This window comes from Nocardia neocaledoniensis (genome assembly GCF_029868625.1).
GTDB classification, from domain to species: Bacteria; Actinomycetota; Actinomycetes; order Mycobacteriales; family Mycobacteriaceae; genus Nocardia; species Nocardia neocaledoniensis_A.
Genome location: NZ_JARWOJ010000047.1, coordinates 1 through 42,822, shown reverse-complemented (window position 1 = coordinate 42,822; position 42,822 = coordinate 1). Strand labels below are relative to the sequence as shown.

The following is a 42,822-nucleotide window of genomic DNA, read 5'->3' as shown; positions in this document are numbered from 1 at the left end:
GCCGCCGCCGCGGCCGGGGTCCCCGGGCTCGGGGCACCCGCAACGCTGCGACCCGCGCCGGGCGCCATCAGGCCGGTGCCGGGCGCGCCGGAACCGCCACCGCCACCGCCGGTTCCACCGCCCGTGCCGCCGCCTGGCGCGCCGGTCGACGGTGTGCCGGAGGTCGGTGTGGTCGCGGCCGGAGTGGTGTCGGTCGGGGTGGCGCTGCTGGGCGAGGTGTCGTCGTCGCTGTGGTCGCCGTCGTCAGTGCTGTCGTCGGCCGACTCGTCGGTCGTCGGGGTTTCGTCGGTGGTGGGTTCCTGCTCGTCCGTGGGGGTTTCGGTGGCGGCCGGGTCGGTGGTCGGCGAATCGTCACCGTTGTCGGTACCGCCGCCGGTGCTCCCGTTGTTGTTGTCGTCGTTGTTGCCGCCGGTGCCGTCGTCGACCGTGGAATAGAGCGGGTTGGTCGGGCTGACCGGGGTGGACAGCTTGGGCACGATGCCGTCGGCGGCCCCGAACGGGGTGACGTAGTTGTTCCCCATCACCTCACGGGCCTTCTCCTCGGCGTCCTCGCGTTCGTCGCCGTCGAAGGCGTTGTCCCAGGTGCTCGGAGAGGTCCAGCTGAACTTCTGGACGACCTCGGGCAAGGCATCCTTGGTCGAGGTGATCGCTTGGGCGGTCTCGTGGACCCGACTGGCCAGCGCCTCCAGCTCCGGCGTCAGCTCGGTGGCCCGCTGCGTGTAGTTCGCGATCGCCGTCCGCGACTTCTCGGCGGCCGCGCCGTCCCACGCCGCCGAACTGGCGCGCCGCATCCGGTCCGCGAACACGGCGACACCCTCGCGCCATTTCTGCGCGATCTGCGCGTACTGACCGGCCGCCGCCAGTGCGTTGTCGTTGGGCTGCAACGGATTGAACGCGCTGTTGATCTGCTCGTGACTGAAATCGACCGGCAACTCTTTGGTCTTGATCTGGGGATCCTCGAAAGCCATCGCCGTGTCCTCAGGCTCGATCTTCCGCGGTGTCGCCGCCGCCCGGTGTGCCGGGTTGCGGTACAGCGGCCATCAATTCGTTGTAGCGGGAGGCGAATTCGGCGTCGCTCGCCTGGAACTTCTGCGCGATCGTGCGGTGGAGGACTTGGAGGTCTTCCACGATCTGATAATGCTGTTCGAGGACGGCGTGCACGCTGTTGTCCGATCCCTGGCCCTTCTCGCGGAAGCGGCGCACCAGGGTTTGCGCCGAAGTCAGTTCGGCGACGGCTTCGCCAAGCCCCCACACTTCGCGGTTGGAGATGTCGGTCGCTGTGCGCTGAAGTTCGGTGATCAAATCCAGGAAGGTCTTGCACTCCCGCTCGATGTAGACGAACTCCTCGGCATCGAGTCGGACAGAGCCGCCGAAGGTCACCGACAGCCTTCCTTCGGCTGCTTCTGTCAACAGGTCCTGCAAGGGCCGTTCGCCGCTCACGTCAATCTCCCCCGGTCAAAATGTCGGTCGAATGTGCTTATGCGTTCGCCGGAATCAGCGGAACGATCTTCTCCGCGAGGCCACGCGCCAGCATGCAGGTGTCGAGGTGGCCCGTCTTGTCGCGCGAGTCAGGGTTGTCCAGTGAGAACTCGAGGCTCCCGCCCTGCATCGCGACGTTCAGCGTGCAGACCGATCGCGGGTTCTTGTGGTCGGCACGGCTGGTGGCCAGCGCAGATCGCCCGTTGACGACATACTCGTCGCGGACGGTCAACTTGGTGTTTGCTCGTACCTTCTCGACAGTGAGGTTGGTCGTGGTGATCCCGACTCCGTATCCATCGGACATCACCCAACTGCACCCCCGCCACTTGACCCCACCCGCACCGTCATAGTCGGCATTGTTGTTCGAACTGGCCTTGTGCAGCCCCTCCGAATCCAGCACCGCCTTCGGAATGTCCTTACACGTGTCGAACCCAGCAGGCACGTCAGCCGCCATCGCCTGCCCACTCGCCGTGCTGGCCCCCGTCGCACCTTCCCCGTCGGACGTCCCGCATCCGGTCGCCAGGATCAGCACACCGATCGCGCTCGACACCGCCAGACTGCACCGCATCGCGGCCCCTCCTCGACCTTGTTCTGCCCTCGTGCCGGGAAGTCCCCGCCCCTTCGGCCTGTCACGATACCCATCCCCCGTGCCCGATTCCATCCCCCGAACGCGCAGCAGATGTGCTCGGGGCCTGCCAGAGTTGCGCTGACCGATGAACGTGTCCGTCCGGGTAGGTTTGAATCGAAGAGGTGAGGATCTTTGGGCGAGACGGTCAAGGCCGACTTGGACGCGCTGCGCGCCTCGTCGACGACGCTGAGCACGCACGCCAGCACGATCGACGGGATCGTCAGCCCGATCAAGACGTTTCCGGTTACATCTACTCTGGGCTAATGTTCAGCTCTTCTAACACCCGCTCATAACTATCGATATACACCATATATGAATTTTCGTTTGGGTCCCCAAACAATGCCATCACATCAGCCAGCGCATCACGCTCGGCCGGGCTGATCGAAACCTTATCCTTCACCAGGCTGGCGCATAGGTTATCGATCAGTAATGTCCACTCACCAACTTCGCTGTAAGTTTGGCACTGCGCCAACACTTCGGGCCGCAGACGGTTCGCAAACCGTTCTAGTAGGGCCGTGGAGTCGTTGCCCATCTTTACATATCGGGCCTTCTGCTCCGGAGTGAGTTGTTGCCTTTTACGCCTCGCGCTCGGCCTATCATCAGAATCCATGGTTGTCACCTAACTTTACTTGATCGGGTTGCCATTTTCGTCGTTTTTATATACGCCTGGACCGCTCACCGGGTAACCGGTGATAATGTTACCCGACGGATCCACGATAACCTCGATAAGAACGCCATCTCGCGTTCCGGTGACCTTCCAAGTGCCGTGGTTCTGAAATACCGGAACCTGATCGGGATTCTTGGCGACATCCTCAATGCTGTTGATGATGTGATCGTCTGTCCAAACTTTGGTATCCGGAAATTCATTCTTTCCTGGAATACCGACGCCGGGAGCGTGGCCGCCGTTCCCTTTTCCGTCGCCGTCGAGGATATGAATTCTCCTCATTTGACTCATGGAAATTGAGCTCGGAACAGGCCCTTGTACCTTATCCCATTGGGTACCGAGGCCATTGGTGGATTGTGTCGGGTCCACTGTGGTTACAATTATCGGCAACTCGACGATGGCCAGGAGATCGCCGTTTGTCACCGCGGCGGTGGTGAAATTAAGGGTACTGAGGGTGGCGAGGAATGCGTTGGCCGGCCCGGCTATGGCCCAAGCTGCATCGTTCAGGAAGTCGATATCTATCTCGACCTTGTTGTCGTTGGGCGACTGCGACGGCTGCTTGCTCGGCGCCTTTTCCTTCGCTGGCTGCTCCTTGACATTCACCATCGAACGCCCGATTGATATGGCTGTGACGATGACTACCGCTGCGAACTGGGTATTGATGTCTGCACGCATTTTCGCCAAGGCAGTGTTGTGGGTCTCGACTGCATTGGCGATGTCGTGCGCGGCGGTGCGGATTTCGCGGAGTTTGTCCGCCAGCTTGCGGAGGTTGGCCGCATGGTTCGGGATATCGTCCGGGACGTCGGTTCCGTAGCCTTGTTCCAGTCCGGAGGCGACGGTTAATAGTCGTGCCACGCCGTATTCAAGAGGGTCTGAATTGGCGAAGGTTTTCCACATAGTTGCGGCGCGTGCGAGTTTGTCGGTATCTCCGTCGGGGACTTGGCCGCCAGTGACAAGTGTGGTGACCTTGTCCTGTAGTTCGGTCCAATCTGTCTGAAGACCATTGGTATAGGCTCCCGACGATGCTATACCGACGACTGCGCCCGCGCCGTAGGGTAGCTCGGACGGGATTCCGGTGGGCAATGCCGGTGGGTCGCCCTTGTTGGGATTGCGGTTCGCTGTGTGTTCTGAGGACTTCCAGTTGTAACCGGACGCCGTCAGTATGTCCCCGTAGTGTTGCAGAGCCCGCGCGAAGTTGGTTGCAACCATTGTCAATGCGGCGGCGCGGTCATCGTAGGATTTCGACCACGACTTGACTGCTTCGTAGCCACCTGCCATTGCGCTTGTTTCCAACAGTACGGTTTGCGGCGTTTCGTAGACGGTTTGGAATTTTTCCGACAAGTCGTAGCACGCTGTGGCCGCGCTTTCATAGGACTGCGGCGAGATTGCGGCCATGGAAGTCAGCCACCGCTCATTCTCAAGTTGGCTTGCTGTGCCGCACTGTACGCGTTTCGTGCGGTAACGGCGGCGTTGTACATCTGGGTGAGTCCTTCGATTACCGTGGCAGCCCCGGTAGCCCATTCTCGGTAGGCTTCCTCTTGGGCATCAGCAGCGGCCCCCTGCCAGTTTTGCTGGATGGAGGCGATTCGGTTGTCGATGCCATCGAGGCTTTCGGTGAGGAAGCCGATGAACCCATTGGCGCGGCTGATGAGCTGGTCCAACTCGTCGATGTCGAAGGTGAAATCGCGGGAGTCGTCGGCCATTACATGTTCAATTGCGGTAGGTCGAGTGCACTGAAAGTTTCGGAGTTCGAGATGTCTTGGCTGGCAACGGCTTTGCTTGCGATGCCCAGCAGCTCACCCATCGTCGTGAGGGCGTTCAGTACGTCTGCGGCACCCTTCTTGGTTTCGGTCCAGCCGTCCCCGAATGCCTCTGCTGCCGCACCAGTCCAACTGTCCAGGGCGGTCGATACCTCGCGGTCAAGCGTGCCGAGCCCGTTGATCAGGGACTCCGCGACCTGCTGGATATAGACGCCGGCATCGGTCACATCGTCCGGCACCATCGCGAAAGCTGCCCCGGGCGTTTCGTTTTCCCCCGCCACGCGTATCCCCCTCCCCAAGCCTTCATCGCCAGCCTAGTGGTGGCACTGTGGGGCCGCAACAGACGAGGATTCAGCCAACCGAGTCGCCTCCACGCTGTACGTATGGCCCCTACTTCCGCAATATCACGGTGAAGATTTCCGTGTTTTCGTCGGTTTCTCCGTACAACCACGGCTTGCGGAGTTCGGTGAGTTGAGTTCCGTGCTGCTCGGTGGTGGGTGCGAAAATCCCCTGGTCACCGACAGTGACCAGGGGACTTCCGATCTGGACGTCAGTTCTTGACGAGTTCCGGGGTCGTCGGTTCCTCGGCGTCCTGCGCGCCGTGTGCTCCGTGCGGGTTGGCGGAGCGGTTGGGGAGCAGGACGGCCATGGCGATGACGATCAGGGCCAGGACGGCCGAGACCAGGAAGGCCAGGCGCATGCCGTCGAGGGCGGCGGTGGTCGGGTCGGTGCCCTCGTCGATGAGCGAGGTGCTGCGGGCGGACATGACCGTCACCACCAGCGCGGTGCCGAAGGCGGCCGCGACCTGCTGCAGGGTGCCGAGCATCGAGCTGCCGTGCGAGTACAGGTGCATGGGCAGGGCGCCGAGGCCGAGGGTGAACACCGGGGTGAACGCGGCGGCCAGGGAGATCATCAGCAGGATGTGCAGGCCGAGCAGCTGCCAGTACGGCATGGTCAGCGAGATCTGGGTGAAGCCGGCCAGCGAGACCGCGATGCCGATGGCACCGGGGATCACCAGCACGCGGCCGCCGAACTTGTCGAACAGCTTGCCGACGGTCGGGCCGAGCAGGCCCATGGCCAGACCACCCGGCATGACGAGCAGGCCGGTCTCCAGCGGGCTCAGGTGCCGCAGGTTCTGCAGGTACAGCGGCAGCAGGATCATCGACCCCATCATCGCCAGGAACGCGACGGCCATCAGCACCAGCGCCTTGGCGTAGGTGCCCGACAGGAACACCCGCAGGTCCAGCAGCGGAGTTCCGTTGCGCTGCAACTGGAACTGACGCAGGGCGAACGCGGCCACCAGCACCACACCGCCGGCGACGATCAGACCCGCGGTGGTGTAGCTGCCACCGTGGAACTGGCTCAGGCCGTAGACGAGCCCGCCGAAGCCGAGCGCGGCCAGCGCCACACTGAGCACGTCGATCGAACCGGCCTCCGGCTCACCGACGTTCTCCAGCTGGCGCAGACCCAGCCAGGTGACCACACCGGCGATCGGCAGCATGATCACGAACAGCCAGCGCCACGACGCGACCTGCAGGATCAGACCGGAGATGACCGGGCCCATCGCCGGGGCGACGGAGATGGCCAGGGTGACGTTGCCCATCACCTTGCCGCGGTCCCGCTCGGCGACCACGGTCATCAGGGTGGTCATCAGCAGCGGCATCATCACCGCGGTGCCGCCTGCCTGGATGATCCGGCCGATCAGCAGCACGGCGAAGGTCGGGGCCAGCGCCGAGAGGACGGTGCCCGCGATGAACACGCCCATCGCGGTCGCGTAGGCCTGCCTGGTGGTGACCCGCTGCAGGAACCAGCCGGTGGTGGGGATGATGGCGGCCATCGTGAGCATGAACGCGGTGGAGACCCACTGCGCGGCCACCTCGGTGACGTGCAGATCGGCCATCAACCGGGGGATGGCGTTGATCATGATGGTCTCGTTGAGGATCACCACGAAGGTCGCCAGGACGAGTACCCGGATGACGAGCGGTGTCCCGCCCTGCTTGGGCGTGGACAGGTCGGCTGGCATTGGGGTACCTCCAGGAGCATGCGGTCGGCTGGGCGCGCGGTCATCACCCGATGCCGAGTCGCAGACGGTGAGTCCTCGGCACCTCATGAACTTGAGACGGTGTGCAACTGTCCAACTCATCGGGCGCGGGCCAGTATTCCGGTCACCACCGACAGAAATCACCTGATTTTCCCCCGCGGTATCTGTGACGCATGACGGTGGCCCGCAGGTGAGAGCCCTCTTTTGTCGAGTTCCGAGATCTTCGGTGACCCTGCTCACCCTCGATATCGAAGCCGTCGAGGCGGGGCGTGGCACGGTGTGTCGGCTCACGTCGCGGGGTATACCGAGGTGGTGACTGCATCGAGACTGTGGCTTGCTGTGGTGTGTGTTCTCGTCGCCGTGCTCGGGGGCGCCAACGCGAATGCCGATCCCGGCGCGCGGGTGGCGGGCGAGGTGCCCCTGGGCGGCCGGGCGGTCCAGCTCGATGTGTATTCCCCGGCGATGGGCCGGGTCATCCAGAACAAGGTGATCAAGGCCGCGGGGGCGGGCGCGCCGACGGTGTATCTGCTCACCGGGGCAGGCGGCGGTGCCGACGGGATCTCCTGGTGGGACGACACCGATGTGCGCGGCTTCTTCGCCGACAAGTTCGTCAACGTGGTGATGCCGGTGGGCGGCGCGTTCACCCTCTACACCGATTGGATCTCCGAGGACCCGAGCCTCGGCCGCCCGCGCTGGGAGACCTACCTGACCCAGGAACTGCCCGAGGTGATCGACGGCGCGCTCGGCGCCAGCGGCCGCAACGCCATCGTCGGTGTGTCGATGAGCGCGGGCTCCGCGCTCGACCTGACGATCCAGGGCGGCCCACGCTTCGACGCGGTCGCCGCGCTGAGCGGCTGCCCCTGGTCGGCGGATCCGGCCGGGATCGGCCTGGCCAGCGCGGTCGCGGTGCGCGGCGGCGGCAACCCGGGGAACATGTGGGGCCTGCCCGGCGGGCCGGGCTGGCGGGCTCACGATGTGTTCGCCAACGCGGGCAGGCTCGCAGGCAAGACGATCTTCCTCGCCGCGGCCACCGGCATCCCCGGCCCCAACGATCACGGCCTGCCGATGCCGCCGGTGGAGGCCATCGCCGGCGCCTGCACCGCCGCCTTCGCCGGCCGCCTCGCCCAGCTGGGCATCCCCGCCACGCACGTCCACCGGCCGACGGGCTCGCACACCTGGGGCCAGTTCGAGACGGATCTGCACGCGGCGTGGCCGCACCTGGCCGCGCGCATCGGCGCCTGAAACAGGGCGCCCGCGTTCAGGATTCGACGGCGACCGGCACGGGCTGAGCCACCGGCTCGGTGGGGCGCCGGGGGCCGCGCCCGGACCCCCCCAGCCGCAGGGGGGTTGCGAGGGGCGCGCGCCCCCCGCGCGGCCAGCGGATCGACCGGCCCCGCGGGCGCCCCCGGGGGGGGGGGGCCCGCCGCCCCCCGCGCCGGAACCACCACTGCAGCAGGGCGATTCCGAGGAGCGCGAGCACCGCGCTCGGCAAGCTGATCGACAGGCCCGGCGGCCGCCACGTGACCACCAGTTCGGCGTTGTGCGTACCCGGCGGGACGTCGACCGCGACGAAGGTTCCCGCGACGGCGCGCACCGGGATCTCCTGCCCGCCGAGCGTCGCGTGGTAGCCGGGCCAGGCCAAGCGGGACAGTACGACTCGGCCGCCGGTGCCCGAGGAGACCGTCGCGCGGTTGGTCAACCCGCCGTCGGCCATCACGGTCGCGTGCACGCCCGACTCGTGCGCGATCAGGTCGCCGGGCGAGGGCAGCGGGTTCACCCGTTCCAGCACCCAGATCTGGTGTTCGTGGCCGGGATAGTGGACGAACTTCCAGCCGGCCGGTGCCGGCTTCTCGCCCGCGTCGGGGTACTGGGCGCGTTGCAGGACAACGCGATCCAGGCGCATCAGGTCCACGATCGGCGTATCGGTCGACGGCTCGACGGCGAAGACCCTGCGGTAGGCGTCGGGGCAGGTGCCGCCGTCCCAGGCCATGCAGAGCAGACCGGCGAAGGCCGCGTGACCGACCGGGGTGTAGCCGTTCACGTACTGCAGGCCGAGGTTCTTGGCGTAGCTGCCGAGCGCGATGGACCCGTAGGTGCCCGCCAGCGTCCGCTCGTCGTCGCGCACCGCGATCCGGTCGGCCAATTGCAGTGTGCGGCCATCGAAGTCGGGGAAGGCCGCCGTCATCTCCGAGCGTCGCTCCGGGAACCCGTACGACAGCGGGGTCGCCGGCGCCGCTGCCACCTGCGCGAAGGCGATGGGTCCGGTGGCGACGATGGTGAGCGCGGCGGCCGCGGCGATGCCGCGCGTGCGCGCCAGCCACAGCGAGGCCGCGCCGAGCGCGACCACGACCGCCACCCCGAGGACGTGCCGGTCGAGGAGTTTCGGTGCGGCGGAGAAGGATCGCAGGAACAGCAGGCCGATCAGCGCGCCCGCCGCCGCGTACCGCCGCCGCGAGGAATCGAATGCCCCGTAGCGGCTGAGCAGCACACACACGAGTACCAGCAGCGCGATCGCCAGCATCGGCAGCACCCGCGCGGGCCAGCGCAGCGGGCCGATCGCGCCCGGGCCCGCGGTCCACATCAGCGTGGCGACGGCGAACAGCGCGATCCCGCTCCATTCGGCGGCCGCGCGGGCGGCGGCCTTCCAGTCGATGAAGGCCAGCGCCGGGATCACGAACCAGGCGATGTAGACCATCGGTAACGGCTGCACATGGCCCCACCAGGCGGTGAAGGCGGGCACCGTGCTGGGCAGGCTGGCATTGAGCGATTCCGACCACGGCACGGTCAGGAAGGGGTCGTTGTGGATGGTCGACACGTCACCGCGCCAGGTGGCCTGCGAGGACAGCAGGATCGGCAGATTGGCGACCAGCGAGGCCAGTGCCGCGAGCCCGGACGCGGCGACGACCCGCAGGACCGGCGCCCACCGGCGCTGGTACAGGTACTCACCCGCCGCGACGGCGGCGATCATCAGCCCGGATTCGACAGCGGGGAAGGCGTATTGGATGGTCAGCGCCAGGTACAGGAAGACGAACAGGGGGATCGGCCCGCTGCGCCCGCGCGCGTAGAGCACGGCCGAGGCCCAGGCGTGCACGAGCCAGGCGGTGCCGGTCTGCGAGGTGAACCAGCTGGCCTCGTCGAAGAACAGGAACCAGCCGCTGAACGGGAACGCCACCCCGGCCACCGCGGCCAGTGGCGCCTTGGCGCCGTAGGCCAGGCAGATCCGGAACACGCCGAGCGCCGCGATCGCGGAGAACACGAACTTCACCGCGGTCGCGTACAGGGCGAGATCGTCGAACGAGGGGGCGAGCAGGTAGACGAGCAGCTGCGCCGGGTTGTAGAGCCCGGCCTCCTCGAGGCTGTAGTTGCCCGCCATCCATTCCCAGGGCACCATCGCCGGGAATCGCCCGGCTCGCAGTTCGTTGCCGAGCAGCTGCCACATCGGCACGTACTGCGCCTCGGTGTCGTCGGTGTAGAAGTGCCGAGGGTCGCCGAGCAGTACCGCGAGATACCCGGCCAGGACGGCGATCACGACGATGATCGCCCACCGCATCACTTCTTTTCGCGGTTCCAGTACCGCGCGTGTCCACACGAGCGCGGGAGCCTAGGGCATGGAGGTGAATCGGACAATACCGAGCGGTGTCGCGGCGTGGTGGTGGACGTTTGTCCAGCTCAGATGTGGTTAGGTGGGACTCAGCACAACTCGGTGTGTCAGCACTGTCGGGGATCGTGATTGATAGCATGGCGCAACCGAGCCGACCCTTCGAGAGAGTCATCAATGCAGTTCGAAATCGTCGAGCGGGACGAAACCTGGGTGGCCGGTCTGCCGGTCCGCAGTCCCAAGCGCGCGCTCGGTGAGCTGCGCGACCGTGATCTCGAGGCCGCCTGGTCCGCGGTGCTTCACCAGGACCTCGGCGGCCCGCTGGCCAGCGCCTACACGGACTTCTCCGGGGACCTCGGCACCTACAACACCCAGATCGTCGGCTATCAGTGCGACTCGCTCGAGCAGGTCACCCGGGGCCATCTGGCGGCCCGCCTGCCGCGCGGCACCTACGCCAGGTTCTCCTCGGTCGGTAACTTTCCGCAGGTGATGACGGATCTGTGGACCCAGATCGCCTACGCCGAGGAGCACAACCAGATCAAGCGCACTCACACCGGCGATTTCGAGTGCTACCCGCACGCCTACAAGATCGATCTGTACCTGGCGGTAGATCCGCGATGAGTTACACGATCGTCGTGCGCGCGGGCGCGCTCTACGGTGGCCTGGCGGTCCCGCGCGTGCATCCGAGCTTCAAGGTGAGCAACAGCGATCTGATCGAGTTCCTCAAGGACCGCCTGCGCGACCGGCCCGAGGGCGGCGAGCCGCTGCACACCGTCTACGTCCCGGACTCGGCGGGGAACTGGAACGCGCTGGTCGCGCGGGAATTCAGCGCGCCGGACGAGGTACCGGTCGGCGATCTCATGGTGTCCGTTCCCAAGGGCATCTACGCTCGCTTCGTTCCCAACGGTGACTACCACGATCCGGTGGAGGATGTCTGGGCGCAGGTCGACGATGCCACCGCCTCGGCGGAGATCTCGCGGGCCTATCGCGAGGAGATCGAGGTCTGGCACGGTCCCGACACCGTCGAGCTCTTCGTCTCCATCACTGTTGATAGCTAGCTATTAGCTGATTTCGAACCGTCCGGTCTGGATTTTCACCCTCCTTCTCGGCTTACCTGTTCTGACCTGCGGATACTCCACATCGTCCGAGATGTTTCCGGAAAATTAGCCACTCCTGTGGTGCAATCCCCTCGCATAGCGGATACTGCACCTGTCGGCATCGGTAGGACGCGGACCGCGCGCGGGCGCGTAGCACGGAGTAGGAACACGATGGCTGTCGAAGCAGCGCGCGACGGCGCGGGGTTGCGGTGGATTCACCGCACCGGCGGATGGGTCGCGGAGGCGCGGTTCCTTGGTCGGGCCCCTCGATGATCGAACTGGATTCACCGGACAACGTCTACCGCCCACTCGTGCTCGATCCGGCCCATCGCGCCGACGCGGCAACCCTGCGGCAGCTCACCGACGCGGTCGGCGTCCGCGTCATCGACCTGCGCGCCGGGCTGCGCGCCGAGCTGTCCGAGCTCACCGGCGCGCCGCCGGACCTCGACCCCGACGAGGAGCGGTGGGTCTACTACCCGTGGCGGCACACGCTCATCGCGATCCTCGGGCCCGCCGCCTTCCGCGCGATCCGGCTCGACCGCAACCGCAACAAGCTCACCCGCGACGAACAGCGGCGGCTGGCCGGGCTCACGGTCGGCGTCGTCGGGCAGAGCGTCGGCCATTCGGTGGCCTTCACCCTCGCGCTCGAGGCCTCGTGCGGACGGCTGCGACTGGCCGACTTCGACACCATCGAGCTGTCGAATCTGAATCGGGTGCCCGGCGGGCTCTTCGACGTGGGCGTCAACAAATCGGTGGTGACCGCCCGCCGCGTCGCCGAGCTCGATCCGTACCTGCCCGTCGAGATCTGGACCGCGGGCGTGCTCGGCGAGACCGCCGACGCGTTCGTGGACGGCCTGTCGATCGTGGTCGAGGAATGCGATTCGCTCGACATCAAATTCGCGGTCCGCGAGGCGGCCCGGCGGCGCCGGATCCCGCTGCTCATGGACACCAGCGACCGCGGTCTGTTCGACGTCGAACGCTACGACCTCGAACCCGGCCGGGTGCCCTTCCACGGCCTGCTCGGCGAGACCACCGGCGCCGACCTGGCCGACCTCGACACCAGGGCCAAGGCGCCGCACGTGCTGCGCATCCTCGACCCCGGTCAGCTCTCCGCGCGGATGGCGGCGAGCCTGGCCGAGGTCGGTGAGACCGTCACCACATGGCCGCAATTGGGCAGTGACGTGCAGCTGGGCGCGGCCATCGTGGCCGCCGCCGTGCGCCGGATCGGGCTCGGTGCCAAGCTCTCCTCCGGCCGCACCAGGGTCGATCTCGAGGCGGCACTGGACTCGCTCGCCGAACCCGGCCACGTCGAGGAGTGCGCCGACATCGCCGAAGACCCGGTCGAGGAGCCGCCCACCGACCCGCTGGCGGCCATCCTGTCCTGCGCGCAGCGGGCGCCGTCGGGCGGCAACACCCAGCCGTGGCGGCTGCGCGGCACGGACCGGCTGGTGGAGATCGCGCTCGATCCCAGCGTGACGACCGCGCTGGATGTCCGGCTGCGGGCCAGTGCCGTGGCCGTCGGCGCCGCGCTGCACAACGCCAGGGTCGCCGCGGCGGCCTTCGGGCTGCTCGGGACGCCGGAACTGCGCCTCGACGACCCGGCGACGCCGTTGCTCGCGCGCCTGCCGCTCGCCGAGGGCGCCGACAACGATCTGGCCGCCGATTACCCCCTCGCGCTGAGCAGGCAGACCAATCGCAGGCTCGGTTCGGCGGCGCCGCTGTCCGGGACCGTGCTGCCCGCACTGCGCTCCGCCGCCGGGGCCGAGGACGCCACCGTGCACGCCGTCACCGGGGTCGACGCGTTGGCCGAGGCGGCCGAACTGCTCGGGTCCAGCGATCGGGTGCGCTATCTGACGCCGCAGCTGCACGAGCAGCTCTACGCCGAATTGCGCTGGCCGGGTGAGGATCCGCGCACCGGCATCGATGTGCGCACCCTCGACCCGGCCCCGGACGAACTGGCCAAGCTCCAGGTCGGCCGCCGCACCGATGTGATGGACCGGTTGCGCGAGTGGTCGGCGGGCTCGGCGCTGGGCGAATTCACCGTCGATCGGGTGCGGTCCAGCTCGGCGCTGGTCGCCGTCTGCGTCCGGGCACGGGCCGGTGGCGCCCCGGATCTGGCCGATTACGCGCGCGCCGGCGCCGCGGTGGAACGGGTGTGGTTGCGGGCGCAACTGCTGGGGCTCGCGGTGCAGCCGGTGTCTCCGGTGTTCCTCTACGCGCGCGGGTGGGAGGATTTGCGCAGCGTTTCTCCCGAGTTCACAGATACACTTGCCGGGATTCAGAGGCATTTCCACAACCTGCTGGGGATACCCGATGATGAGAACGTGGCATTGGTTCTTCGTCTGAGCTACGCCGCGGCTGCGAGTGTTCGCAGTCGACGGTTGCCGGTGCCCGGCAGTAGGAACGACGGATAGCGCGGATCGGAGACAATGTGCCTCGGCGAACGCTCGACTCACTGGTGACCCAGGTCGCCTCCGAGTTGATGGGTGTCGACGCCACGACCATGGTGGCGGCGAGCGAGCGGGTGCTCGCCGAGCTGGTCGATCACTTCGATGTCGACTTCAGCTACCTGCGCCACACCGACCGCGTCAAGCGGGCCACGGTGCTGGTCGCCGAATGGCCGCATCGCGACGACGTGCCCGATCCCGACCCGCTGCACACGGTCGAGTTCGAGCACGCCGACTCCGTCTTCGCCGCCCTCGAGTACGCGACCGAGCCGCTGATCGTGCGGCCGAGCCGCGACAGCGCCGACTATCAGGAGACGATCCGCAAGTCCTCGGGCATTCCCGAGGTGGCGATGGCCTGTGTGCCGCTGGTGTCGCGGGGCGAGTCGACCGGGGTGCTCGGTTTCGTGAAGATGGGCGATCGCGAGTGGACCAAGCGCGAACTCAACGTCCTCAAGGCCATCGCGGCGCTGTTCGCCCAGTTACAGGCGCGCGTGGTGGCCGAGGAACGGTTGCGCTACATCGCCCTACACGACGATCTCACCGGCCTGGCCAACCGCCGCGCCCTGCTCGAGTACATGGAGCAGCGGCTGCGCCCCGGCCAGGCGGGCCCGGTCGCCACCTTCTTCCTCGATCTCGACCGCCTCAAGGCGCTCAACGACTTCCTCGGCCACAGCGCGGGTGACAACTTCATCCGCACGCTGGCGCGCAGGCTCGAACAGAACCTCGATCCCGGCGACATGATCGCCCGCCTCGGCGGCGACGAGTTCGTCATCGTGCCCGCCGCGACCATGGACGCGGTCGCGGCCGAGCTGGAGGCGACCCGGATCCAGCAGGTCATCGGCCGCCGCGTCTCGGTGGGCCAGGAGTCGGTGAGCCGAGGGGTGAGTGTCGGCGTCGCGCTCGGCATTCCGGGAGAGACCTCGGTGTCGGACGTCCTGCGTCGCGCCGATCACGCGCTGTTGTCGGCGAAATCCGGCGGCGGCAACGGGGTCGCCGTGTTCACCGACGCCATGCGCGCGCAATTCGAACTCCAGGACGACGTGGAGCTCAACCTGCGCAGCGCGGTGTCGGACGGCTCGCTGATCCTGCACTACCAGCCCGAGGTGGACCTGCGCACCGGCCGGATCGTGGCGCTGGAGGCGCTGGTGCGCTGGCAGCACCCCACGCGCGGGTTGTTACCGCCCGGCGCGTTCGTCTCGGTGGCCGAGGCCACCAATCTGGCCGGTGAGCTCGGCCGCTGGGTCATCCGGTCGGCCTGCTCCCAGTTCGCCGACTGGCGGCGGCGCGGGCTGGCCGCCAATGTGGTGATGCGGATCAACGTCTCGCCGGTGCAGCTGGTCAGCGCCGACTTCGTCGAGCGGATCGACGACATCTTGCGCCTGTTCGGCATCGACGGCAGCTCGGTGTGCCTCGAGATCACCGAGCACGTCGTCGTGCAGGACCTCGTGCGCACCAGGCTCACCCTGCGCGGGCTCAAGCGGATGGGTGTGCAGATCGCCATCGACGACTTCGGCACCGGCTACAGCTCGCTGTCGCATCTCAAGGCGCTGCCCGTCGACGCGGTGAAGATCGATCGCGGCTTCGTGCAGCGCCTGGGTGACAGCAACGACGACCTGGCGATCGTGAAATCCATCATCGGTCTCGCCGGTTCCTTCGGACTCGGCGTCGTCGGCGAGGGTGTCGAGACCCCCATGGCGGCCAGGACATTGGTGGGGCTCGGTTGCTACCGCGCGCAAGGGTTCCTCATCGCGCGGCCGATGCCCGCCGAGGAAGTCGAAGCGCAGCTGCGGCAGGGGCGGATTCCGCTCGACCTCGATCTCCCACGCGCGGGTCGCGGCGTGGCCCCGAGTTGACCGCGCCGACGACGGGCGACTGGCTGCTGCTGGAGACCCTCGTCGATGACCTCGCGCCGACCGTCGTCGCGGAGGGCGCGCGGGCACGGCAGTGGGTGGGGCCGATCTGGCTGCACCGAAGGCTCGGGAAACAGCGCGCGGAGCTCGCGCTCGACGCCGTGCGCCGGTGCCGGGCGGAACAGGCGTCGGTGCGCGATGTGGTCGACGGGCAGCTCGTCGTCGCCGAGCCGGTCCGCTGCGCGTTCGACGGGGTGCACGGCGTGCAGTTGTGGATCGGCGACGCCGACGCCCCGGTGCCGCCGCGTCGGCGCGTCGCCGCGTGGGACTGGGCCGCCGACTCCGAGCTCGCCTACCACGGGCCAGGGCTGGAGGAGCTGATCTTCGCCCGCGATCCGGCCGAGGTCAAAGTGGTGCGCACCCCGCCGGACGCCTTCGGCCGGATGGTGGGTTTCGACGGCCGGGTCGAGTACTTCGCCATGGCCACCGCGCTCGAGCCGGGCGGCTGCTGGCAGGGCGTGGTCGACATGCTCGGCGACGACGAGGTGCTGCGCGGCTTCCAGATGATCGCCAGGGCCGCGCCGCGGGTCACCCGGGTGAGCGGGCTGATGCACGCGCTGCCCGAGCACGGCTGGGAGACCGCCGTGTCCGATCCGGAGCTGGCGATGCTGCGCGCGGTGTCCCAGCGCGTGGATGTCGGGGTGGGCGTCATCGCGCTGTCGAGCGGCATCATCTACGAGTGGGTGGTCGAACCGCCGCCGCCGCTGGCGCCGTGGGCGGTGGAGCGGCCGATCATCGACGCGGGCGATCTGGCGGCGTTGCGCGCCGCCTGCGCGCGGGTCGCGGAAGATCCCGGCGCGATCGAGCGGCTCACCCTGCGGGTGCGCTTCGCCGGTGGCGCGTGGATTCTCGCCATGGCCGAACTCGTGTCGCTGGCGACGGCGGCCTCCGGTCACGGACTGCTGCGGGTGTGGACCGAGGATTCCGAGGCCGGTTAGCCGCATCTTTCTCCGCTGTTCACCCCGAGTTGTCCGGGCCGGTTCCGGGGTGCACCCGCGTCGTTGAAGCATCGGGGGAGTGCGCATCGTGCAGCTCGCCAACTTCTACGGTCCGCGTTCGGGTGGGCTGCGCACCGCGCTGCATCACCTCGGCGAGGGGTATGTCGCCGCGGGGCACGAGGTGGTGCTGATCGTCCCCGGCCCGCGCCGCAGCGAGGAAGTGCTGCCCACCGGCGCCCTGCGGATCACCCTGCCCGCGCTGGCGATCCCGTGCACCGGTGGCTACCGGGCCGCCGATCCGCGCCGCGTCGCCGATGTGCTCGGCGGCCTGCGGCCCGACGTGCTCGAGGTCTCCGACCGGCTCACTCTGCGCGGCTTCGGGCGCTGGGCCGGGCGGCGCGGGGTCACCAGCGTGATGATCTCGCACGAACGGCTCGACCGGCTGCTCGGCCAGTTCCTGCCCGGCCCGGCCGCGCGCCGCTGCGCCGACGTCGCCAACCGGCGCACCGCCGACGACTACGACATGGTCGTGTGCACGACCGATTTCGCGCGCGAGGAATTCCAGCGCATCGGCGCGCCCAATGTGGAACTGGTGCCGCTCGGCGTCGACCTCGATCTGTTCAGCCCGCGCCGCCGCGATCAGCGGCTGCGCGCCGACCTCGGCGTCGCCGGGCATCCGATGCTGGTGCACTGCGGGCGGTTGTCGGTGGAGAAGCGGGTCGACCGCAGCATCGAGGCGGTCGGGGCGCTGCACCGTGCTGGGGTGCCCGCGCGCCTCGTCGTCGCCGGTGACGGGCCCCGCCGCGAGTCGCTGGAACGCCGGGCCCGCACCCTGCCCGCCCTGCCGGGCGGCGCGCCGGCGGTCCACTTCACCGGGTTCATCAGCGACCGTGCCATGGTCGCGAAACTTCTTGCCACCGCTGATGTCTCACTCGCACCGGGGCCGCACGAGACCTTCGGCCTCGCCGCGCTGGAAGCCCTCGCCGCCGGAACCCCCGTGGTCGCCAGCCGCTCGTCGGCGCTGGCCGACATCGTGACCGCCGAATGCGGCGCCATCGCCGCCGACCGCCCCCGCGCCTTCGCCCGCGCCGTCACCGATGTCCTCGCCATGCCCACCTCGGGCCGCCGCCGCGCCGCCCGCACACGCGCCGAACAGTTCACCTGGCCGCGCGCGGTCGCGGGGATGCTCGCCGTCCTGGACCGCTGAGTTACTCGCAGACCTGGCGGGTGGGGCAGTTGAGCTGGACGTCGAGGACCCGGGCGCCCGGCCCCTCCGCGCCGAGGCGGTCGTGCTCGTTGACGAGCTTGCAGGAGCCGAGGGACAGGCAGCCGCAGCCGATGCAGCCGGTGAGATTGTCGCGCAGTCGGGTGAGCTGGACGATGCGGTCGTCGAGGTCTTCGCGCCAGGTCGTCGACAGGGTCTCCCAGTCGCGGCGGGTGGGCGTGCGGCCCTCGGGGAGGCGGTCGAGCGCGGAGCGGATCTCGCTCAGCGGGATGCCCACGCGCTGGCTGATGCGGATGAAGGCCACTCGGCGCAGGGTCTCGCGTGCGTAGCGGCGTTGATTTCCGCTGGTCCGACGGCTCGATATGAGACCTTCACGTTCGTAGAAGTGCAACGCGGACACTGCAACTCCACTACGCTCGGAGAGCTGCCCGGGGGTCAGCTCCTTCGTTTGCCAATCGGCCGTCGTCATCTGCGCTCCTCCCGTTTTCGTCCTCAACAATACTTGAGGTTTTTTCGGTGTGGACGAAAACGGCCCGACTGCCTCCGGCGGGTCTGCGGGTCTTCCGTGCCCAGGGGCGCTCCGCGGATTACGGTTTTCGCATGGGAACCGCCCCCGAATCGCGTCTGGCCGTCACCTCCGAGGTCGGCACCCTGCGGACCGTGCTGCTGCACCGGCCCGGCGACGAGCTGCGCAGGCTCACCCCGAGCAACAACGATCAACTGCTCTTCGACGGCATCCCGTGGGTGGAACGCGCCCAGTCCGAGCACGACGCCTTCGCGGCGCTGCTGCGCGAACGCGGCGTGGAGGTGCTGCTGCTGTCGGACCTGCTCGCCGAGACGCTCGAGGTGAGCGGCGCGGCCAGGATCCAGGGTATCTCGGCCGCCGTCGACGCCCGCAGGCTCGGGCACGGCCTCGCCGACCAGCTCGCCGCCGAACTGCGCAAGGTCGAGGCGCCCGCGCTGGCCGACATCCTGATGGCCGGGATGACCTTCGACGAGCTGCCCTTCGGGCCCGACACCACCTCCCTGGTGCGCCGGATGCACCACGGCGGTGACTTCGTCATCGACCCGCTGCCCAACCTGCTGTTCACCCGCGACTCGTCGTTCTGGGTCGGGCCGAAGGTCGCGATCACCTCGCTGGCCCTGCCCGCCCGCATCCGCGAGACCTCGATCACCGATTTGGTCTACGCGTTCCACCCGCGCTTCCTCGGCGTGCGCCGGGCCTACGAATCGCACACCGCCCCGATCGAGGGCGGTGACGTGCTGCTGCTCGCGCCGGGCGTCGTCGCGGTCGGCGTCGGCGAGCGGACCACCCCGGCGGGCGCGGAAGCGCTGGCGCGCAGCCTCTTCGACGACGACCTCGCCCACACCGTGCTGGTGGTGCCGATCGCGCAGAACCGGGCCACCATGCACCTGGACACCGTCTGCACCATGGTCGACACCGACGCGGTGGTGATGTACCCGGGTGTGCGGGACACCCTGCGGGCGTTCACCATTCGCCGCGAGGACGGCTTCTCCGGGCGCGGCGACCTGGACCGCATCAGCATCAGCGGGCCGGAACCGTTCCTGCCCGCCGCCGCGGCCGCCATGGGGATCCCGCGACTGCGGGTGATCGACACCGGCCGCGACGGGCCGACCGCCGAACGCGAGCAGTGGGACGACGGCAACAACACCCTGGCGCTGGCGCCGGGAGTGGTCGTGGCCTACGAACGCAACGAGATGACCAACTCGCGGCTCACCGACGCGGGGGTGGAGGTCCTCACCATCCAGGGTTCCGAGCTCGGTTCGGGCCGTGGTGGTCCGCGCTGCATGTCCTGTCCACTGGCCCGAGACGAGGTGTGAGTGTTCCACGTCGAGCTGTCCACCGATTCCGCCCAGCCACCCTACGAGCAGCTGCGGATGGCCGTGATCGAGCAGGTCCGCGCGGGCACCCTCACCGCGGGCACCAAGATCCCCACCGTCCGCGCCCTGGCCGCCGACCTCGGCATCGCCCCGAACACCGTCGCCCGCGCCTATCGCGAACTCGAGGCCGACGGCGTGCTCGAGACCCGGGGCCGCCAGGGCTCGTTCATCGCCTCCTCCGGCGACCCGACGCGCGACATCGCGGGCCGCGCCGCCGTCGACTACGTGGCGACCGTCCGTCGCCTCGGCCTGCCCGATTCCGACGCGCTCGACTTCGTGCGCCGCGCGATGGACAGCTAACGCCAGCTCGGTAGCCAGAGGTGGTCTTGCCAGCTGGCCGGGGTGATCGGCTGGGCGGTGAGGATGGGCCAGAGCCAGACGAAGTTGGCGATCACCACGCCCAGGTAGATGCTCACGATCAACAGGCCGAGGGCGTAGCGCTCGTTGACGGGTGCCGGTAGGTAGGTCCCCGTCGGGCTGCGCGGTATCCCCGCCGGCCTGGCCGAGCCGAGGATGTCGCCGAGCACCAGCGCGACGCCCATCGCGAGGAAGGGCGCGAGCACGACCGCGTAGAAGAAGTACATCTGCCGGTCCAGGGTGAGGAACCAGGGCAGCAGGCCCGCGCCGTAGCCGACCAGGACGGCGGCGTAGCGCCAGTCCTTGCGCACCACCGAGCGCCACAGCATCCAGCCGAGCGCGGGCAGGGCGAGCCACCACAGGGCGGGGGTGCCGACGGCCATCATGGCCTTCACGCACTGGGCTTCACCGCAGCCGGTGACGGTGCCGTCGGCGTAGTAGTAGAGCATCGGGCGCAGGCCCATCGGCCAGGTCCACGGCTTGGATTCCCACGGATGGTGATTGCCCGCCGAATTGGTGAGACTCGAATGGAAATCCAGGGTTTCGCCCTGGTAGTACCAGAGCGAGCGCAGCGCGTCGGGCAGGAACGAGAACGCGCCGCCCGCGCCGACCTGGTTGCCCACCGCGTACCGGTACACGCCGGTCTCGCTGGCGAACCACGCCCAGTACGACGACAGGTACACCACGAGCGGGATCGCCACCAGCGCGTACAGCGCCGGACCCACGTCCCGGCCGAGGGTGCCCAGCCACGGCTTGCGCACCCCGTACGCGCGCCGCGCGCTCACGTCGAAGGCCACGCTGAGCAGGCCGAAGAACATGATGTAGTAGATGCCCGACCACTTGGTGCCACACGCCAGCCCGAGCAGCACACCGGCGCCGAATCGCCACCAGCGCACGCCGAGTCGTGGACCCCAGTCGGTGATGCCGATGCGTCCGGCGAGGTCGGCGGCGGCCAGGCGGGCGCGGACCTCGTCGCGGTCGACGATCAGACAGCCGAACGCGGCCGTCACCAGCAGGGCCATGAAGATGTCGAGCATGCCGATGCGGGAGGAGACGAAGGTCAGCCCGTCGGCGATGAGCAGGATGCCGGCGAACGCGCCGATCAGTGTCGAGCGCGCCATGCGCCGCACGATCCGGATCACCAGCAGCACCAGCACCGTGCCCGCCAGCGCCGCCGTGCCGCGCCAGCCCCACGCGTTGTAGCCGAACAGGGCCTCGCTGATCGCGATGAACTGCTTGCCGACCGGCGGGTGGACCACCAGACCGTAGGCCGGGTTGTCCTCCACACCGCCGCCGGTGACCATCTGCCAGGCCTGCGGAGCGTAGTGCTTCTCGTCGAAGACAGGGGTGCGGGCGTCGGTGGGGTAGTTCAGGTTCACGATCCGGGTGATCGCCGCGATCAGGGTGAGCACACCGGTGACAGCCCAGCCGCGCGCGGTGTCGAGTGGACCGAAATCGGGAGCGGGGCGCAGCGGCGCCGGGGAGACCACTGCCGACACATGGCGCGTCGCGCGAGTTTCGCTCACCGGGATCACGCCCCGATCGTAGGCGGTGCCCCCGCCGATGTCCGAGCCGACACCATCGGGTCAGCTCGGCCGGCCCAGCCCGGCGATGAGCAGGGCGACCAGTGCGCGCGGGTCGTAGCGTGTGTCGGACTCGGCGCCGATGCACAGGTTTCCGATGCCACGCAGCAGTTGATAGGGGCCGACGCCGGATTCGATCTCGCCCGCCGCCGCGGCCGCGTCGAGGAGCTCGGCGCAGACCGGGAGCAGGCGGTCGAGGAAGTACGCGTGCAGGGTCTCGAAGCTGCCGGTGTCGTTGTGCAGCGCGGCGGCGAGACCGTGCTTGGTGACCAGGAAGTCGACGAACAGGTCGACCCAGCGGCCCAGCGCGGCATGCGGGGTCGGACCCTCGGCGAGCAGCGCCGGTCCGGCCGCGGCGCAGGCGTCGACCTGGTGCCGGTAGACCGCGATGACGAGATCGGCCCTGGTCGGGAAGTGGCGGTAGATCGTGCCCATCCCCACGCCCGCCTCGGCGGCGATCTCGCGGACGGGCGCGTCGACGCCGGCGCGGACGAAGACCGCGGCGGCGGCGTCGAGCAGCGCCTGCTGATTGCGGCGGGCGTCCTTGCGTTTGGGGGCGGCGTCGGTCACCACGGTCCTTTCGGTTGCGAAGCGGAACAGTGCGCCAGGCCGCGGCACCGATCTCGCGGTGCGGTCAGCGCGCCCGCGACCGGCACCGCGCTGCCGGTCATCGTGTTCTCGCACGGCTACGGCTGGTCGATGGACGGGTACGCGCCACTGGCCGACCACTGGGCGGCCCACGGTTTCGTCGTCGTCCAGCCGACGCATCTGGATTCGCGGCGGTTCGGGATCCCGGCGGAAGACCCACGCACGCCACGGATCTGGCGCATCCGCGTCGACGATCTGCGGCGGGTGCTCGACGGGCTGGATGAGGTCGAAGCCGCCGTCCCCGGCTTGCGCGGCCGGGTCGACCACGAGCGCGTCGCCGTGGCGGGCCACTCCTGGGGCGCGCAATCGGCGAGCACTCGCTCGGCGGCATCGTCGGCTACGAGGTCGCCGAGACCACCGATGAGAAGCCCGCCCGCGTCGCCATGATCCAGCAGCTGACCTGTGCCTACCTGCGCACCGCACTGGGCGTGGACGACACCGCGTGGAAGGAGGCGCGCGCCGAGCTCGAGCGGTGCCGCGACCCGGAGGGTGAGGTGCGCAGCAAGTAGCCGAAGGGCGCCCCGACGCCCGGACAGGGTGTGCTGTGCGGGGCAACGAGCTCGGCCGGGCGACGTCGTACCGCCTGCGACCGCGGTGGCGCCGTCGGTGATCGGCGCGATGTCGTGTGCGGGCGGCGCGGGGTGTGGTCATGGTGTCCTGACAGAATGGGCGGGCGCCACCAGCTGGCAACCCGGCCGCACGCATCGGTGCGGCCGAACTCCCGGAGAGGCGGAACCCCACCGTGTTGGTCCTAGCGGCAACCCCGATGGGCGATGTCGGCGACGCGTCCCAGCGTCTGCGCGATGCGCTCGGCTCGGCCGATGTGGTCGCCGCGGAGGACACCCGCCGCACCAAGTCGCTGGCCAAGGCGCTCGGGGTCGAGATCACCGGCCGGGTCGTGAGCTTCTACGACCACGTCGAAACCGCGCGGATTCCCGCCCTGCTCGATGACATCGCCGCCGGGCTGACCGTGCTCCTGGTGACCGACGCGGGCATGCCCTCGGTCAGCGACCCCGGCTATCGCCTGGTCGCGGCCGCCGTCGAGCGCGACCTCCCGGTCACCTGCCTGCCCGGCCCGTCGGCGGTCACCACCGCCCTCGCCCTGTCGGGCCTGCCGGTCGAACGTTTCTGCTTCGACGGTTTCGCCCCGCGCAAGGGCGGCCCGCGCCGGGAATGGTTGCGCACCTTGGCCGCCGAGCAGCGCGCCTGCGTCTTCTTCGAGGCGCCGCACCGGCTGGCCGACTGCCTGGCCGACGCGGTCACCGTGCTCGGCCCCGATCGCCGCGCCGCCGTCTGCCGCGAACTCACCAAGACCTACGAGGAGGTCGTGCGCGGCACCCTCGCCGAACTCGCCGCCTGGTCCGTCGACGGTGCCCGCGGCGAGATCACCGTGGTTCTCGAAGGCGCCCAACCGGTTTCGGCCGATGCCGACGACCTGGTCGGCGAGGTCGAAGCCCTGGTGGCCAGCGGCATGCGCCTCAAGGACGCCTGCGCCGAGGTCTCCGCCGCCCGCGGCGCCTCCCGCAAGGATCTCTACGAGGCGGTCCTGGCGGCCCGTTCGGCCGAGTAGCGGCGACCGATTCATGGCACGGGTCCCGGTCGTGCGGCATCATCGCGGGTATGACCTCTTTGGACGCGAAGGCGAAGACTCTGCTCGAACTGCACCGGCCGGGTGACCCGGTGGTGCTGCCGACCGTATGGGACGCGTGGTCGGCGAATATCGCTGTGGCCGCTGGGTTTTCGGGGCTGACCATGGGTTCGCACCCGGTCGCCGATTCGGTGGGGCGCAGTGACGGGGAAGGGATGACGTTCGAGGAGCTGCTCGCGCGCGTCACCCAGGTCACCGGCGCGGTGGACGTGCCGGTGTCGGTCGACATCGAGTCCGGGTACGGGCAGGAGCCGGCGCGACTCATCGAAGGTCTGCTCGCGGCAGGCGCCGTCGGACTCAATATCGAAGACACCGTGCACCTCGAGGGCAAGCGTCTTCGTAGCGCCGAGGAGCACGCCGATCTCGTGCGCGGTCTCCGCGCGGCGGCCGACGCGGCGGGTGTGCACGTGGTCGTCAACGCGCGCACCGACCTGTTCCTGCGTCAGGACGGCGATGAAGCCGATCGCGTGGATCGCGCGATCGCCCGGCTCACCCTCGCCGCCGAGGCGGGCGCCGACGTGCTGTACCCGGTGGGCAGGCACACCGACGAGGTCCAGCTCAGGCTCACCGCCGAACTGCCGCTGCCGATCAACGCCATCGGCCAGCCGGGCACGCCGGCCAAGGAGCACTTCGCCGGGCTCGGCGTCGCCCGGATCAGCTTCGGCCCGTTCCTGCAGGCCGCGCTGGCCACGGAGGCGACCAGGTTGCTCGAAGCCTGGCAGTAACGAAAACGACGGCGGGCGCCCCCGCGAAGGGACGCCCGCCGTTCGCATCGCGTAGGCGCCTGTCGGCGTGCGCGTTCGTGTGGAGCTTCCACCATCGTGCTACCGCGCACTGTCGGCCTGTCCGGTGGGCGCACGCGCGAACAGCGGTCCGCCGCGGCGTTATTCCTTGGGTTCGACGTAGCGCGGGAACACCGGCTCCGGCGCGGGCAGCGCGATGCCGGGGACCAGGGGCGTCGCGATATCGGCGAAGGTGCGGCCCTCCTGCGCGAGCAGATCCAGGATCTTGGCGGCCGAACCCGGCATCACCGGCTGCACCAGGATCGCGACGATGCGCACCACCTCGAGGGTGACGTAGAGGACCGTGGCCATGCGGGCCAGGTCTTCCTCGGTGCCCGACTTGCGCAGCGCCCACGGCGCGTTGGCGGAGAAGTACCGGTTGGTCTCGCCGAGCGTCAGCCAGATGGCCTCCAGCGCCAGGTGCATCTGCTGGGTGTCGAACTCGGTGCGGCACTTGTCGAGCAGGGCGTTGGCGCGGTCGAGCAGGGCGCGGTCGTCCTCGGTGAACTCGCCCGGGGTCGGCGCCTTGGCGTCGCAGTTCTTGTTGACCATGGTGAGACTGCGCTGCACCAGGTTGCCGAACTCGTTGGCCAGGTCGGCGTTGATCCGGCCCGCGATGGCGTCGTTGCTGTAGCTGCCGTCCTGACCGTAGGAGATCTCCCGGAGCAGGAAGAAACGCACCTGGTCGAGACCGTAGGTGGACACCAGCGCGAGCGGGTCGACGACATTGCCCGTCGACTTCGACATCTTCTCGCCCTTGTTGTACAGGAATCCGTGCACGAACACGCGCTGCGGCAGTTCGATGCCGGCCGACATCAGGAACGCGGGCCAGTACACGGTGTGGAACCGGGTGATGTCCTTGCCGATGATGTGCACGTTCGCCGGCCAGAACTTCCGGAACTTCGCCGAGTCGGTGTCGGGGAAGCCGACGCCGGTCAGGTAGTTGGTGAGCGCGTCGACCCACACGTACATGACGTGATCGGGGTGGCCGGGCACCGGCACGCCCCAGTCGAAGGTGGTGCGCGAGATCGACAGATCCTTCAGCCCGGCCTTGACGTAGCTGACGATCTCGTTGCGCCGCGTCGCGGGCGCGATGAAATCGGGGTGCTCCTCGTAGAGGGCCAGCAGCTTGTCCTGGTACTCCGAGAGCTTGAAGAAGTAGTTCGACTCCTCGGTCCAGGTCACCGGGGTCTGCGACTCGGTGGACACGCGGGTGCCGTCGTCGAGGAGGGTGGTCTCCTCCTCGGTGTAGAACGCCTCGTCGCGGACCGAGTACCAGCCGGAGTAGTTGCCCAGGTAGATGTCGCCGTTGGCGAGCATCCGCTCCCAGATGGCGACGCTGGCGGCCTTGTGGTCCTCGTCGGTGGTGCGGATGAAGCGGTCGAAGGAGATGTCGAGCGCCTTGTCCATCGCCTCGAACACGTCGGAGTTGCGCGCCGCGAGCTCCTGCACCGGGATGCCCTCGGTGGCCGCGGTCTGCTGCATCTTCTGACCGTGCTCGTCGGTGCCGGTCATGAAGAACACGTCGTACCCGTCGAGCCGCTTGAACCGGGCCAGCGCGTCGGTCGAGATGTACTCGTACGCATGACCGATGTGCGGCGCACCGTTCGGGTACGCGATGGCCGTCGTGATGTAGAAGGCGGGCGCCTCGGCGCCGTCAGGTCGCTCGCTCATGATGGTCACTACTGTAATCCGCGTGGCAAACCAGAATCGTCCGGCTCCGCCCCTTCCGTCGCCGCTCACACCGTTGATCGACGCGCACACCCATCTCGACGCCTGTGGCGCGACCGATGCCGCCTCGACCACGGCGATCGTGGATCGCGCCGCCTCGGTGGGCGTGGGGCACGTGGTGACCGTGGCCGACGACCTCGCCGCCGCGCAGTGGGCGGTCGAGGCCGCGCACTGGGATCCGCGCGTGTACGCGGCCGTCGCCTTGCATCCGACCAGGGCGAACGCGCTGGACGACAAGGCGAAGGCGGTACTGGAAGACCTGGCCGCCGACCCTCGCGTCGTCGCGGTAGGCGAGACCGGGCTCGACTACTACTGGCCCGGCAAGCTCGACGGCTGCGCCGACGTCGAAACCCAGATCGAGGGCTTCCGCTGGCACATCGACCTGGCCAAACGGGTGCGCAAGCCACTGATGATCCACAACCGCGAGGCCGACCACGACCTGCTCACGGTGCTGCTCGACGAGGGTGCCCCGGACACGGTGATCTTCCACTGCTTCTCCTCCGACGCCACCATGGCCGAAGCGTGCGTGGCCGAGGGGTACGTGCTCAGCTTCTCCGGCACGGTGAGCTTCAAGAACGCGCACGAGTTGCGTGAGGCGGCCCAGCTCGTGCCCGACGACCAGATCCTGGTCGAGACCGACGCGCCCTATCTGACACCGCACCCGTATCGGGGTGCGCCCAACGAGTCGTACTGCCTGCCGTACACGGTGCGCGCGCTGGCCGAGGCGCGCGAGCAGGACCCGGTGGAGCTGGCCGAGATCACCACCGCCAACGCGCGCAGGCTGTACCGCATCCGATAGTCCGTTTCGTCCGGTCGGCAGGGGGCTGGACGCTAAACGTGTTTCGGCTCACATTCGGCCGCTCGGGTCGTTATCTACCAGCGATGTCTATACCGAATCGTGATCTGCGATCCCGCTGATCGGGCGCACCCCTGTTGTCTCGCGCAAACCTTGTCGTTATCGTTCTGTAACCATGTCGGCTTTCGCGCGGATCAACTCGTCTCGCTCGCCGCTGCTGTACGCGGCGGTGGCGGCCATGCTGCTGATTCTCCTGGTCGGTGCCTCGCTGGCGATCACGAACCACAAGACGGTCGCGCTGGTCGTCGACGGCGAGCGGATCGAACACAGCACCATGGCCCGCGATGTGCGCGCCATCCTGGCCGACGCGGGCTACGAGCTCTCCGAACACGACGAGGTGAGCCCGCCGTCCGCGGCGAAGGTCGGCGACGGCGCGACCATCACCCTCAACCGCGGTCGCGAGATCACGATCACCGTCGACGGCACCGAACGCAAGGTGTGGACCACCGGCATCACCGCGGGCGACGCGCTCGCCCAGATGCAGATCCCGGCCGACACCCACGTGGTGCCGACCCGCACCGAGAAGCTGCCGCTGGCGGGTGCCGCGCTCAGCGTCTACACCCCGCGCACCATCACCCTCGTCGACGGCGGCGCGGCTCCCGTCGACGTGCGGCTGGCCGCGCCGACGGTCGGCGAATTCCTCACGGCGGCGGGCATTCCGCTGAAGGACCAGGACTTCGCCGAGCCCGCCGCCACCACTCCGCTGACCGGCGACATGCAGGTCACCGTCACCCGGCAGCGGATCGAGCAGCGCACCGAGACACTGCCGCTCGAGCCCACCGAGCAGGTGATCGAAGACGTCACCATGAACATGAGCCGCACCGTGGTCGAGAACCCGGGCGCACCCGGCCTGCACGAGGCCACCTTCGCCGTCACCATCACCAACGGTGTGGAGTCGAGCCGGGTGCAGACCAACTCCAACGTCATCACGCCCGCCCAGCCCAAGACCATCCGCAAGGGCGCCAAGCCCGGCACCGAGGTGCCGCCGGTCCGCGACGGCGCGATCTGGGACGCCCTGGCCAAATGTGAGTCGACCGGCAACTGGTCGATCAACACCGGCAACGGCTACTACGGCGGCATCCAGTTCGACCAGAGCACCTGGGAACGTCAGGGCGGCCTGAAGTACGCGCCCCGCGCCGACCTGGCCACCCGCGAAGAGCAGATCGCCATCGCCGAGGTCACCCGGGCCCGCCAGGGCTGGGGCGCCTGGCCCGCCTGCACCGGTCGCCTCGGACTGTAGTTCCGGCCGCGTTCGGCGGGTTCCGGTCGCCCGCCCGAGTTCGCGCGGTAGTTTGCTCTCGTTTCGCCGAGTCCGCTGTGCTCGTGCGGTCTCGGCTCGCTGACGAGTCGACGGGGTGGTTGTTGATGCGTGCGGTTTCGGCCTGGCGGATGGTGGCCGCGGCGGTGGCGGTGTCGGCGGGGATCGCCGTCGGGGCGCCGACGGCGGGGGCGCGGGAACCCGAGCCGGGCGCGGTGATCTCGGTGATCCCGCAGGCCGACGGCTTCCACGGGATGTCGGGCGCGCAGGTCATCGAGTACTGGACGCGCGGTGTCGGCGGCGTGACACAGCCCGCCAGCGGCGCGCTGTATCTGCCGAGCGGGGAAGCGCCGCCGGGCGGCTGGCCCGTGATCACCTACGACCACGGAACGACCGGGCTCGGTGCCGGGTGCGGAGGCCAGTCGGATCCGGCCGGTGCGCCATGGCCCGAATCGCAGGCACCGCAGGACGTGTTCCTGCGGCACCTCGTGTCGAAGGGCTTCGCCGTCGTCGCCCCGGACTACCTGGGGCTCGGTCGCTTCGACACCGGCCCGCACCCCTACCTCGACATCGACACCGAAGCCACCGCCACGCTCGACATGCTGCGCGCGGCGCGTTCGGTACGCGACGACCTGTCCCCGGTCTGGCTGGCGGCGGGCATGTCCCAGGGCGGGCACGCCGCGCTCGCCACGGCGCACCGACAGCCGGGTTACGCGCCCGAGCTGGACTTCCGTGGCACCATCGCGATCGACCCCGCCTCGGATGTGGAGAAGGTGGCGCCGCTGCTCGGTCCCGGCAATCCCGATCGGGTCCGTGGTGGCGTGCTCGGCTTCTCGTCGAGCATCCTGGCCGGTCTGCGGGCGGCCAGGCCCGAGGCGCGGGTCGACTCCTATCTGACCCCGGTCGGCCGCGCGGTGCTCGATGACATCGGCACGCTGTGCCAGGACGCCATCGACGAGCGGGTCGCCGACCTCACCCTGGGCGCCATGCTCACCCGCTCGCTCGGCGAGGAGCCGTTGCGCACGGCGATGGCCGACTACATGACGGTGCCGACCAGCGGCTACGACGCCCCGATCCTGTTGCTGCTCAACGCCACCGACCGCACGGTGCCCTCGCCGCTGCACGCCGCGCTGGCCGCGCAGTTCGCGGCGGGCGGGGTGGGCTTCCAGTCGGTGGTCGGCACCGGCAGTCACTGTGAGCTGAATCCGGCGATGTGGGCGGCGATCGACGAATTCCTCGACCGGTCCGTCTGACCCGCGCTCGAGTAGCTGGCCGCACCGCTTCCGGACGGCGTGCGCCCAACCGGCCGTTACCTGACCGGCGGCGGTTCGGTAGTCGAATACACCACCCTCGACTCCGCGGGCAACGAACGTCCGGCCAGCGGTGCGCTGTTCCTCCCGGCGGGTGACGCGCCTGCCACGGGCTGGCCGATCATCGCCTACGACCACGGCACCCTGGGGTCCGGCCCGGGGTGCGGCGGCCAGGCCGATCCCGATCTCGCGCCGCTGCCGGTGAACCGCACAGCCGAGGACAAGCTGATCCAGGGCCTGGTCGAGCAGGGCTTCGCCGTCGTCGCGCCGGACTACCTGGGGCTCGGCCGGTTCGACACCGGCCCGCACCCGTACCTCGAGGTGCGCAGCGAGGCCACGGCCACGATCGACCTGGTGCGCGCCGCCAGGGCAGTCAACCCTGAACTCTCGCGTACCTGGACCGTGGTCGGCGCCTCGCAGGGTGGCCACGCCGCGTTGAGCGCGGCACATGTGCAGGCGAGCTACGCGCCCGAGCTCGATTTCCGCGGCACCGTCGCCATCGACCCCGCCTCCGATGTGGAGAAGGCCCTGCCGCTGCTCGGCCCGTGGTTCCCCGAGGCCGAGGGCACCGCCGGGCTGTCGGCGTTCACCGTCAGCATCCTGGCCGGTCTGCGGGCGACCCATCCGGAAGCCGAGGTCGACTCCTACCTGACTCCGCTCGGCAAGCGGATCATCGACGCCGCGGGCGGACAGTGCATCGACGGCATCGTCGAGGATCTCGCCGGGCACGGACTCGGCGAACTGTTCAGCAGGCCGCTGTCGGCGGGCCCGCTGCGCGCCGCCCTCGCCGCGTACATGACGCTGCCGACCAGTGGTTACGACGCGCCGATCCTGTTGCTGGTCAACGCGACCGACGCCGTGGTGCCCTCCCCGCTGCACGCCGCGCTGGTCGGCCAGTTCGCGGCGGGCGGGGTCGACTTCGAGACGGTGACCGGTTTCGGTCAGCACACGGTGCTCGATCAGCGGATGAAGGACGCGCTCGCCGGTTTCGTCGACCGCGTCAACCAGGTGCCGCCGCAGCGCTGAGCCCGGCGCTCCGGGCCGGAACCGCCACGGTGACATCGGGTTCCGGATCGCCCGGCACGCCGGGACTTGATCTGTACACTCGTCCAAGTCCTGGCCGCCGGTGAAGAGAGCGATCCGTGCTGAAGAACCCGATCCGCGCGACGGTGGTCGCCGCGCTCACCGCGAGCGCGCTCACCGCCGCCGCCTTCGCGCCCGCCACGGCGCAGACCCCCGGCTCGACGATCGCCGTCGAACAGCGAGCCGCGGGGTGGCGTGGACTCGCGCGCGGGTCGGTCATCGAGTACTGGACGACCGATTCCGCGGGCGTCGCGCGCCCCGCCAGCGGCGCGGTGTTCCTGCCCGAGGGCGACGCACCGGCGACCGGCTGGCCGATCCTGGCCTACGACCACGGCACCTCGGGCTCCGGCCCCGGCTGCGGCGGGCAGGCCGATCCCGAGCTGGCGGGTTTCGCGCAGTATCGGGCCGCCGAGGACGCGCTGATCCGCAGTTTCGTCGAGCGCGGATTCGCCGTCGTCGCGCCGGACTACCTGGGTCTCGGCCGCTTCGACACCGGCCCGCACCCATATCTCGAGGTGCGCAGCGAGGCCACGGCCACCATCGACCTGGTCAGGGCCGCCCGCGCCGCCGACCCCGAGCTGTCGCGCACCTGGAGCGTGCTCGGTATCTCCCAGGGCGGTCACGCCGCGCTGAGCACCGCCCACGAACAGGCCGGATACGCGCCCGAACTCGACTTCCGCGGCACCGTGGCCGTCGACGCCGCCTCCGACGTGGAGAAGGTGCTGCCGTTCATCGGTCCGGACATGCCGAACATTCCGGTGCTGTCGGGGTCGACGTCCTTCGTCGTCAGCATCCTGGCCGGGCTGCGCGCCACCCATCCGGACGCCGACGTGGATTCCTACCTGACGCCGCTGGGCAAGTCGCTCGTCGACGCCGCGGGCGGCCAGTGCCTGGACGAGATCATCGCCGGGTCTCGCGGCTTGTGGGCGGGCGATGTCTTCACCCGCCCCCTCGCGGGGCTGCGCGACGTACTCGCCGACTACATGACCCTGCCGACCAGCGGCTACGACGCCCCGATGCTGTTGACGATGAACGTCACCGACACGATCGTGCCCTCCCCGCTGCACGCTGCGCTGGTCGCGCAGCTGGCGGCCAACGGCGTCGACCAGCAGGTGATCCCGGGCACCGGCGCGCACGGTTCGATCTCGGCGCAGCAGCGCACAGCGATCGACGCCTTCCTCGCCCGCGTGCACGCCGCCCCGCCGCAGCGCTGAGCTGCTCGATCGACGCGGTTGGTAGGTTCTAGCGGTGCCCGAACCTGAGATTCCCGCTCGCGGTAGCGCCGCGCTGCTCGGTCCCGCCGAAGTGCGGACCCTGGCCGAACGCTTCGGCGTGCGGCCGACCAAGCAGCTCGGCCAGAACTTCGTGCACGACGCGAACACGGTGCGCCGCATCGTCTCCGCCGCGGGTGTCGGCGCCGAGGACATCGTGCTCGAGGTCGGGCCCGGTCTCGGTTCGCTGACGCTGGCCCTGCTCGACGTGGTCGACCGGGTCGTCGCCGTGGAGATCGATCCGGTGCTGGCCAACTACCTGCCGGAGACCGTCGCGGACCGGGCGCCCGGCCTGGTCGACCGGTTGCGGGTGGTCGAGGCCGACGCGCTGCGGGTGCGCCCCGAGCAGCTGCCCGCCGCGCCGACGGCGCTGGTGGCGAACCTGCCGTACAACGTGGCGGTGCCGGTCCTGCTGCATCTGCTCGCGATCCTGCCGAGCATCACGGTGTCGCTGGTGATGGTGCAGGCCGAGGTGGCCGACCGGCTCGCCGCCGAACCCGGCAACCGGGTGTACGGCGTGCCGAGTGTGAAGGCGGGCTTCTTCGGCAAGGTGCGGCGCGCGGGCGCGGTGGGCACGCAGGTGTTCTGGCCGGTGCCGCGCGTCGAGTCGGGCCTGGTGCGGATCGATCGGTACGCCGAGCCGCCGTGGCCGATGGACGAGGCGCATCGCCGCCGGGTCTTCGAGGTGATCGACGCCGCGTTCGCGCAGCGCCGAAAGACGTTGCGCGCGGCCCTGTCCGGCTGGGCGGGCTCGCCTGCCGAGGCCGAACGCAGGCTGGTGGCGGCCGGTATCGACCCGACCGCGCGCGGGGAGACCCTGGACACGGCGGCGTTCGTCCGCCTCGCCGCCCAGGGCTGAACCCCCGGTACACGCGCCGTTCACCGGGCGGCGGCCACACGGCCTGTGAAAGCAATTGTGGACAACCGGTTTTCGCAGGTCGTCGAGTTGATCATGATGCGCGCACCGCGAACCCGACTGCTTGGGAAAACCCGGCCGACAGCCGCGCTGACCGCGGGTGTGGATGACGCTGTGGATGATTCTCCCCGCGCACGCGGTGAATGAACTGCCGGTGAACGCGATCCGGTACCACCACCCTGTTCGCCGCAGGTGTGGTGGTACCGGTCGCCCGGCATCACTTCAGCGCGTAGCCCGCCTCGTCGACGGCGGCCGCGACATCGGCGTCGGCCAGCTCGCCGGCGCTGTCGACGCGCACGAGGCCGCTCGCGAGGTCGACGTCCACGCTGGTGACACCGTCGATCTTACCGATCTCCTGCTTGACCGAGCTCACGCAATGTCCGCAGGTCATCCCCGTGACGGTGTAGGTGGTGGTGGCCATGGCCGACTCCTTCGCTGTTCGCTCATACGGTCCTGGGGTATGTCCCCGACACGAACGAACATACCCCCCGTGGGTACCTGGCGCAAGCCCTCGACCCGACCGGGGCCGGAGCGGGTGATTCGACGTGCGTACTCGTCGGTGTAACCCGTTACGCTTGGTGATCGTGCTGTCAGTTGTGCCCAGCCCGGTCGTCGTGCGCGCTCCTTCGAAGGTGAATCTGCATCTCGGAGTCGGTGATCTGCGTCCGGACGGATATCACGACCTGACCACCGTCTTCCAGGCCCTTTCCCTCGGCGACGAACTCGAACTCGCCCCCTCGGCCTCGCTCACCGTCCGGGTGAGCGGCGAAGGTGCCGCCGAGGTCCCCACCGACCGGACAAACCTGGTCTGGAAGGCCGCGGTGCGCCTGGCCCACCTGGCCGGTCGCGCGCCGCTGGTGGAGATCGCGATCGCCAAGGGTATCCCGGTGGCGGGCGGCATGGCCGGCGGCAGCGCCGACGCCGCGGCCGCGCTGGTGGGCCTCAACGAACTCTGGGACCTCGGCCTGGGCCGCGACGAACTGAGCGCCGTGGCCGCCGAACTCGGCAGCGACGTGCCCTTCGCCCTGCACGGCGGCACCGCGCTCGGCACCGGCCGCGGCGAACGCCTGCTCCCGGTGCTGTCGCGCAACACTTTCCACTGGGTCCTCGCCCTGGCCAAGGACGGGCTGTCCACGCCGTCGGTGTTCCGCGAACTGGACCGGCTGCGCGCCGAAGGCGATCCGCCGCGACTCGGTGACCCGCAGCAGCTCATGCAGGCCCTGGCCGCCGGCGACCCACACACCCTGGCGCCCCTGCTCGGCAACGACCTGCAAGCCGCGGCCCTCTCGCTGAAGCCGGAGCTGCGGCGCACCCTGCGCGCCGGTGTCGGCGCGGGCGCCCTCGCCGGACTCGTCTCGGGCTCCGGCCCCACCTGCGCGTTCCTGTGCGAGACCGAGGAGGCGGCGATCGCGGTCGCGGCCGAACTGGCGGGCGCGGGCGTCTGCCGCAGCGTGCGCACCGCGAGCGGCCCGGTCCCCGGCGCTCGCGTCCTCGACGCCGAGACACACGGCAAACACTGAGCCGGCCCGCGCCGACGGGCTCGGCGAGGCGGTCGAACCACTGCTCCGGCGCGGCCGCGGTGCGCGGTGAGGGCGCGGAGCGTGCGGGTCAGAGTGGTCGGCGGCCGGTCCTCTATGATCGGTTTCGACAGATTCCGCATGGACATGGGCAACTCGCCGGGGACGAGCCAACTGATCCAGCAATCCGATGCAAGCCGCCGACGTGCCGCCTCCCCGCGCCCGAGTCCGGCCTGAAGTCGCGGGGGAGGCGGAACAGGCGATCCACATCTATGTCCAACCTGATCAACCTCGAACAGGTCTCCAAGAGCTTCGGCATCAAGCCGCTGCTGGATGACGTCTCGCTCGGTGTGCACGCGGGGGAGCGGATCGGGGTGGTCGGTCTCAACGGCGGCGGCAAGACGACGCTGCTCGAGGTGCTGACCGGGCTGGAACCGCCGGACAGCGGTCGGGTGAGCCGGGTCGGTGGGCTGCGGATGGCCGTGGTCACCCAGCGCGGTGTGCTGCCCGACGACGCCACGATCGGCTCGGTGGTGCTGGCCGGCCTGTCCGACGACCTGTCGACCGTCGACATCGCCGAGCACGAATGGGCCGCCGACGCCCGCATCCGCTCGGTGCTCGACGGCATCGGCATCGCCGACCTCGGCCTCGACACCCCCGTCACCAACCTGTCCGGTGGCGAGCGCCGCCGCGTCGCGCTCGCCGCGGCCCTGGTGCGCGAGCTGGATCTGCTGGTCCTCGACGAGCCGACCAACCACCTGGACATCGAGGGTGTGCAGTGGCTGGCCAGGCACCTGGTCGACCGGCGGACCGCGCTCGTCGTCGTCACCCACGATCGCTGGTTCCTCGACACCGTCGCCACCCGCACCTGGGAGGTCGTCGGCGGCAAGGTGGAGACCTACGAGGGCGGCTACGGCGACTGGATCTTCGCCCGCGCGGAACGCGCCCGCCAGGCCGACGCCTCGGAGGCCCGCAGGCAGAACCTGGCCCGCAAGGAACTGGCCTGGCTGCGCCGCGGCGCCAAGGCCCGCACCTCCAAGCCGCGCTACCGGGTGGAGGCCGCCGAGGCCCTGATCGCCGACGTGCCGCCGCCGCGCGATTCGGTCTCGCTGGCCGCGTTCGCGCGCAAGCGGCTGGGCCGCGTGGTGATCGAACTCGAGGACGCCACCCTCACCACACCCGACGGCCGCGAGCTGGTCGGCGATCTGACCTGGCGGCTCGCGCCGGGTGAGCGGGTCGGTCTGGTCGGCGTGAACGGGTCGGGCAAGACGACGTTGCTGCGCGCGCTGGCCGGTGACGTGGAACCCACAACGGGCAAGCGGATCCAGGGCCAGACCGTACAGATCGGTTGGCTGCGGCAGGAACTCGACGATCTGCCCACCGACATGCGCGTGCTCGAGGCCGTGCAGCAGATCGCCCAGCGAATCATGCTCGGCGACAAGGAGATCTCGGCCGGTCAGCTGGCCGAACGGCTCGGCTTCACCCCCGCCAGGCAGCGCACGCCCGTCGGTGACCTGTCCGGCGGCGAGCGCCGCCGCCTGCAGCTGACCCGCATCCTGATGGCGGAGCCGAACGTGCTGCTGCTCGACGAGCCGACCAACGACCTCGACATCGACACCCTGCAACAGCTCGAGGATCTGCTCGACAACTGGGCGGGCACCCTCGTGGTCATCAGCCACGACCGCTACCTGGTCGAACGCATCTGTGACTCCACCTGGGCGCTGTTCGGCGACGGCAAGCTGACGAACCTGCCCGGTGGCATCGACCAGTACCTCACCAGGCGCGCCGCGCAGGCTTCCGCCGCCAAGCCGGTGGCCGCGAAACCGGCGGCGGCGTCGACGAGTTCGGCCGACCACCGTGCCGCGCGCAAGGAACTGTCGCGCTTGGAACGCACCATCGCCAAGCTCGACGAGCGCGAACAGAAGCTGCACGCCGCGCTCGCCGAAGCCGCCACCGACCCGGACAAGCTGGTCTCCCTCGGCGCCGAACTCAAAGAGGTCGTCGCGGAAAAGGAAGCGGCCGAGGAGCGCTGGATGGAACTGGCAGAGCTGGCCGAGGGTTAGGTCGCGGTTTCCCGGCCGTCGCTGATGACGACCGGTAAACAGGTCTGGACGAAATCCGCGCCGAATTCGGTGAGGATGATGCTGCGGTAGCTCACCTTGGTGCCGAAGCCGCGCTTCATCGCGTCGCGCACCTGCTCCTGCGCCTCGATGAGCTGATACCGGCTCGGATTGCCGACCGGTTCACGGGTGAATTCGATCAGGCCGAGCCTGCGCAGATTGGGCAGGTACTGCGGCACCCGGTTGGGGAAGCGCAGCCCGGCGTGCTCGCCGAGCAGCGTGAGCCCGCTGACCAGGCGCTCGCCGCCGAAGGCGCGCTGGCGGCCGGTGCGCACATCGATGGCCGGCTGCGGCCCGTCGACGTGTACGAAGCGCAGAATCCGGGCCTCGTCGGGCGTGATCTCGGCGAGGATGCCGGGGTAGGCCGGATGCGTATCCGGTTGGGCGGCATGGGTACTGGCCGACAGCCGCAGCAGTTCGGCGCCCTGCTCGCGCAGCGTCGGCATGCCCGCCTCGCCGTGCGGGTCGGCGGCGGTGGGCAGGCCAAGCGCGTGCCGAAGCCGGTCGCGCACTTCACCTTCGGCCTCGGCGAGCACGTCCTTGGGCGGGTTGCCCGCGATGCTGCCGCGCAGCACGGTGACGGTCACGCCGAGTGCGGTGTCCAGCGTCCACAGCGTCATTCCGGAGGCCGCGGTCAGCGCGACCCGGGCGACCCCGGTCGCGGCCCGCACGGTCTGCGCCGGCGACACCGGCAGCACCCCACGGCGTTCGCCGATGGGCGCGGGCGGGCGCCCGGGTTGTCGGACCACCTCGGTGGACGGACTCGGGTCGTCTACAGCCATGTGGTCGCCACTCCTGTTCCGAAGACCAGGATGTGAGCGTATCCGGCGAGGAGCCCCAACGCGCCGCCATGCACGAAAAGCAACCATTCGTCCTGTTTGATGGCCGAACGCAGCATGTCCACGAAGTCGTGCGGGGAAAGCGCGGACATTTGCCGGGCGATGTACTCGTTGACCTGCCTGCCCTGTTGGACATTGAACTCGGGATCGGCGAAGGCCATCGGCGCGATCGTCATCGCCTCGGCGGTGAGCGTCGACTGCAGCGAATCGTATTCACGGCTGCCGAGCATGAACTTCACGGCGGGCCGCGCCGGGCCGAGCGCGCGGTCGGCCGCCGGGCGCAGGGTGTCCTCGAGCATTTGGAGCGTGCGGTCCGAGCGCGGGCCGTTGAGCAGTTCGTCGCCGATATTGGCGACGGTCACGACCTCGGTCGAGACCAGCGCCGCGTAGCCCGCGGTGATCTCGGGCTGTCGCTTGATCAGCAGGCCCTGCCGCCAGGGGCACCACCACTTGGGCGTGGCGGGCGCGAAGATCATATTGATGCCCACCCAGTTCACCACCCAGCCGATGATGATGCCGCCGATCGGCAGCACGATCAGCGGCGAGAGGCCGGTGGTGTGCAGCGCGAGCACCAGCAGCAGACCGCAGGGTGCGCCGAAATAGAAGCCGAAGTTCTGCATGAATCGCAGTTCCTTGGCACCGAGCACCTGGAACAGCTGGTTGAGCAATTGCGGGCGGGCCTGGAAATAACGGATGACCATCTGCTTCACGTCCAGCAGCTGATCGATATTGGTGCCGAGTTCGATGGTGAGTTCGCGCAGGATCTCCGGCAGCTGCGAGCGCACCCGCTGATGCACCATCTCGCGGACCTGGGTGGGCAGGTTGTACCAGAGCTGGGGGTGCTCGCGGCGCAGGATCACCTCGACGATGTCGCTGATCTGCGCGTCGGCCACCTCGGCCAGATGTTCGGCGAGCTTCTCCGGATCGAGCTCGCGATAGAAGTCGGAGACGCTGCCCAATTTCGACAGGCCCTTGTCGACGGCGATGCTGGCCATCTTGTCGGCGCGCGAGGGCACGATGCCCTGCCAGCCGATCCGGCCGTCGTAGCTGAGCAGGGGCAATACCTGAATCCGCTTGGGCAGGTACGGAAAAACCGCGCGCAGTCCGGGGAGGTGGATCCCGTAGAACTTGATCGGCTGGAACAGCATCAGGATGCCTGTCCAGTTGGTGATGTAACCGATCACCCCTGTGAAAAGCGGAATGGTCAAAATTTCGAGCAGGAGTGTCGGATGTAAACCGAACACACTCTCCAACACGACACCCTCCTGCCGTTACCCGGTGCCCACCGCCTCACCGGAAACCAAAATTAGCACCCCCGCGGCGAGGTGACCCTACTGTGAGGTGCGGAACCTGGTCCATTCGTCGTGCCCCAGGCCACAGGGTAGTGTCTGAGACATCAGTCACAGAACGTGTCCCGAATGCCGTACTCGCCCTGTTGAGTCGGAACAATGAGCACCACCACATCGTGGTGACGGGACACAAGCCGGCGCGGACAGGGGCGCGTCGCGTAGGCACTGTGCCTGGAGCGTGGTCGGGCAATAATCTGTGGGCGAGCAGTTCACCTGGCGAGACTTCGGAGTAGGACGTGACAGACGACAGGACCGGACAGGACCTGGCCCGTGCCGGTACCCGCGCCGTCGAGCGCAGCTCGGATGTCGAGCAGCGACAGATCAGCAACGAAGCCCGGTTGATCCGCGGCGTGTTCCGCGCGGCCGGACTGGCCGCGGGGACCGCGGTGCGCGGCAGCCAGTGGGCCGTCGGCACCACCTACGAGGTGACCAAGGAACTGGCTCAGGCGGCACTGGACGGCGAGTCCTCGGCCGATATCGCCGAGCGCACCGGTAACGCCCTGCGCTCGATCGCGCGCAGCGCGCTCGGCGTCACCGAGGGTTCGGTGCGCGAGATCGTCAGCTATGTGCCGACGTCCAACGGGTCGACCCAGCAGGCCGTCACCGTCGGGCCCTACCTGCGCTCGGCGACCACCGACGACCTGCGCCGCCGTGGCGACGCCCTGCTGGCCCGTTCGGCCGACGTCTACTTCACCGAGGACGTGCACCCGGCCTACGACCGCATCCTCGACGAGATCGCGCCCGACGAGGCCCGCATCCTGCGGTTCATGGCCCTCAACGGGCCGCAGCCCTCGGTCGACGTGCGTACCAACCGTCCGCTCGGCATCGGCTCGGAACTGGTCCAGGGCGACCTGACCTCCGTGCCGGAACAGGCGGGCGTGCGCTACCCGGACCGGGCCCGCTCGTACCTGATCAATCTCAACCGTCTCGGCCTCACCTTCACCTCCGACGATCCGGTCGTCCTGAGCCGCTACATGGTGCTCGAGGTGCAGCCGGTCGTCGAGGACGCGCTCAAGAAGGCGGGCCGCGCGCCCAAGATCGTCCGCAAGAGCCTGCGGCTGTCGGAGTTCGGCGAGGACTTCTGCCGCACCTGCTTCACCATCGGGTAGTAGCTGAGACAGCACGGCTGTCCCGGCGCCGAGGTCACGCTCAGGTGTCGGCAGTGATAGCGATCTGATACAGATCCGGCACTACCGTCGTTTCAGTGGGATCGTGGAGACATGGAGCAGGTGCCCGGATCCCCGGACGTGCGGCCCGATGAGGAGGTCGCGCGCCCCTGGGTGCGCCCGGGACCGGTGCTGCCCGGCGAGGAGGAACCGCTCGTCGCCGGGCCGGAGACGGGGGAGGGCTGGGTGAGCGAGGAACCGGAGCACGACGAGCCGGAGCCGATCACGCGCCCGCCCGATCACCCCGACGACGTCACCGCGATCAGCAGGCTCAAGTTCCGCTACCTGCGCACGCTCGACACCAAGAGCTGGGACGAGTTCGCGGACACCATGATTCCCGAGGCGACCGCCACCTACAGCGAATACCTGCAGTTCGAGTCGCGCGAGGCGTTCCTCGCCTTCCTGCGCAACACCCTCGGCCCGCACGTGATCACCGAGCATCGCTGCGATCATCCCGAGATCGACGTCGACGGTGACACCGCCACCGGAACCTGGTATCTCGCCGACACGGTGATCATCCCCGAGCACAACATGTGCCTGCGTGGTGCTGCCTTCTACACGGACCGCTACGTCCGTTGCGAGGACGGGCACTGGCGCATCGCGCACACCGGGTACGAGCGCACCTACGAGGTGGTGCTCTCCCTCAGCGACCTGCCCAGTTTGCGCCTCACGGCCAGTCGCTGGGGCATGATCGCGCAGGAGAACCACATCTCCTCGGTGGAACGCAACCCCGGACCCGCCGCCTGAGGCCGACTCAGACAGTTGACCAGTTAGTCGGCGGTCGCGACGAGCGGTTCCAGCGTGAGCTTCGGGTGCTCCTTCTCGATGTACTGCAGTCGCCATTTGTCGCTGAACAGCGCCAGGATCGCCCCGTCGGTACGGGTGAACACCTCGACGCCGCGTTGGCGGTCCAGCTCGGGTGCCGACTCGGCGTCGGTGCGCCGGGCCAGGGTGAAGGGCAGGAAATCCAGCTGGGTTTCCACATTGAACTCCGCCTGCATGCGGGCGGTGACCACTTCGAACTGCATCGGGCCGACCGCGGCGAGCACGGGCGAGGCGTCACCGCGGGCGTCGTTGCGCAGCACCTGCACCACGCCCTCGGAGTCGAGCTGGTCGATGGCCTTGCGGAACTGCTTGTACTTGCCCGCGCTCTGCGCCCGCAGGGTCGCGAAATGTTCCGGGGCGAAGCTCGGGATCGGCGGGAACTCCACCTTCTTGTCCACGAACAGGGTGTGGCCCGGCGCCAGTGCGGTCGCGTTCACCAGGCCGACCACGTCACCGGGGTAGGCGGTGTCGACGGTGGTGCGCTCGCGGCCGAACACGGTCAGCGCGTACTTGGTGGCGAACGGGCGACCGGTCTGCGCGTGCGTGACCACCATGCCGCGCTCGAACTCACCGGACACGATCCGCATGAAGGCCAGCCGGTCGCGGTGCGCGGTGTCCATGCCCGCCTGCACCTTGAACACCACCGCGCTGAACGGGTCACCGGTCGCGCGGTCCTTGCCCGCGACATCGGCGCGTGGACCCGGCGCGGGCGCCAGCGCGACCAGCGTCTCCAGCAGCTGGCGCACGCCGAAGTTCAGCATCGCCGAAGCGTAGATGACCGGCGAGGTCTGTCCGGCCAGGAACAGCTCCTGATCGTGGTCCTGCCCGGTCGCCGAGAGCAGCTCGCTCTCCTCGGCCGCGGTCGTCCACGCCTCGCCCTCGCGCGACTCGGCCTCGGCCGGGGTCAGCGACTCCTCCGGCGCGATGGTCGCGCCACCGGCGGTGCGGGTGAAGTGGATGTATTCGGTGGCCTCGCCCTCGGGACCGCGGCGCAACAGCCCGCGGAAATCGCCCGCGATGCCGACCGGCAGGAACAGCGGGGTCGGGGTGAGCCCGATCCGCTCGCTGATCTCGTCGAGCAGCTCGAGCGGCGCCTGGCCGGGGCGGTCCCACTTGTTGATGACGGTGATCACGGGGATGCCGCGATGGCGACAGACCTGGAACAGCTTCAGCGTCTGCGGCTCCAGACCCTTGGCCGCGTCGATGAGCATCACCGCGGCGTCGACCGCGGTGAGCACGCGGTAGGTGTCCTCGGAGAAGTCGGAGTGGCCGGGGGTGTCGACGAGGTTGATCACGTTGTCGATGTCGGAGCCCGCGGCGCGGTAGTTGAACTGCAGCGCGGTCGAGCTCACCGAGATGCCGCGCGCTTTCTCCATCTCCATCCAGTCCGACACGGTCGACTTACGGCCGGCCTTGCCGTGGATGGCGCCCGCCTCGGAGATCATCCTGGCGTGCAGCGCCAGCGCCTCGGTCAGCGTGGACTTACCGGCGTCGGGATGCGAGATCACGGCGAACGTGCGGCGGCGGGCGACCTCGGCGGGAAGTCCGCGCGGAGTGGGGGCGGCGCTATCTCCGGACTCGGTCAACGCGGAACCTCCTGGGTTTTTGGAGCGCTGGCGCGCTCGAGTTCGCGGCCCCTTCAGTCCCGGGGGGGGGGGGGGGGGGGGGGGGGGGGGGGGGGGGGGGGGGGGGGCGGGCGCCCCCCCCGCGGCGCGGGGCGCGCCCCCCCCGGCGCGCGGGGGGCGGGGGGGGGCGGCCCCGGCCGGGGGGGGGGGGGGGGGGGCGCGGCCGCCCCCCCCCCCCCCCCGGCCCGGCGCCCCCCCCCCCCCCCCCCCCCCCCCCCACGACCGCCCAGCTCACGGACGGTTCGCTGC

The 42,822-nt window shown here is 69.3% G+C and carries 41 protein-coding genes; 24 read left to right on the top strand and 17 right to left on the bottom strand.

Annotated elements, in window-relative coordinates:
* From QH270_RS02665 to QH270_RS02655, 3 genes are all read right to left on the bottom strand, one after another.
* Positions 1-968 (bottom strand): hypothetical protein (locus tag QH270_RS02665; protein ID WP_280338719.1); only part of this gene is annotated, 968 nt, incomplete at its 3' end.
* A gap of 10 nt (positions 969-978) precedes the next feature.
* The gene (locus QH270_RS02660) at positions 979-1,440 is read right to left on the bottom strand and encodes a hypothetical protein (protein ID WP_280338718.1); all 462 of its coding nucleotides are present in this window, start codon (positions 1,438-1,440) and stop codon (positions 979-981) included.
* Positions 1,441-1,477: 37 nt separating this feature from the next.
* The gene (locus QH270_RS02655; protein WP_280338717.1) at positions 1,478-2,029 is read right to left on the bottom strand and encodes a DUF3558 domain-containing protein; all 552 of its coding nucleotides are present in this window, start codon (positions 2,027-2,029) and stop codon (positions 1,478-1,480) included.
* A gap of 210 nt (positions 2,030-2,239) precedes the next feature.
* On the opposite strand from QH270_RS02655, the gene QH270_RS02650 reads away from it, so the two are divergent.
* Positions 2,240-2,371: a hypothetical protein gene (locus QH270_RS02650; RefSeq protein WP_280338716.1), complete on the top strand. Its 132-nt coding sequence runs from the start codon at positions 2,240-2,242 to the stop codon at positions 2,369-2,371.
* Here the strand turns inward: QH270_RS02650 and QH270_RS02645 are convergent.
* The 5 genes from QH270_RS02645 to QH270_RS02625 all read right to left on the bottom strand — a co-directional run bounded on the left by QH270_RS02645 (position 2,358) and on the right by QH270_RS02625 (position 6,554).
* Positions 2,358-2,717: a MafI family immunity protein gene (locus QH270_RS02645; protein ID WP_280338715.1), complete on the bottom strand. Its 360-nt coding sequence runs from the start codon at positions 2,715-2,717 to the stop codon at positions 2,358-2,360. The genes QH270_RS02650 and QH270_RS02645 overlap by 14 nt on opposite strands.
* 15 nt (positions 2,718-2,732) lie before the next feature.
* On the bottom strand, positions 2,733-4,166 hold the full coding sequence (locus QH270_RS02640; RefSeq protein ID WP_280338714.1) for an EndoU domain-containing protein: 1,434 nt from the start codon (positions 4,164-4,166) through the stop codon (positions 2,733-2,735).
* Between the two features lie 5 nt (positions 4,167-4,171).
* Positions 4,172-4,474, bottom strand: coding sequence for a WXG100 family type VII secretion target (locus tag QH270_RS02635; RefSeq protein WP_280338713.1), 303 nt, complete (start codon positions 4,472-4,474; stop codon positions 4,172-4,174).
* Positions 4,474-4,812 (bottom strand): WXG100 family type VII secretion target, encoded by a 339-nt coding sequence (locus QH270_RS02630; protein WP_280338712.1) that lies wholly within the window; start codon positions 4,810-4,812, stop codon positions 4,474-4,476. The genes QH270_RS02635 and QH270_RS02630 overlap by 1 nt, the downstream gene beginning before the upstream one ends.
* A gap of 269 nt (positions 4,813-5,081) precedes the next feature.
* Entirely contained in the window at positions 5,082-6,554 is a 1,473-nt protein-coding gene (locus tag QH270_RS02625) for an MDR family MFS transporter (protein ID WP_280338711.1), read from the bottom strand.
* 330 nt (positions 6,555-6,884) lie between these two features.
* Between QH270_RS02625 and QH270_RS02620 the strand changes: the two genes are divergently transcribed.
* Positions 6,885-7,814: an alpha/beta hydrolase gene (locus QH270_RS02620; protein WP_280338710.1), complete on the top strand. Its 930-nt coding sequence runs from the start codon at positions 6,885-6,887 to the stop codon at positions 7,812-7,814.
* Between the two features lie 16 nt (positions 7,815-7,830).
* Here the strand turns inward: QH270_RS02620 and QH270_RS02615 are convergent, their stop codons facing one another.
* Positions 7,831-10,122, bottom strand: a complete 2,292-nt coding sequence (locus tag QH270_RS02615; RefSeq protein WP_280338709.1) for a hypothetical protein — start codon at positions 10,120-10,122, stop codon at positions 7,831-7,833.
* Positions 10,123-10,347: 225 nt separating this feature from the next.
* Between QH270_RS02615 and QH270_RS02610 the strand changes: the two genes are divergently transcribed.
* The 6 genes from QH270_RS02610 (at position 10,348) to QH270_RS02585 (ending at position 17,769) form a co-directional block, all read left to right on the top strand.
* Complete coding sequence (locus QH270_RS02610) at positions 10,348-10,791, top strand: GyrI-like domain-containing protein (RefSeq protein ID WP_280338708.1); 444 nt, start codon at positions 10,348-10,350, stop codon at positions 10,789-10,791.
* On the top strand, positions 10,788-11,228 hold the full coding sequence (locus tag QH270_RS02605; protein ID WP_280338707.1) for an AraC family transcriptional regulator: 441 nt from the start codon (positions 10,788-10,790) through the stop codon (positions 11,226-11,228). The genes QH270_RS02610 and QH270_RS02605 overlap by 4 nt, the downstream gene beginning before the upstream one ends.
* Positions 11,229-11,536: 308 nt before the next feature.
* Complete coding sequence (locus QH270_RS02600; RefSeq protein WP_280338706.1) at positions 11,537-13,681, top strand: Rv1355c family protein; 2,145 nt, start codon at positions 11,537-11,539, stop codon at positions 13,679-13,681.
* Between the two features lie 68 nt (positions 13,682-13,749).
* The gene (locus QH270_RS02595; RefSeq protein ID WP_280338721.1) at positions 13,750-15,567 is read left to right on the top strand and encodes a putative bifunctional diguanylate cyclase/phosphodiesterase; all 1,818 of its coding nucleotides are present in this window, start codon (positions 13,750-13,752) and stop codon (positions 15,565-15,567) included.
* Positions 15,564-16,562 (top strand): GAF domain-containing protein, encoded by a 999-nt coding sequence (locus tag QH270_RS02590; RefSeq protein ID WP_280338705.1) that lies wholly within the window; start codon positions 15,564-15,566, stop codon positions 16,560-16,562. The genes QH270_RS02595 and QH270_RS02590 overlap by 4 nt, the downstream gene beginning before the upstream one ends.
* 79 nt (positions 16,563-16,641) lie before the next feature.
* Positions 16,642-17,769, top strand: a complete 1,128-nt coding sequence (locus QH270_RS02585) for a glycosyltransferase (protein ID WP_233000738.1) — start codon at positions 16,642-16,644, stop codon at positions 17,767-17,769.
* Between the two features lies 1 nt (position 17,770).
* On the opposite strand, the gene soxR is transcribed toward QH270_RS02585, so the two are convergent.
* A complete protein-coding gene (gene soxR / locus QH270_RS02580; RefSeq protein ID WP_110039761.1) occupies positions 17,771-18,256 on the bottom strand; it encodes a redox-sensitive transcriptional activator SoxR in 486 nt (161 codons plus the stop codon).
* Positions 18,257-18,387: 131 nt separating this feature from the next.
* On the opposite strand from soxR, the gene arcA reads away from it, so the two are divergent.
* The gene (gene arcA / locus QH270_RS02575; RefSeq protein WP_280338704.1) at positions 18,388-19,629 is read left to right on the top strand and encodes an arginine deiminase; all 1,242 of its coding nucleotides are present in this window, start codon (positions 18,388-18,390) and stop codon (positions 19,627-19,629) included.
* Complete coding sequence (locus QH270_RS02570) at positions 19,630-19,989, top strand: GntR family transcriptional regulator (protein WP_280338703.1); 360 nt, start codon at positions 19,630-19,632, stop codon at positions 19,987-19,989.
* Here QH270_RS02570 and QH270_RS02565 read toward each other — a convergent pair.
* Positions 19,986-21,536: a dolichyl-phosphate-mannose--protein mannosyltransferase gene (locus tag QH270_RS02565; RefSeq protein ID WP_432420280.1), complete on the bottom strand. Its 1,551-nt coding sequence runs from the start codon at positions 21,534-21,536 to the stop codon at positions 19,986-19,988. The genes QH270_RS02570 and QH270_RS02565 overlap by 4 nt on opposite strands.
* Positions 21,537-21,632: 96 nt before the next feature.
* Positions 21,633-22,199 carry a TetR/AcrR family transcriptional regulator gene (locus QH270_RS02560; protein ID WP_432420279.1) on the bottom strand — a complete coding sequence of 189 codons (567 nt, stop codon included), beginning with the start codon at positions 22,197-22,199 and terminating at the stop codon, positions 21,633-21,635.
* 102 nt (positions 22,200-22,301) lie between these two features.
* On the opposite strand from QH270_RS02560, the gene QH270_RS02555 reads away from it, so the two are divergent.
* From QH270_RS02555 to QH270_RS02540, 4 genes are all read left to right on the top strand, one after another.
* Positions 22,302-22,664, top strand: coding sequence for an alpha/beta hydrolase family protein (locus QH270_RS02555; protein ID WP_280338700.1), 363 nt, complete (start codon positions 22,302-22,304; stop codon positions 22,662-22,664).
* The gene (locus tag QH270_RS02550; RefSeq protein ID WP_280338699.1) at positions 22,661-22,786 is read left to right on the top strand and encodes a hypothetical protein; all 126 of its coding nucleotides are present in this window, start codon (positions 22,661-22,663) and stop codon (positions 22,784-22,786) included. Before QH270_RS02555 ends, QH270_RS02550 begins: the two co-directional genes overlap by 4 nt.
* Before the next feature lie 233 nt (positions 22,787-23,019).
* Entirely contained in the window at positions 23,020-23,847 is an 828-nt protein-coding gene (gene rsmI / locus QH270_RS02545) for a 16S rRNA (cytidine(1402)-2'-O)-methyltransferase (protein WP_280338698.1), read from the top strand.
* A 50-nt stretch (positions 23,848-23,897) separates the two neighbouring features.
* Entirely contained in the window at positions 23,898-24,650 is a 753-nt protein-coding gene (locus QH270_RS02540; RefSeq protein ID WP_280338697.1) for an isocitrate lyase/PEP mutase family protein, read from the top strand.
* 159 nt (positions 24,651-24,809) lie between these two features.
* Here the strand turns inward: QH270_RS02540 and metG are convergent, their stop codons facing one another.
* A complete protein-coding gene (gene metG, locus QH270_RS02535; protein ID WP_280338696.1) occupies positions 24,810-26,381 on the bottom strand; it encodes a methionine--tRNA ligase in 1,572 nt (523 codons plus the stop codon).
* A gap of 1 nt (position 26,382) precedes the next feature.
* Here metG and QH270_RS02530 point away from each other — a divergent pair, with 1 nt between their 5' ends.
* The 6 genes from QH270_RS02530 to rsmA all read left to right on the top strand — a co-directional run bounded on the left by QH270_RS02530 (position 26,383) and on the right by rsmA (position 33,075).
* Entirely contained in the window at positions 26,383-27,237 is an 855-nt protein-coding gene (locus QH270_RS02530) for a TatD family hydrolase (protein WP_432420278.1), read from the top strand.
* A 172-nt stretch (positions 27,238-27,409) separates the two neighbouring features.
* Positions 27,410-28,534 (top strand): resuscitation-promoting factor, encoded by a 1,125-nt coding sequence (locus QH270_RS02525; protein WP_280338694.1) that lies wholly within the window; start codon positions 27,410-27,412, stop codon positions 28,532-28,534.
* A 125-nt stretch (positions 28,535-28,659) separates the two neighbouring features.
* Positions 28,660-29,805: an alpha/beta fold hydrolase gene (locus QH270_RS02520; RefSeq protein ID WP_280338693.1), complete on the top strand. Its 1,146-nt coding sequence runs from the start codon at positions 28,660-28,662 to the stop codon at positions 29,803-29,805.
* Positions 29,806-29,844: 39 nt separating this feature from the next.
* On the top strand, positions 29,845-30,888 hold the full coding sequence (locus tag QH270_RS02515; protein ID WP_280338692.1) for a lipase family protein: 1,044 nt from the start codon (positions 29,845-29,847) through the stop codon (positions 30,886-30,888).
* 116 nt (positions 30,889-31,004) lie between these two features.
* Positions 31,005-32,159 (top strand): lipase family protein, encoded by a 1,155-nt coding sequence (locus QH270_RS02510; RefSeq protein WP_280338691.1) that lies wholly within the window; start codon positions 31,005-31,007, stop codon positions 32,157-32,159.
* A gap of 34 nt (positions 32,160-32,193) precedes the next feature.
* Positions 32,194-33,075 (top strand): 16S rRNA (adenine(1518)-N(6)/adenine(1519)-N(6))-dimethyltransferase RsmA, encoded by an 882-nt coding sequence (rsmA, locus tag QH270_RS02505; protein WP_280338690.1) that lies wholly within the window; start codon positions 32,194-32,196, stop codon positions 33,073-33,075.
* A 274-nt stretch (positions 33,076-33,349) separates the two neighbouring features.
* On the opposite strand, the gene QH270_RS02500 is transcribed toward rsmA, so the two are convergent.
* A complete protein-coding gene (locus tag QH270_RS02500) occupies positions 33,350-33,553 on the bottom strand; it encodes a cation transporter (protein ID WP_233000725.1) in 204 nt (67 codons plus the stop codon).
* A gap of 163 nt (positions 33,554-33,716) precedes the next feature.
* Between QH270_RS02500 and QH270_RS02495 the strand changes: the two genes are divergently transcribed.
* Both QH270_RS02495 and QH270_RS02490 read left to right on the top strand, forming a co-directional pair.
* Positions 33,717-34,652: a 4-(cytidine 5'-diphospho)-2-C-methyl-D-erythritol kinase gene (locus QH270_RS02495; protein WP_280338689.1), complete on the top strand. Its 936-nt coding sequence runs from the start codon at positions 33,717-33,719 to the stop codon at positions 34,650-34,652.
* A 269-nt stretch (positions 34,653-34,921) separates the two neighbouring features.
* A complete protein-coding gene (locus QH270_RS02490) occupies positions 34,922-36,712 on the top strand; it encodes an ABC-F family ATP-binding cassette domain-containing protein (RefSeq protein ID WP_280338688.1) in 1,791 nt (596 codons plus the stop codon).
* Here QH270_RS02490 and QH270_RS02485 read toward each other — a convergent pair.
* Positions 36,709-37,551 (bottom strand): Abi-alpha family protein, encoded by an 843-nt coding sequence (locus QH270_RS02485; protein ID WP_280338687.1) that lies wholly within the window; start codon positions 37,549-37,551, stop codon positions 36,709-36,711. The genes QH270_RS02490 and QH270_RS02485 overlap by 4 nt on opposite strands.
* On the bottom strand, positions 37,542-38,792 hold the full coding sequence (locus QH270_RS02480; protein ID WP_280338686.1) for a DUF445 domain-containing protein: 1,251 nt from the start codon (positions 38,790-38,792) through the stop codon (positions 37,542-37,544). Before QH270_RS02480 ends, QH270_RS02485 begins: the two co-directional genes overlap by 10 nt.
* A 401-nt stretch (positions 38,793-39,193) precedes the next feature.
* On the opposite strand from QH270_RS02480, the gene QH270_RS02475 reads away from it, so the two are divergent.
* Both QH270_RS02475 and QH270_RS02470 read left to right on the top strand, forming a co-directional pair.
* Positions 39,194-40,066, top strand: coding sequence for an Abi-alpha family protein (locus QH270_RS02475; RefSeq protein WP_280338685.1), 873 nt, complete (start codon positions 39,194-39,196; stop codon positions 40,064-40,066).
* A 279-nt stretch (positions 40,067-40,345) separates the two neighbouring features.
* Positions 40,346-40,870 carry a nuclear transport factor 2 family protein gene (locus QH270_RS02470; RefSeq protein WP_280338720.1) on the top strand — a complete coding sequence of 175 codons (525 nt, stop codon included), beginning with the start codon at positions 40,346-40,348 and terminating at the stop codon, positions 40,868-40,870.
* 23 nt (positions 40,871-40,893) lie between these two features.
* On the opposite strand, the gene QH270_RS02465 is transcribed toward QH270_RS02470, so the two are convergent.
* Positions 40,894-42,534: a peptide chain release factor 3 gene (locus tag QH270_RS02465; RefSeq protein WP_280220539.1), complete on the bottom strand. Its 1,641-nt coding sequence runs from the start codon at positions 42,532-42,534 to the stop codon at positions 40,894-40,896.
* Positions 42,535-42,822 lie beyond the last annotated feature (288 nt).

Bases quoted from the DNA above. Each gene is read 5' to 3' on its own strand.
- QH270_RS02645 (WP_280338715.1), bottom strand. From the start codon at position 2,717: ATGGATTCTGATGATAGGCCGAGCGCGAGGCGTAAAAGGCAACAACTC.
- QH270_RS02640 (WP_280338714.1), bottom strand. From the start codon at position 4,166: ATGGCCGCAATCTCGCCGCAGTCCTATGAAAGCGCGGCCACAGCGTGC.
- QH270_RS02635 (WP_280338713.1), bottom strand. From the start codon at position 4,474: ATGGCCGACGACTCCCGCGATTTCACCTTCGACATCGACGAGTTGGAC.
- QH270_RS02625 (WP_280338711.1), bottom strand. From the start codon at position 6,554: ATGCCAGCCGACCTGTCCACGCCCAAGCAGGGCGGGACACCGCTCGTC.
- QH270_RS02615 (WP_280338709.1), bottom strand. From the start codon at position 10,122: ATGCGGTGGGCGATCATCGTCGTGATCGCCGTCCTGGCCGGGTATCTC.
- QH270_RS02610 (WP_280338708.1), top strand. From the start codon at position 10,348: ATGCAGTTCGAAATCGTCGAGCGGGACGAAACCTGGGTGGCCGGTCTG.
- QH270_RS02605 (WP_280338707.1), top strand. From the start codon at position 10,788: ATGAGTTACACGATCGTCGTGCGCGCGGGCGCGCTCTACGGTGGCCTG.
- QH270_RS02600 (WP_280338706.1), top strand. From the start codon at position 11,537: ATGATCGAACTGGATTCACCGGACAACGTCTACCGCCCACTCGTGCTC.
- QH270_RS02595 (WP_280338721.1), top strand. From the start codon at position 13,750: ATGGGTGTCGACGCCACGACCATGGTGGCGGCGAGCGAGCGGGTGCTC.
- soxR (WP_110039761.1), bottom strand. From the start codon at position 18,256: ATGACGACGGCCGATTGGCAAACGAAGGAGCTGACCCCCGGGCAGCTC.
- arcA (WP_280338704.1), top strand. From the start codon at position 18,388: ATGGGAACCGCCCCCGAATCGCGTCTGGCCGTCACCTCCGAGGTCGGC.
- QH270_RS02550 (WP_280338699.1), top strand. From the start codon at position 22,661: ATGATCCAGCAGCTGACCTGTGCCTACCTGCGCACCGCACTGGGCGTG.
- QH270_RS02540 (WP_280338697.1), top strand. From the start codon at position 23,898: ATGACCTCTTTGGACGCGAAGGCGAAGACTCTGCTCGAACTGCACCGG.
- metG (WP_280338696.1), bottom strand. From the start codon at position 26,381: ATGAGCGAGCGACCTGACGGCGCCGAGGCGCCCGCCTTCTACATCACG.
- QH270_RS02530 (WP_432420278.1), top strand. From the start codon at position 26,383: ATGGTCACTACTGTAATCCGCGTGGCAAACCAGAATCGTCCGGCTCCG.
- QH270_RS02525 (WP_280338694.1), top strand. From the start codon at position 27,410: ATGTCGGCTTTCGCGCGGATCAACTCGTCTCGCTCGCCGCTGCTGTAC.
- QH270_RS02520 (WP_280338693.1), top strand. From the start codon at position 28,660: ATGCGTGCGGTTTCGGCCTGGCGGATGGTGGCCGCGGCGGTGGCGGTG.
- QH270_RS02500 (WP_233000725.1), bottom strand. From the start codon at position 33,553: ATGGCCACCACCACCTACACCGTCACGGGGATGACCTGCGGACATTGC.
- QH270_RS02490 (WP_280338688.1), top strand. From the start codon at position 34,922: ATGTCCAACCTGATCAACCTCGAACAGGTCTCCAAGAGCTTCGGCATC.
- QH270_RS02485 (WP_280338687.1), bottom strand. From the start codon at position 37,551: ATGGCTGTAGACGACCCGAGTCCGTCCACCGAGGTGGTCCGACAACCC.